Source organism: Gayadomonas joobiniege G7, from assembly GCF_000300815.1.
Taxonomy (GTDB): Bacteria; Pseudomonadota; Gammaproteobacteria; order Enterobacterales; family Alteromonadaceae; genus Catenovulum; species Catenovulum joobiniege.
In genome coordinates this window covers 692,057-749,727 of record NZ_AMRX01000006.1, presented here as the reverse complement: position 1 = coordinate 749,727, position 57,671 = coordinate 692,057, and the positions used below count along the sequence as shown (strand labels likewise).

46 protein-coding genes and 1 tRNA gene (2 of these 47 running past the window's edge) are annotated in these 57,671 nt (G+C 40.8%); 29 read left to right on the top strand and 18 right to left on the bottom strand.

Going from position 1 to position 57,671, the window contains the following annotated elements; genetic code table 11:
• The 7 genes from C727_RS0110590 to C727_RS0110560 form a co-directional block, all read left to right on the top strand.
• Positions 1–226, top strand: partial view of a TonB-dependent receptor domain-containing protein gene (locus tag C727_RS0110590; RefSeq protein WP_017445616.1) — the 3' portion only. 1,874 nt of this gene lie to the left of the window's left edge; 226 of the gene's 2,100 nt are visible here — the last part of the coding sequence; the start codon falls outside the window, past its left edge; it ends in the stop codon at positions 224–226.
• An 11-nt stretch (positions 227–237) separates the two neighbouring features.
• Positions 238–1,272, top strand: coding sequence for a PepSY-associated TM helix domain-containing protein (locus tag C727_RS0110585; RefSeq protein WP_017445615.1), 1,035 nt, complete (start codon positions 238–240; stop codon positions 1,270–1,272).
• A gap of 104 nt (positions 1,273–1,376) precedes the next feature.
• Positions 1,377–3,302 (top strand): sulfatase-like hydrolase/transferase, encoded by a 1,926-nt coding sequence (locus C727_RS0110580; RefSeq protein ID WP_017445614.1) that lies wholly within the window; start codon positions 1,377–1,379, stop codon positions 3,300–3,302.
• Between the two features lie 170 nt (positions 3,303–3,472).
• Positions 3,473–5,338 (top strand): arylsulfatase, encoded by a 1,866-nt coding sequence (locus C727_RS18385; RefSeq protein ID WP_017445613.1) that lies wholly within the window; start codon positions 3,473–3,475, stop codon positions 5,336–5,338.
• A gap of 164 nt (positions 5,339–5,502) precedes the next feature.
• Positions 5,503–7,701, top strand: a complete 2,199-nt coding sequence (locus C727_RS0110570) for a beta-galactosidase (protein WP_017445612.1) — start codon at positions 5,503–5,505, stop codon at positions 7,699–7,701.
• Between the two features lie 436 nt (positions 7,702–8,137).
• Positions 8,138–10,180: a TonB-dependent receptor plug domain-containing protein gene (locus C727_RS0110565; RefSeq protein ID WP_017445611.1), complete on the top strand. Its 2,043-nt coding sequence runs from the start codon at positions 8,138–8,140 to the stop codon at positions 10,178–10,180.
• Between the two features lie 15 nt (positions 10,181–10,195).
• The gene (locus C727_RS0110560) at positions 10,196–11,329 is read left to right on the top strand and encodes a PepSY-associated TM helix domain-containing protein (RefSeq protein ID WP_017445610.1); all 1,134 of its coding nucleotides are present in this window, start codon (positions 10,196–10,198) and stop codon (positions 11,327–11,329) included.
• Here C727_RS0110560 and C727_RS0110555 read toward each other — a convergent pair.
• From C727_RS0110555 to C727_RS0110540, 5 genes are all read right to left on the bottom strand, one after another.
• Complete coding sequence (locus tag C727_RS0110555) at positions 11,295–12,686, bottom strand: HAMP domain-containing histidine kinase (protein WP_017445609.1); 1,392 nt, start codon at positions 12,684–12,686, stop codon at positions 11,295–11,297. The two genes, C727_RS0110560 and C727_RS0110555, sit on opposite strands and share 35 nt — an antisense overlap.
• Entirely contained in the window at positions 12,683–13,372 is a 690-nt protein-coding gene (locus tag C727_RS0110550; protein WP_017445608.1) for a response regulator transcription factor, read from the bottom strand. The genes C727_RS0110555 and C727_RS0110550 overlap by 4 nt, the downstream gene beginning before the upstream one ends.
• 290 nt (positions 13,373–13,662) lie before the next feature.
• A complete protein-coding gene (locus tag C727_RS19565; RefSeq protein ID WP_051008730.1) occupies positions 13,663–14,034 on the bottom strand; it encodes an Ig-like domain-containing protein in 372 nt (123 codons plus the stop codon).
• A gap of 124 nt (positions 14,035–14,158) precedes the next feature.
• Positions 14,159–14,980, bottom strand: coding sequence for a sulfatase-like hydrolase/transferase (locus C727_RS19560; protein ID WP_155949215.1), 822 nt, complete (start codon positions 14,978–14,980; stop codon positions 14,159–14,161).
• 28 nt (positions 14,981–15,008) lie between these two features.
• Positions 15,009–16,565 (bottom strand): sulfatase-like hydrolase/transferase, encoded by a 1,557-nt coding sequence (locus C727_RS0110540; RefSeq protein ID WP_017445607.1) that lies wholly within the window; start codon positions 16,563–16,565, stop codon positions 15,009–15,011.
• A 298-nt stretch (positions 16,566–16,863) separates the two neighbouring features.
• Here C727_RS0110540 and C727_RS18375 point away from each other — a divergent pair, with 298 nt between their 5' ends.
• The 4 genes from C727_RS18375 to C727_RS19060 are packed head-to-tail and all read left to right on the top strand — an operon-like array spanning position 16,864 to position 23,843.
• Positions 16,864–20,121 carry a DUF1553 domain-containing protein gene (locus C727_RS18375; RefSeq protein WP_017445605.1) on the top strand — a complete coding sequence of 1,086 codons (3,258 nt, stop codon included), beginning with the start codon at positions 16,864–16,866 and terminating at the stop codon, positions 20,119–20,121.
• Between the two features lie 14 nt (positions 20,122–20,135).
• On the top strand, positions 20,136–21,608 hold the full coding sequence (locus tag C727_RS0110525) for a DUF1501 domain-containing protein (protein WP_017445604.1): 1,473 nt from the start codon (positions 20,136–20,138) through the stop codon (positions 21,606–21,608).
• A gap of 16 nt (positions 21,609–21,624) precedes the next feature.
• Positions 21,625–22,836, top strand: coding sequence for a c-type cytochrome domain-containing protein (locus tag C727_RS18370; protein ID WP_017445603.1), 1,212 nt, complete (start codon positions 21,625–21,627; stop codon positions 22,834–22,836).
• A complete protein-coding gene (locus C727_RS19060) occupies positions 22,833–23,843 on the top strand; it encodes an NHL repeat-containing protein (protein WP_017445602.1) in 1,011 nt (336 codons plus the stop codon). Before C727_RS18370 ends, C727_RS19060 begins: the two co-directional genes overlap by 4 nt.
• On the opposite strand, the gene C727_RS0110515 is transcribed toward C727_RS19060, so the two are convergent.
• Together C727_RS0110515 and C727_RS0110510 are read right to left on the bottom strand one after the other, a co-directional pair.
• A complete protein-coding gene (locus C727_RS0110515) occupies positions 23,840–25,273 on the bottom strand; it encodes an SGNH/GDSL hydrolase family protein (protein WP_017445601.1) in 1,434 nt (477 codons plus the stop codon). The genes C727_RS19060 and C727_RS0110515 overlap by 4 nt on opposite strands.
• Positions 25,274–25,362: 89 nt before the next feature.
• Positions 25,363–27,297: an early set domain-containing protein gene (locus tag C727_RS0110510; protein ID WP_017445600.1), complete on the bottom strand. Its 1,935-nt coding sequence runs from the start codon at positions 27,295–27,297 to the stop codon at positions 25,363–25,365.
• Between the two features lie 281 nt (positions 27,298–27,578).
• On the opposite strand from C727_RS0110510, the gene C727_RS0110505 reads away from it, so the two are divergent.
• Positions 27,579–27,794 (top strand): hypothetical protein, encoded by a 216-nt coding sequence (locus tag C727_RS0110505; protein ID WP_017445599.1) that lies wholly within the window; start codon positions 27,579–27,581, stop codon positions 27,792–27,794.
• Between the two features lie 172 nt (positions 27,795–27,966).
• On the opposite strand, the gene C727_RS0110500 is transcribed toward C727_RS0110505, so the two are convergent.
• The 3 genes from C727_RS0110500 to C727_RS0110490 all read right to left on the bottom strand — a co-directional run bounded on the left by C727_RS0110500 (position 27,967) and on the right by C727_RS0110490 (position 30,331).
• The gene (locus tag C727_RS0110500) at positions 27,967–29,127 is read right to left on the bottom strand and encodes a hypothetical protein (RefSeq protein WP_017445598.1); all 1,161 of its coding nucleotides are present in this window, start codon (positions 29,125–29,127) and stop codon (positions 27,967–27,969) included.
• A gap of 225 nt (positions 29,128–29,352) precedes the next feature.
• Positions 29,353–30,132, bottom strand: a complete 780-nt coding sequence (gene map / locus C727_RS0110495) for a type I methionyl aminopeptidase (protein WP_017445597.1) — start codon at positions 30,130–30,132, stop codon at positions 29,353–29,355.
• The gene (locus tag C727_RS0110490) at positions 30,125–30,331 is read right to left on the bottom strand and encodes a ParD-like family protein (protein ID WP_026052675.1); all 207 of its coding nucleotides are present in this window, start codon (positions 30,329–30,331) and stop codon (positions 30,125–30,127) included. Before C727_RS0110490 ends, map begins: the two co-directional genes overlap by 8 nt.
• Before the next feature lie 317 nt (positions 30,332–30,648).
• Between C727_RS0110490 and C727_RS0110485 the strand changes: the two genes are divergently transcribed.
• The 5 genes from C727_RS0110485 (at position 30,649) to C727_RS0110460 (ending at position 36,377) form a co-directional block, all read left to right on the top strand.
• Entirely contained in the window at positions 30,649–31,110 is a 462-nt protein-coding gene (locus C727_RS0110485) for a hypothetical protein (RefSeq protein WP_017445595.1), read from the top strand.
• Between the two features lie 447 nt (positions 31,111–31,557).
• Positions 31,558–32,055, top strand: a complete 498-nt coding sequence (locus C727_RS0110480; RefSeq protein ID WP_155949214.1) for a V-type ATP synthase subunit I domain-containing protein — start codon at positions 31,558–31,560, stop codon at positions 32,053–32,055.
• 147 nt (positions 32,056–32,202) lie between these two features.
• The gene (locus tag C727_RS0110475; RefSeq protein WP_337460079.1) at positions 32,203–32,541 is read left to right on the top strand and encodes a DUF6596 domain-containing protein; all 339 of its coding nucleotides are present in this window, start codon (positions 32,203–32,205) and stop codon (positions 32,539–32,541) included.
• Positions 32,526–32,681, top strand: a complete 156-nt coding sequence (locus tag C727_RS19555; protein WP_017445592.1) for a YciI family protein — start codon at positions 32,526–32,528, stop codon at positions 32,679–32,681. Before C727_RS0110475 ends, C727_RS19555 begins: the two co-directional genes overlap by 16 nt.
• A 522-nt stretch (positions 32,682–33,203) precedes the next feature.
• Positions 33,204–36,377: a PVC-type heme-binding CxxCH protein gene (locus C727_RS0110460; RefSeq protein ID WP_162131396.1), complete on the top strand. Its 3,174-nt coding sequence runs from the start codon at positions 33,204–33,206 to the stop codon at positions 36,375–36,377.
• A 14-nt stretch (positions 36,378–36,391) separates the two neighbouring features.
• On the opposite strand, the gene C727_RS18365 is transcribed toward C727_RS0110460, so the two are convergent.
• A complete protein-coding gene (locus tag C727_RS18365; RefSeq protein WP_017445589.1) occupies positions 36,392–37,174 on the bottom strand; it encodes a helix-turn-helix domain-containing protein in 783 nt (260 codons plus the stop codon).
• 283 nt (positions 37,175–37,457) lie between these two features.
• Here C727_RS18365 and C727_RS0110450 point away from each other — a divergent pair, with 283 nt between their 5' ends.
• From C727_RS0110450 to C727_RS0110430, 4 genes are all read left to right on the top strand, one after another.
• Positions 37,458–38,399: a ThuA domain-containing protein gene (locus tag C727_RS0110450; protein ID WP_017445588.1), complete on the top strand. Its 942-nt coding sequence runs from the start codon at positions 37,458–37,460 to the stop codon at positions 38,397–38,399.
• Between the two features lie 294 nt (positions 38,400–38,693).
• The gene (locus C727_RS0110440; RefSeq protein ID WP_017445586.1) at positions 38,694–38,993 is read left to right on the top strand and encodes a DUF6880 family protein; all 300 of its coding nucleotides are present in this window, start codon (positions 38,694–38,696) and stop codon (positions 38,991–38,993) included.
• 8 nt (positions 38,994–39,001) lie between these two features.
• Entirely contained in the window at positions 39,002–40,093 is a 1,092-nt protein-coding gene (locus C727_RS0110435; protein ID WP_017445585.1) for a DUF6880 family protein, read from the top strand.
• 370 nt (positions 40,094–40,463) lie between these two features.
• Positions 40,464–41,186: an SIMPL domain-containing protein gene (locus tag C727_RS0110430; RefSeq protein ID WP_155949213.1), complete on the top strand. Its 723-nt coding sequence runs from the start codon at positions 40,464–40,466 to the stop codon at positions 41,184–41,186.
• A 70-nt stretch (positions 41,187–41,256) separates the two neighbouring features.
• On the opposite strand, the gene C727_RS0110425 is transcribed toward C727_RS0110430, so the two are convergent.
• The 4 genes from C727_RS0110425 to C727_RS0110410 form a co-directional block, all read right to left on the bottom strand.
• Positions 41,257–41,333, bottom strand: a tRNA-Val gene (locus C727_RS0110425).
• Between the two features lie 176 nt (positions 41,334–41,509).
• Positions 41,510–42,544 (bottom strand): DUF3080 family protein, encoded by a 1,035-nt coding sequence (locus C727_RS0110420; protein ID WP_017445583.1) that lies wholly within the window; start codon positions 42,542–42,544, stop codon positions 41,510–41,512.
• Positions 42,531–43,880, bottom strand: coding sequence for an MATE family efflux transporter (locus C727_RS0110415; RefSeq protein WP_017445582.1), 1,350 nt, complete (start codon positions 43,878–43,880; stop codon positions 42,531–42,533). The genes C727_RS0110420 and C727_RS0110415 overlap by 14 nt, the downstream gene beginning before the upstream one ends.
• A 68-nt stretch (positions 43,881–43,948) precedes the next feature.
• Positions 43,949–45,232, bottom strand: coding sequence for a citrate synthase (locus C727_RS0110410; RefSeq protein ID WP_017445581.1), 1,284 nt, complete (start codon positions 45,230–45,232; stop codon positions 43,949–43,951).
• 590 nt (positions 45,233–45,822) lie between these two features.
• On the opposite strand from C727_RS0110410, the gene sdhC reads away from it, so the two are divergent.
• The 8 genes from sdhC to sucD all read left to right on the top strand — a co-directional run bounded on the left by sdhC (position 45,823) and on the right by sucD (position 55,537).
• Complete coding sequence (sdhC, locus tag C727_RS0110405) at positions 45,823–46,197, top strand: succinate dehydrogenase, cytochrome b556 subunit (RefSeq protein ID WP_017445580.1); 375 nt, start codon at positions 45,823–45,825, stop codon at positions 46,195–46,197.
• On the top strand, positions 46,191–46,538 hold the full coding sequence (gene sdhD, locus C727_RS0110400) for a succinate dehydrogenase, hydrophobic membrane anchor protein (RefSeq protein ID WP_017445579.1): 348 nt from the start codon (positions 46,191–46,193) through the stop codon (positions 46,536–46,538). Before sdhC ends, sdhD begins: the two co-directional genes overlap by 7 nt.
• On the top strand, positions 46,539–48,302 hold the full coding sequence (gene sdhA / locus C727_RS0110395) for a succinate dehydrogenase flavoprotein subunit (RefSeq protein WP_017445578.1): 1,764 nt from the start codon (positions 46,539–46,541) through the stop codon (positions 48,300–48,302).
• 14 nt (positions 48,303–48,316) lie between these two features.
• Positions 48,317–49,027 (top strand): succinate dehydrogenase iron-sulfur subunit, encoded by a 711-nt coding sequence (locus C727_RS0110390; protein ID WP_017445577.1) that lies wholly within the window; start codon positions 48,317–48,319, stop codon positions 49,025–49,027.
• A gap of 96 nt (positions 49,028–49,123) precedes the next feature.
• A complete protein-coding gene (locus tag C727_RS0110385; RefSeq protein ID WP_017445576.1) occupies positions 49,124–51,940 on the top strand; it encodes a 2-oxoglutarate dehydrogenase E1 component in 2,817 nt (938 codons plus the stop codon).
• 12 nt (positions 51,941–51,952) lie between these two features.
• Complete coding sequence (gene odhB, locus C727_RS0110380; RefSeq protein ID WP_017445575.1) at positions 51,953–53,479, top strand: 2-oxoglutarate dehydrogenase complex dihydrolipoyllysine-residue succinyltransferase; 1,527 nt, start codon at positions 51,953–51,955, stop codon at positions 53,477–53,479.
• A 19-nt stretch (positions 53,480–53,498) separates the two neighbouring features.
• Positions 53,499–54,668: an ADP-forming succinate--CoA ligase subunit beta gene (gene sucC, locus C727_RS0110375; RefSeq protein WP_017445574.1), complete on the top strand. Its 1,170-nt coding sequence runs from the start codon at positions 53,499–53,501 to the stop codon at positions 54,666–54,668.
• On the top strand, positions 54,665–55,537 hold the full coding sequence (gene sucD / locus C727_RS0110370) for a succinate--CoA ligase subunit alpha (RefSeq protein WP_017445573.1): 873 nt from the start codon (positions 54,665–54,667) through the stop codon (positions 55,535–55,537). The genes sucC and sucD overlap by 4 nt, the downstream gene beginning before the upstream one ends.
• Positions 55,538–55,597: 60 nt before the next feature.
• On the opposite strand, the gene C727_RS0110365 is transcribed toward sucD, so the two are convergent.
• The 3 genes in view from C727_RS0110365 to dxs are tightly spaced (at most 31 nt apart) and all read right to left on the bottom strand, a layout consistent with a single transcriptional unit that may run on beyond the window.
• Positions 55,598–56,602, bottom strand: a complete 1,005-nt coding sequence (locus C727_RS0110365; protein ID WP_017445572.1) for a hypothetical protein — start codon at positions 56,600–56,602, stop codon at positions 55,598–55,600.
• Positions 56,603–56,633: 31 nt separating this feature from the next.
• Complete coding sequence (locus C727_RS0110360; RefSeq protein WP_017445571.1) at positions 56,634–57,083, bottom strand: MarR family winged helix-turn-helix transcriptional regulator; 450 nt, start codon at positions 57,081–57,083, stop codon at positions 56,634–56,636.
• Positions 57,070–57,671, bottom strand: partial view of a 1-deoxy-D-xylulose-5-phosphate synthase gene (gene dxs / locus C727_RS0110355; RefSeq protein ID WP_026052672.1) — the 3' end only. Its footprint extends 1,273 nt past the window's final position; 602 of the gene's 1,875 nt are visible here — the last part of the coding sequence; its start codon lies off the right edge, out of view — the gene reads right to left on this strand; its stop codon occupies positions 57,070–57,072. The genes C727_RS0110360 and dxs overlap by 14 nt, the downstream gene beginning before the upstream one ends.

The following is a 57,671-nucleotide window of genomic DNA, read 5'->3' as shown; positions in this document are numbered from 1 at the left end:
AGACTCATCTTTTAATCGCCTGTCTTATACAGTTATAGATATGTTTGCTAGCTACCAATTCAACAAAAACTGGAAAGCTCAAGTGCGCGTGAGTAATTTAACCGATAAACTTTACACTAAACGCTACCAGAGTTTATCAGTTGACATAGATACAGGCGAAGAGAGTGATATTTCGTATTACGAACCCGGCCGAAATATAAAATTATTGTTCGAAGCTAATTTTTAGAGGATTGATTCATGAATGTATTACGAACAATCCATAAATGGCTTGGCTTTTTTGTTGGCATATTATTGTTTATCGCTACATTTACCGCGACATATTTAGCAGCAAACGACTTGCTAACAGAGTGGTTAAAACCGTCTGATAAGTTAGTTGATGAATTAACAATTGATCAGAAAGCAGTTGCTATTAATGAAATTTTTGAATTATATCCTAAAGCAAAATCGTTAACATTTCCAACCGAAGAAACGCCTTATTACGAGATTTTTGATAGTGGGTCTCGGTTGCAATTGGACGGTAGCTACCAAGTGGTAGGTGAGCCTAACCCAGTTGCAAAAAGTGTTTGGCGGTTTATGTTTTTTATGCACCGCAACTTTCATTTAGGGAGTATAGGTGCACAAATCAATGCGGTCGCTTCGCTCATTACAGTCGGGTTAACCCTGGTTGGTTTAATTTTGCTGATCCCAGTTTGGAAAAATATAAAACTCAAGCATTTTGTTCCTAAAAATGGTAAGCGTTCTAGCCTAATCCGAAGCCACCAATTAATTGGTTTATTTGTTGCTGTACCCTTAATTATAGCCGCGTTGACAGGCGCAGCCTTAACTTGGCGAAAGCAGGTACAAACTTTAATGATTGGCGAACAACCGACAGTCACTGAGTACCCTAACCGACAAAAGTTTATTCACTTGGGGGAGGCGATTATCGCTGCGCAAAAAATCTGGCCAGAACAAACAGTGACGAGTGTTTTAAAACGGGGAGGACGCAAAGGTAAAGGTTCGAGTTTAACTATACGTTTTAAAACCGAAGATCATGCTTGGTTACATGGGTTTGACACTATAACCATTAACTACCCCAAAGGCCGAGTCATAAAATCGAGTAAATTTAAAAAATTACCTGTAAATGAACAAGTATACTCGTTAATTAGATCTCTGCATGATGGAACAAGATTACCAAAAGCATATACTTTGTGGTTGTTTATAACTATGCTAATGACAAGTTTCGCATTAGCCATTACAACCTTCTCGTTTGCCCGAAACTTATTAAAAAAATAACCGGCTAACGAGACAGGTAAAAATCGATACCATCGCATACTTTTACGGCTTTCGAATTTTGATTTGTTTTATACAATCAAATCAATCCAGCAACAGGTAAAAGTATGCGAAGATCAAGTTTTGTGTGTAAATGGGTCTTGTTAATATTAGCGGTTAGCGGGGTGACGGAGCGCACGCATGCAAGCCCTGAAATATCGGCTAAGCGACCTAATATTTTATGGTTAACCTTTGAAGACACCTCAGCGAATGAGTTTGCTTTATACGGCAATCCTTACCTTAAAACGCCAAATATCGAAAAACTAGCCGACGATGGCTTAGTATTCAAATATGCATATTCTAACGCGCCTTATTGTTCACCAGCCCGTTCTAGTTTGATTTCAGGTAGTTATGCAACTACTTTTGGCTCAGATCACCATAGAGCCATAGTTGAATCGCCCGCAGATCGAGTCTATTTTCCAGCACTTTTAAAACAAGCGGGTTATTTTACAACCAATAATAGCAAACGAGACTATAATGTTGAGTTAAGCAAATCCGCACTTGCTAAAATTTGGAGTGAGTGGGATAACAAAGCCAGCTATAACAGCCCTGCACGTGCACCAGAACAACCTTTTTTTGCAGTATTTAATGCTGGCATGACCCATATGAGCCGGTTAACTTCGTACCATTTAGAAGGTCGCCGAGATTTTAGCAAAGACGGAATTTCGGCCAACGCGCACCCAGGGGCTTATCTGCCCAACTTACCTGCTGTTCGCTCAGATTATCAGTTTCATTTGGAAGGGGTATATGATGTTGATCGCTGGGTAAAAATATTTATTGATGATTTAAAGCAGCAAGGTTTATTCGATAACACGATAATTTTTGTTTATTCGGATCATGGCGGTAGTTCGCCACGCGGTAAAGGCTTTTTGTTTAATTCAGGAACCCAAGTGCCACTTGTTGTTCATATACCCAAACAATATAAACATTTAATAAGCGAAGATCCAAAAGCTACCTCTGAACAGGTTGTTGAGTTTGTTGATTTCGGACCCACAGTTTTAAGTTTAGCAGGCATTAAACCACCATCTCAAATGCAAGGGGAAGCGTTTATGGGTCCATACGCACAACCATTGCAAAAATATGCGTATAACTTTAGAACTAACCAAGAACGCCACTTTGACCCTTGGCGCGGGGTAACAAATGGAAAATTTAATTATTTTAAAACTTATCTAACCCGCAAACCTATTAGTTTACGCAATGCGTTTCAGTGGGGCATGCCGTCCAATTTAGCATTAGACGCATACGCTCATCAAACGCCAGAGTCTGAATTTAGCCAAGCGTTTTATCAGCCTAAATCTGTTGAATACCTATATGATTTAACTAAAGACCCTAATGAAACAAACAACTTAGCGAACGATCCTAAATATCAAACGCAACTTAAACAGATGCGTCAATTAGTTGCTGAGCACATTGCAAAATCAGGCGATTTAGGTTTTATACCAGTGGCGATGAAACAAGGCAAGCAGTACGGAAACTGGTTTACCGCACAATTTACTTTTAAAAACTATTTTGATTTGATTAATCGTGTCAGCCAGGCTAAATCAACCGACGTTGATTATTTTGCACAATATTTAACGAGCAAAAACCCCGTTGCACGGTTCTGGGCTGCAAACGGTTTTGCCGAACTTGCAGCTAAAGGGGTATCCAGTACAAAGTTAACATTTACACAATCACAAACCGAAACACATGCATCGGTCCGCGCTGTAATGTTTGAAGCGTTAGCTTATAGCGGTCATCCTCAAGCTGTTATGAAGTTAATAGAAGATCGCAAAAACGATCATGCAATTTCAGCGCTAGAAACTATCGCCTATACCAAACCATGGTTATTAAAACCACATTTATCCGATTTACAAGCACTGCGCCACGAAGAGTCTGTTCGTTCGATTTTAGCCAACTTGGGAATAGTTGACGTAGATAAAGTTGCTGTTGGTCAGTATGGAAGAGGTTTAAAAGTGAACCAAGTCCGTCGCCCGTTAAAGCCATTGCCGAACTAAGTTGAACCTATTTCAAATATAATCAAAGCACAACGCACTCAGTGTTTGGCGAAAAATATCGTCAAAGTGCGTTCGCTTTTTATTTATCTAATAAATCCATAAATTGATTTAATTATAGCAACAAGTTGAGGTAAGATAAATTCATTATCTTTAAAACAGAGGTTTTTGATATGAATTATTTTAGGGATTTGATTGCTCTTCTACTCATTGTCACTACTCAAATAGGTTTTTCTCAAACATTAGCAAAAACGCGACCTAACGTGATTGTTATTTTGACCGACGATCAAGGCTATGGCGATTTAGCAGCCACTGGGAACCCTTGGTTAAAAACGCCTAATTTAGATGCGCTAGCCGAGCAAAGCCTACAATTTACTGACTTTCACGTTGATCCTACGTGTTCACCAACACGCGCTGCGCTAATGACAGGTAAATACTCAACTAAAGTTGGGGTGTGGTTAACCTACGCAAGCCGTCATCATCTTGCAAAAGGTGAGATGACAATGGCCGACGTATTTAAAAATAATGATTATGAAACCGCCATTTTTGGTAAATGGCACTTAGGGGATAATTACCCGTATCGACCTCAAGACAGAGGATTTAAAACCTCTTTCATCCACGGTGGGGGCTCTATTAGCGAAACGCCTGATTACTGGGGCAATGATTTATATGATGATATTTATTTTCGTAATGGCGAACCTGAGCAAGCTAACGGATATGCAACGGATGTATGGTTTAATGAAACCATAGATTACATTGAGCAAAATAGAAACAATCCTTTTTTTATTTATCTGTCGTTAAATGCACCACATAGTCCACTGAATGTACCAGAAAAATACGCTAAACCGTATCGCAATAATCCTGAGATCCCAGATAAGCGGGCCAATTTTTATGGCATGATTGCAAACATAGATGAAAACATCGGACGGTTGCGTAACAAACTCAGAGCGCTGTCAATTGAACAAAATACTATTTTATTATTTTTAAATGATAATGGCACAGGACATGGTGTTACTTTAGCCGATATCAAAGGCAAAAAAAATGCGAATGGCTGGGTTAAAGATGGTTACAATGCAGGTATGCGGGGTCGCAAAGGATCAGTATATAAAGGCGGCCACAGAGCCTTTTTATATCTACATTGGCCAGCAGGTGGTTACAAACATCAGGCAGTTTTCGAGCCGTTAACGGCTCACTTTGATATATTGCCTACCTTAATTGATATGTGCGGTCTTAACCTTAACCAATCAATTGATTTTGATGGCATCAGTTTAGCCCCTTATCTAACGAAAAATAACACAAAGCAATATCCGCAGAGAACTTTATTTGTTCATCACCAGGGCCGTGAAAATGGAGTGGATGATGGGCATCTAGTCAAATTTCAAAAATACGCAGTTCTAACTGACAATTGGCGAATGGTTAATACAGAGCTATATCAAGCCAGTGATATAGCGCAAAAAAATGATCTATCCACCAAATATCCCAAAGTAATGGCACAATTAAATAAAGCTTATTTAAATTGGTGGCAAGAGATCGAATTTGCAGATGATAGCCAGTATCCCTTTGTCATTTATCCAGAAAAACAGTATACCACTGTGATCACGCCGCAAAATTTATTAAATATTGGTCAGCCTGCGTATAGTCAGTTTGAAGTTCGTCGTGCACGCATGTTAAAAAATGGATATAGCTACATCGATGTGCAATCACCGGGTGAATACAAAATAACACTCAGCCGTTGGCCTCGGGAGCTGAACTTAGCGGCTGATAAGACACCAGACGAATTTGAGCTTGACGCGAAAAAACATCATAAAAACTATTATTTTTATCGTTTTAAAAACAAGGCAATACAAATTGAACGTGCTTATTTAACCATAGGTGATAAAAGATTAGAAACGAAGGCGTTAGCCAACGCAATCAGTACCGAATTTATAGTTAATTTGCCATCGGGCTTACAAAAAATAAGTGCTTGGTTTACAACAGCTAACCAGCAGACCGGACATTATTATTACCTGTATATAGAACCAAATTCTAAGCAGCCGTAGTGCTAGTACTAGTCAGCGAGACTGGAATTTGTATAGGTCGTAAATTTATTGTTAAGATGAATATTAAATGTATAATGTTGACAACTTGTGTGGGGGATAAAGTCCATCGAACACAAAATTGCGATATTAGTTATTTAATTTTTTTAACTTAAAGGTATAAATTTATGCAAAAAGCTCCTTTAAATTGGCTAAAGTACGCAAGTTTAACTGGGTGCTTGTTATCTGCGAATGTTTGGTCCGCTTCATCCACAGCCGTGCCTGATGGCATTACCTTGTTTAACTTTGAGCAAGGTTTTGATTTAAGCTCTGTGATAACTAATGATGCCAAAGCAAAATTGCTTAATAAAAATGGCTCAACACAATTGTTGGTTGAAACTGGCATCCGTTCAGGCGCACCCGGTGTAACAATTAAACGCCCACAAGGTAGCTGGGATTTAAATAATTATTACCACGTAAAAATGGATATAACCAATGCTGGTGAGCATCCAGCGCGGATTATATTTAAAGTGGGTGACCCAGCGGATGGCATGGAAGCTTGGCAGATGGAAATTCGGTTTGACCTCGCACCAGGCGAAACTAAAACTGTGTCTGATGATATTATTACTACCCCATGGCGATTTACCAAACCGTTAAACCTTAAAGCCATGCGAGCGGCACCCGGCGAAGCAAAGTCGGACTTATCGGCTATCGAGCAGGTAAAAATAACCATTAACTACCCCAGTAATGAACATAAACTGCTGATAGATAACATACGTGCAACTAACCCTGTTCGTTGGGTGGAACCCGATGGTTTTTTACCTTTTGTTGATCGTTTTGGGCAATATAAACATGCCCATTGGCCAGGGAAAACGCTCTCTGTTGACGATTTAAAACAACAAGCACAAGAAGAAAAACGCGCACTTAAAGCACAACCCGGACCTGCTGAATTTAATAAATATGGCGGCTGGAAAAATGGTCCTAAACTCACCGCGAGTGGGTTTTTTAGAGTAGAAAAATACGACGGAGCTTGGTGGTTTGTTGATCCTAACGGACGTTTATTTTGGTCGCACGGCGTTGGTGTTGTAAATATGGGCACCGCGATAACAGGCATCACAGACCGAGAAGATTATTTTGAATGGCTGCCAGCTAAAGATTCAGAGTTTGCTCAATTTTATGGCAAAGCAGGACGCGCCTCGCACGGCTATTATAAAACCTTGCCTGAACGTGAAACTTACAACTTTACCGCCTCTAATCTGTATCAAAAATACGGTCAAAACTGGCGGGATGAATTTGCCGAAGTGACTCACGCCAGACTTCGAAGCTGGGGTATGAATACTTTGGGTGTTGCCTCGGATAAGCAGCTTATAACAGATGGGATTACGCCTTATACCGAAACTGTTTGGGTTAGAGGGACTAAAAAAATTGAAGCCTCTAAAGGGTATTGGGGTAAGTTTCATGATGTTTTTGACCCAAGTTTTAAGCGTCAGTTGAAAAAGGCCTTATCAAACCGGGAACATACGATTGATGACCCATATTTATTAGGGTTTTTTGTCGAAAATGAACTCTCGTGGGGCGCGGAAGGATCGTTAGCCGTTGCCACTTTGCAAAGCCCTGCTGATCAGCCGGCTAAAATTGAGTTTATAAACGACTTAAAACAAAAGTATAAAAACATTGCTTTGCTTAATCAAAAATGGGGCACTCAGCATAGCAGTTGGCAAGACCTGTTAATTACCACGCAAGCACCGAATCAAAGCAAAGCTTGGGATGATATTAGCGCATTTTATAAAAAAATAGTGCAAACCTATTTTTCAACGGTTCGCAGCGAACTTAAAAAAATCGCACCCAACGCACTGTATTTAGGCTGTCGTTTAGCTTGGGCAAACAGTGATACCGTGATCCGCACCGCCGCTGAGTACTCAGATGTGATCAGCATGAACAAATACCAGTACAATGTACAAAATGTTGGTTTGCCAAAAGGCGTTGATAAGCCCATTTTAATTGGCGAATTTCATTTTGGTTCACTTGATAGAGGGGCTTTGCACTTAGGGGTTGTTGAAGCTAAAAGCCAATCACATCGTGCAGAGTTATATACAGAGTACTTAGATAGTGCGCTGCTTAACCCTTATATTGTTGGCACTCATTGGTTTCAATACGCAGAGCAGCCGCCAACTGGCCGCGGCGATGGCGAAAACTACAATGTGGGCATTGTTGATTTGGCTGATAAACCTTTCCCTGAGTTGGTAAAAAGCATAAAAGAAGTCGGTTATCGTTTTTACGACTTTCGCAGCGAAGCCGCAGCTAATGATAAATTAGTTGAGCCGAAAAAGCCTAAAAAGCTAAATACCATTCAAATTGATGAGGATGCCCACACAAGATCTAATTAATTAAACAGGTGAGTAAATAAACCTTGGCTTTGATAAAAAGCGGGTGGAATATTTTGTTCCATCCGCTTGTTTGTACTATGGAAATCATCATAGGCTGACTATTCATTGCCATACAGGCGGTTTTGTGGATGAGTTAGCACAACCTGTCCCCCTCAAACATTCAGTACCTTTCCAACACCGAACCTAAATCCAGCAACCCAATAACGTTTTTGTTTCTAAATATGGAGGGTAAGTTGCATCGGTCATACTTCATTGGGGATTTATATCAACGCTAAAATCAACGGCTAATTAAAAGAGTTCGCGTTGATCAGGTTGTTTATTTTTTACTTATTTTCTGCATTCGTAACAATTGTAAAAGTGCTTTCTTTTTATTTAAAACTTAGTGAGAATGATTTGCGTTTAATTAAAATAACAATTCGGAATTCGGGAAAACATGATGAAAAAATCAGTTTTATTTGCTGCCATGTGTGCAGCAACGGCTAATACATACGCGCAAACAGAACAAACAGAAAAAGAAAATAAAATTGAGCGTGTTGCTGTCGTTGGCTCTGCAACTAACTTAAGTATTACCAAACAAGATATTGAAAGCTTGCAAGCAAACGATTTAGAAGACATTTTTCGCAAGTCGCCTTCGGTTAGTGTGGGTGGTTCGGTTGGCGTTGCACAAAAAATTTATGTGCGTGGTTTAGAAGACGCTTATTTAAATGTCACTGTAGACGGTGCCCAACAAACATCAACCTTGTTTCACCACATTGGTCGGGTAACGTTAGATCCAGACTTGTTAAAACAAATTGATGTGCAAGCCGGGGCAGGTGAGGCAACTAGTGGCCCAGGGGCTATTGGTGGTGCAATTCGTTTTAAAACAAAAGATGCCAGTGATTTTTTAACGGGTGACGAACAAGCAGGCGGCCGTTTAAAAGCCAGTTATTTTAGTAACGACGGGCACAGATATAGTGCAACCGGTTATGGCCGTTTAACCGAAAACTGGGGCGTACTGGGCTATTTTAGTACCATCGACCGTGACAACATGGAAGATGGGGATGGAAACACCATTTATGGCACTGCTGCTGATCAGGATCTTGTATTTTTAAAAACCAGCGGTATGTTAACTAACAAGCAATATCTGTCTGTTAGTTTTGAAAAGCGAGACGAAAAAGGTCAATTTTCGGCGCGGCCAAACTGGTATGTGGCGGAAGGATCACCGCTTTACGACAGCGAAGCCGAACGAGAAACTTGGGTTGCAAATTACCGTTATGATCACAGTAATCTTGTTTATATCCAAGCGACAGCCTATCAAACCAGTTCGTCATTTATTGGTGGTCGATTTGCTTGGTTAGCCGACATAGACACCCATGGTTTTGATATACGTAACACTAGTGAGTTTGGTGCTCACAGTTTGATCTATGGTATTGATTACCGAAACGATAAAGTAGAAAGCGGCCCCGCTGACGGTTCGCCAGAAAACAGCGAAGAGGGCAGTGTACTAGGTTTATATATTCAAGCACATAGCGACATTACCGACCAACTATTGTTAAGTTATGGGATGCGGTTTGATGACTACGATTTTCAACAAAATATTTTAATAGATGAATATTATGGTGACCCTGTTACTGACAGTCCAGCAGGATTAAACGACAGCGAAGTCAGTTTTAATCTTGGTTTAGATTATCGCATCAACGAGCAATGGAAGCTTGCATTAGGGTTTGCTGAAGCGGCGCGAGGCAAAGAAATTGGTGACGGTTTTACATTAGACGAGTACTTGTATGATGGCAGTGATGCGCCTGTTGTTTCTGCTGATGTAGTGCCTGAAACCGTTGTTAATGTAGAGGCTGCAATCGAATATCGTTTAAAAGGCTTGCATGCCAGAGCCAGTGTATTTCGTTCAAAAATTAACGATGTATTATTTACGGGGTTTGAAGGCAGTTCTATCTATAACAACATTGGTGATTTAAGCACCGAAGGTTTTGAATTTGATGTTGCTTATCAGTGGGGCTCGTTCGACTTTTTAGTTGGCTATTCTCATACAGACACTGAGCTAGCTCCGCGCGACGGCATTTATTCGGTTGATTATGATAAAATCGACATAAACGGATACGAGTTTGTAGGTTTAGGTAACAGTCGCGGTGACAGCTTGGTGTTAGGTATGGATTATACCCTAAATAGCGACATCAACATGGGAGTAAACATTACTCACGTAAACGAGTTGACCATAAAAACCTTGCATCAAGCCGTAGATAAAGGATGGACAGATTCTATATACGATCTTAAAAAACCAAATTACACCACAGTGGATGTATACGCAGATTGGACGCTTACCGCAGATTTACAGTTAAACATAGCCGTGACTAATTTGTTTGATAAATTGTATATAGACCACTCAAGCGTTGGTGACTATAGCGCTGTTGACGGCTTTGACGGGGTGAGAGGTCCGTACGAAGCCGGTCGCGACATTCGTGTTTCTGTTACTTACGATTTCTAAGATAAAACAACACTTATGTCAGTTTCACAAACTATTAAAAAATGGGTCTTTTGGGCCCATTTTTTTGTCGCGCTAGTGGTCGCGATTTTTGTATTTATAATGTCTGCAACTGGGTTTTTGTTAACGTACGAGCGCCAAATTAAAGAGCTGGATGAAATGCGTTTTATACAAACGCTGTCACCACAACAAAAACCGGTCAGCACAGATGTGATTGTTAAAAAGCTGCAGCAATTGCATCCAGACGAGCCTCATATTTATGTACGCTGGGTTAACCGAGCCGGTGCGGCGATACCTGGGTGGGCTGGGCCAAATGCGTATTTGTTTGATCCTGTTAACGCAAACATACTGCGCCAAGGTGAAGGCTGGGTCGCTGACACTTTTCATTGGTTAACAGACTTGCACCGCTATTTATTGATGCATGGCGAGCAACAAATTATTGGTAAAACCATTAATAATTACGCCAATTTAGCATTAATATTTTTGCTGGTGTCAGGCGTATACCTTTGGCTGCCTAAACGCTGGTCGTTAAAGTCATTACGCAAACATGCATTGCTCGCACCACGATATTTAAACAAAAGTCATCGCCGTCACCAATGGCATTTAGTATTTGGTATTTGGTGCGCGCCTGTTCTTTTGCTTATTTGTTTAACTGCTACTTTGTTTCATTTTGAATGGGCCAACAAGGTTTTATATGGGTTTTATGGCCAAGACCTACCTAAACGCGAAAAGCATCAAGAGGTGTTAAGTTTAGCCGAAGATAAAGTTTCGTATCAGTATTTGTTTGAGCAAGCACAACTTCATGCTGAGCAAAATAACTATCAAAATTGGTATTCAATGTGGATGGAGATTGGTGATGAGCTGCATCAGGCCAGGTTTTATATTGATAAAAGTATAGGTCACAGGCAGTCGCTTGCCTACTCATTATATTTTGATACCCGCTCAGGCGAGGTCACTCATACTTTAGCCAAGCGTGATTGGACCCCCGGGGATAGAGCATGGGGCACTGCGCGTTTTTTACATACAGGGGAGCATTATGGTTTTGTTGGTCAAACCATTGCGGGTTTGGTCTCTCTATTATGCTGCATATTAGTGTACACAGGTGTGATGCTGGCGTTTAAACGCCTAAAGCGGATGACGCAGAACGCTTAATGGGCAAGATCAGGGTTATTTTTAAACCGCTGGCTGCATCTGTTCTATTACTCGCGGTGATTTGACCGCCCACCGCGTGTATTTGTCTCTGCGCTAAGGCTAAACCAAGGCCATAACCGGACGATTTTTCCGATGGGTCGTTTTGTTTAGCGTTGGCGCGAGATTTATCAACTCTGAAAAAGGGTTTAAAAATATCCATAAGCAATGCATCCGGTACCCCAGGCCCTTCATCTTGCACTGTAATTTGGTATTCGTTAGATCGTTTTATCAGCTCAAGTTGAACTTGGTTTTTGCTGTATTTAAATGCATTACGGACGATATTTTCAATGGCTTGGCCTAATGCTAATTGGCTACTGTTATAAATAGGTGCGGTTTCAGGTAACCGCGTAGTAAGCTGCTGTTTGGGATGTTCAAACTGGGCGTCTTCGGCAATCACTTCAATCAGTTCAACTAAATCAAAGTTTTCCTGGCTAAGCTCAGGTGCTTCGGTATTCAGCCAGCAAAAGGTGAGTGTGTCTTCAACCAATTTACGCATATTGTTTGATTCGTATCTAAGTCTTTGTATTGCCATATCTTGATTGATATTTTGCTCAACAAAATCAACCGCCATATCGATTCGTGCCAATGGTGTGCGCAACTCGTGCGATAAATCTGCTAATAATTGGCGTTGATTTACAATTAACTCACTGGTGCGGTGGGCCATTTTATCAAAAGTTAGAGCGACATCAGCTAATTCGTCGTCTCTTTTGGGCAGTTTTGGGCTGACGCGGGCTGTTAAATCACCACTGCTAAATGATTCAGTGGCTTTTTTTAATGCCCGTAGCGGGGTCATAAGGTGTTGATATAGGATATAGCTTAAAATCGATAATAAAATAAAGGGTAAAGCTATTTGCACTAATACCAAAAATAACGGCAAATAGGTGCCGGGACGCATACGATCTGGCAATTGCATTAAAAAGTGGGTATGTCGATCTTTAAATGGGATCTCCATTACTGGGTTAAAATCAAAATAAAGATGTATTTTCCAGTCTAACCCTCGGCCTAGCTGAAAATAATCTTCAAATAACGGCAACATGTGGGTGCCTGCAAATGGCGTTAACTCAGAGTGCACAACAGCTGCCCATGTGTTTTCTTTTGTTTGCAACTCGGCAAGATATGCTGCCAACGCTTGCTCACCCTGTGTCTCTAAAATGGCCTCGGCTGTTTGTCCATATGTTTTAAGTTGAGTTTGGTGTTGCGGCGATAAAAAACTCATTCGAGTTTCTGTATGCTCGCTAAGCCAATGGATCATTAAAAAAAGTGCCACTGTGCCACAGCCAATGACAAAAAAAAGCCGCCAGAGTAGTTTGTTTTTCATCGCAGGCAATACCCTTTACCATGCACGGTTGTAAAATGTTGGCTGGCAAAACCCGCTTGTTGTAGTTTTTTACGAACCCGACTTAAATGCATATCTAAACTACGGTCATATCTATTAAAAGGGCGGTGCAGCACAGTATGATATAAATACTCTTTACTAAGCACTTCGTTTTGGTTGCTGGCTAATACCCAAAGCAATTTGAACTGAATTTGGGTTAACTCAACTGCTTGTTGGTCAACTTTTACTTGCTGCAATTGGTTGTTTAAAAACAAATTATGTAGTTGCAAGCTGTTGTTACTGGCGGTTGCCAGTTTGTGACTGCCGGTGCGCCGCAATAGGGCTTCAATGCGAACTATCATTTCGGTAAAGTTAAAGGGTTTGGGTAAATAATCATCGGCCCCAGTGCGGTATCCCTCAATCCGCTGTTGTTCGGCACCGGACGCTGTGATCATCATAACCGGTGTATCTTTTACCAATCGCAGTCTTTGCAGGAGCTTTAAACCGTCGAGTTTAGGCAGTAACCAGTCTAATAGAATAATGTCAAAATCGCTATTTAATGCCGTTTGCAAGCCAGTATCACCATCAAAACATTGAGTGGTATCAAAACGATTAGCACTAAGCAAAGTCGAAATTTGCTCATTCATTGTCGTATCGTCTTCAATAATTAAAATACGGGCTGACGCCATAGCTATACTCAATTCGCAAAAGGTTAGATAATATTAATTATCATTTGTATATGCAATAACTCATTAAATTTTAGTGGACTTCATCAGGTGGTTGCCCCCATGGCATCTCGCCGTTTAAGCTCATTAAAAAAGCGATTAAGGCATCGATTTCGTCTTGATCTAAATCTAATGGTTTGATAGTTGCTAATGCACTGTCAGTATCATGCTGTCTGAAATGCCATCTGTTTTATATTCTTTGCCTTTACCGCTTGCGACTGGGTTCGCATCGTCCCAAGAATAAAGCGAGATTGTCACTTGGCCTTTTTTATGGGCTTTAACCGTACCAAATTTTCAATACTGGCGATACTGGGATCAGAGCTGTGCCAAATCACGCCGCTACGGGTGGTGTTTGTCGGTCGCAGTTGATAGTTTAGCTGCATACTGTCTTTAGTCTTCAACTGAGAGTGTGGCGCGATAATTTTTAAACTATCTGCTGGTACTATTTGCTGGGTTTTTAAAACCTGACCTAATCTATCATAGGCCTTTTGTTGTTCTGGCGTGAGTTCATCTAAAGGTATCCCACTGTAGCGTTTAACCCCCCAACGGATATGTACCGATTTTTCGCCTTGCATCTCGAGTGGATCGGTGCGCAAATCAAAAAAACGCCCTGTCGGAAAATGCATGCTAGGGGCATAGCGCTTAAAGTGTTTATCGAATACAAACTCAGTTTTAAAGATATTGTCCTCTTTTAAATAATGTGCGTTGCCAACAAACCAACTATGAATGGTTTATCTCGGTACGCCAGATTTACCTGATAATTGTGGCCAAAAACTGATCAAAGATCGAGTTAGGTTTAGTGTCTGGTGTTGGTTTATGTTCAGAATGAACAAGAGCCATTGGGTAATATAATAAAAACGGTTTAGCTGCGTTTTTTTCTATAAAGTTTAATACTTTTCGGTTAAAAATGTCAGGTCCATACCAACGTCGCCCTGTTGCTGGGTCGACATCTTTGCGTCCTTTATAGTTTACAATTTTACCGTTAATGACTAAGTTTGGATTGATAAAACGCTGACCAGCATCAACTACGTCAAAGGTTGCATAATCATCCCAGCCAAATTCAGAAATATAGTCTTTTGCATGGATATTTTTTGTGCCTCGGGTTTGTTTCCATTTTCCGTACATGCCGGTTACGTATCCGGCACGTTTAAATAAATCGCCAATCGTAATATCTGAGTGATGCAGCGCTTTGGGCTGTATAAAATTGCGGTTGTTTTGTTTACCACTCATCAAAGCAACGCGGGTATTTTCACACAATGGGTGTGTATAGGCCCTTTCTACTCGTACGCCAGTGGTTGCTAATTTATCTATGTTAGGTGTGCTAAATTTACGGTCGCCAAACTGTTTGTGGGTCGAGCGTAAAATGTTGGCTCCGTACGTTGTAAAACCAAAATGGTTTAAATCATCAATTAGAATAAGCACAACATTCGGTGGTTGTTCGCTTCTTTTATTTGTATCTTGTTTAGCGGATGCACTGGTGCCGCAAAAGCTAAATATTAACATCAGTAAAATCCAAATACTTCCATTCGAAGTATCGGATTGCTTGGGGGGGAATGATTTTATGTTAAACATATGTGGGCCCCTAATCAGGTCAAAATATTTATTGATAGATTGGTAAAATATTATTCAGTTTGGCTTTTTCTGCTTTTTGGCTTGGCGTTGCTTGTTGCCAATTTTTAATTAACGGATAACTAATGTAATCAGAGACCTCGTTAGAGACATCCCACCAGCGCTGGTTGCCATCTCTCATAACTTGCCGACCTCTAATGATCTGCTTACGGCCTTGGTAACTGTATACCCAATCACGGTGAAACTTTTTGTCTGCAAATAAAAAGGGCACAAGGCTTTCGCCATCATAACGATACCCCTCGGGTGGCTCAAAACCAACTAAGTCGGCAAGTGTCGGCCAAATATCGGCAATACTTGCTAAAACATCCTGGCGTCCTTGTTTGGTCATATTAGGTGCGTAGATTATCATGGGCACATGAGTCCCTTTTTGGCGGTCAGGGCTGTTTTTACCATACCCCCCTGAACCATTATCGGCTGTAATAATAAAAATGGTATTTTCTAAAACGCCCATTTTTTTAAATTTCTGTATGTATTGCCAGATTTGAAAATCGATATAATTAATATGGTGATGCATGCCAGGGGGAGTGACTGTGCCATGGGTATCATAGAGGCCTTTATCGCCTGTAATGTTTGGCTCTGTACGGGTATATTTTTGCCCATCCCAGTGGATTTTTGGGGTCCCTGGCCAGCTTGAGTTGGCGCTATTTCCTAAAAAATCAAATTGATCATGACCTAAGTGTGACGCGTGATAGATAAAAAATGGTTTATTTTGTTCGTGCTTACGGTCGATAAAGTCAAAAATAAATTCCATTTCTAAATCTGGACCATAGCTGTTTACACCGAAGCTTTGTTTATCTGTTTTAGTGTTTGGCCACCAGACCAACTGCTTGCGTGCAGAAGGATGGTTCCATAAGCGAACATTTGGATACCAATACCAACTATCTTGCGCGTATGTACGCTGTTTAACGGGTTGCTCTGTATCCATATTAACGAGTTTTGTTTGGCCATTTTTTTTTACAGGATCAAGTTGAAAATCACTATAAGGATTGGTGGGCTCAGAGAGCAATGCCGGAGTGATCATGGCTTCATCAAATCCATATTGGCTATAGTTGCCAGACAAGTGAAATTTACCGGCCCAGTAAGTTGCGTAACCAGCACTCGCTGCAATATGACTCAACAGGATAGGGCTACTGTCATAAATGTGATAAAGCTCCGTATTGCCGCTCGCAGTTTTTTGTTTTCCGATATCTTTATTGGCCCACCATGTTTGCTGATGTGCGTATCGGCCAGTTAATAACATGGCACGGCTTGGTTTGCATAAGGTAGCAGCCCAAGCTGAGGTGATCCAAACGCCTTTTTTTGCCAATTGGTCAATGACTGGGGTTTGGGCACGAAACGCCGGATCTGAGGTGCTACCGCGCTCAGGTTTGCTCCATTCATCTGCGCCGTAAACCGGAAATTCTCGCGCACTAATATCATCGGCAAAATACAATACTATATTGGGTTTAGTGTTTGCTGATATAACCGGGGTATGTAGTAGAACCAAAAGCGCTCCACCGATTAGGTTTTTAAACGAGCGAGAAACCATTCGTCACCTCAAATTTTAATTTGTTGCTATTATTGAAATAAATAAATTTTAAGGGAAAACCTTCACATTGTAAATTGTATGTGATTATTTTGATTCAATTATAAAAGGTCTTATGGATTTTAGGCTTGATTACCTGCCCAAATAACAAATTAACCGAGTGAATAGTTGTAAGATTTACCACACGGTAAATTATGCAAGATTTTTTATTGTTAATTGGTGACAATGTTTTCAATCTGTTTGTTTTAGGTAAAAACAAAATTAATTGTTTAGATATTTTGAAAACATTGAGCGAATTAATATGAAACTGACCTGCATTAAAATAGATCATAGGCTAAAAAAAACACTGCCTTTTCTGTTTAGTTTAGCGATTGTGGGGTGTGGTGAAAAAACACCTAGTACTTCTGAGCCTATCAGTTATAGTCTGCAAGTTAAGCCTATTTTATCGGATCGATGTTTTGGTTGTCATGGCCAAGACGAAGCCAACCGTAAGGCCGATTTGCAACTGCATAACCCAGAATCTGCGTATAAAACCTTTGCCGATGGCAGTCAAGCCATTGTGCCAGGGAATGCCGAAGCGAGTATCGCCTATCAAAGGATTATTTCTGATGATCCCGATTTTGTGATGCCGCCTAAATCTACACATACCAATGTGACTAAAGAAGAAGCAGAAATTATTCGCCAGTGGATAAATCAAGGGGCTAAATACGAAAAGCATTGGGCTTATATTCCACCGGTAAAACCTAAAGTTCCCAAAGTTAAAGATCCCCAGTGGGTGTCTAACCCTATCGACAACTTTACCCTAGCTAAAATGTATGAACATGGCTTATCACCGTCGGATAAAGCCAGTAAGGCCAAACTTATTCGCAGAGCGTTTTTAGATATAACAGGCGTGATCCCAACTCAAGATCAACTTAAAAAATATCTAGATGATGAATCAGAAAATGCTTACGAGTTAATGCTTGATGATTTATTTTCTGATATTCGTTATGGCGAAAAAATGGCTAGTTATTGGTTAGAGTTGGCTCGTTATGGCGATACCGATGGGTACCAAAATGATGGTGAGCGCAACATGTGGCCGTGGCGTAACTGGGTTATTGATGCTTTTAATAACAATATGCCATTTGACCAGTTTATGCGCGAACAACTCGCGGGTGATTTACTGGAAAATCCGACTAAGGAACAGATTATTGCGACAGGTTTTAACCGAAATACACCGTTAAACGCAGAAGGTGGCATTATTGATGAGGAGTTTAGGGTTGAATATATTGCTGATAAAGTAGACGTGACTTCAACAACCTTCTTAGCGCACAGTGTTGGCTGCGCGCGCTGCCATGATCACAAATATGATCCAGTTTCGCAAAAAGACTATTATAAGATGTTTGCCTTTTTTAATAATACTAAAGAAACAGGTATCAGTGCTGGCAGTTGGGCGAAGCCAAATACTTATTATTACCCTGATAAACAAGATAGTCAGCTTGCGGCACAAATCGAGAATGAGATCAGGCAGTTTGATCTTCGTGTTAAAGCGGTCGAGTCTGCGCACAAAGCAGAGTTAACCGCTAAGCTTGGCGTTCAAGCTAATGCAGACATATATAAAAATCTGGTTGTAGAAAACAAATATTACGTAAACTTTGAAAAGCGTTTTGCCCGTGATACCGAGCAAGTGAGTATTGCCAACACCTTAGTCACACTGGGTAAATTCGGCAACGCTCTGCGCTTTAATGGGCAAGGAAAATATTCTGGGTTTGCTCATTCACGGTTGCACCCACAAATTTTTAATAAAAAGCCGTTGGGTTTAAGTATTTGGACGCGGCAAACAACAGACGAAGATATGCGTTTGTTTGAAGGATTGCCCACTTATATTGACCAACCTGTTAAGGCGAACAAAAACTTACCAACCAATGGTTTTCGATTAGCGGCGCAATATCAAAAAAACTCCCGTAAAATCAAAGGTTATGATCTTGCTATCAATGATAAAAATCAGCTTGAGTTCGCTGTAGTGGGTGCTTGGCCTGAGCATGCGATTAAAGTCGTTTCCGAGCCACTTCCTGATGATACCAATTGGCAACACGTGTACGCACAATATGATGGTTCGGAACAGGCCCAAGGGTTGTCTTTGTATCTAAATGGCAAAAAGCTTAAAAGTAAAATTGTACAAGATAATTTAGAGGGTGAATCTACCGCTATTCGTTATGGTGAAGTTGTTTTTGGTGCGCCTAAGCTTTCTAAAGCAGGTATGTTTACTGGGCGAGATCTGGATGAATTTCGTTTACTCGATAAAAACTTGAGTGCTGAAGAAGTTAAACTTTTGGCAAACGCTTCGCCATGGCAAATTGCTGGCGGTCAATTTAGCGAGTACCCGAGTGAGCTTTTAAGCGATAATCAGCAATACATGAGTGATAAAGTTGAGCTGCTTAAAACTGAAGAAAAACTTAATCGCTTAATTGATGAACGAGCAATACAAATTATGGTGATGCATGATGCAGCACCGTTTGATAAACCGATCAGACCTACCTATTTGTTGCAACGTGGCAGTTACGATCAGCCGGATAAGTCTGAGGTATTAACTGCCAATATTCCAGAATATTTTGGCGATATTAGCCAGCAATATCCACAAAACAGGTTGGGGTTAGCCAAGTGGCTGGAATCTGAACAAAACCCGTTAACAGCGCGTGTTATGGTCAATCGATTGTGGCAATTGATGTTTGGTCGCGGCATTGTCAATAGCTCAGAAAACTTTGGTATACAGGGTGACCTACCTAGCCACCCCAAATTATTAGACTGGTTGGCGGTCGAGTTTGTTGAGTCGGGCTGGAACATTAAATACATGCTTAAGCTTATGATGATGTCGAGTACTTACCAGCAAAATTCAAATTTACCCAATGGCGAGAATATCAAGGATCCAGAGAATATTTATCTAGCTCGTGGTGGCCGTTATCGGATGACAGCCGAACAAATAAGAGATAGCGCATTGCAGGCTGCCGGTTTATTAGTTAATCGGGTGGGTGGTCCTAGCGTAAAACCGTATCAACCGGATAATTTTTGGCAGTCTATTAACGCCAAAGTTGCCTATGAACAAGGTACAGGTGACGATTTGTATCGCAGAAGTATATACAGTTATTGGAAACGAACGGCTGGCGTACCTTCAATGACTATTTTTGATGCGGCTACCAAAGATTATTGTGTATCTCGTCGACAAATTACCAATACGCCATTGCAAGCGCTGGTCATGCTAAACGATCCCCAATACGTTGAAGCTGCTCGAGTGTTAGCTGAGCGAGCCTATCTGAAATACTCAGACGCAAAAAACAGAATCGAATTTATTAGTACTAGCTTATTAAATCGCAGCTTAGATTCGGCCGAATTGGCCGAATTAACCACTTTGCTTGAAGAAATGGTATTGGCTTATAAAGCTGATCAGCAGCAAGCTGAATTTTTGTTAAATGTGGGGGAAAAACCGACTTTAATAAGTGCAAATGATTTTTCCGATGTGGCGCCTTATGTGGTGGTTAGTTCGGCTGTTATGAACCTTAGTGAATTTGTTACTCGACAATAAATAGGATTAACTTTATGACTTACAATAAACCATTTAATCGTCGTGACTTTTTGCGCGCTGGTGCGAGCTGTTTAGGCGCTGCAGCGCTCGGTCCCTCGTTTTCGTCGTTTGCCGGAATCGATCATGGTGTGCTAGGCGCACCGCATCATTTGCCTAAAGCTAAACGGGTGATTTATTTATTTCAAAGTGGTGCGCCGTCTACTCAGGATTTATTTGACTACAAACCTCTACTTAGAGAAAAGCACAAACAAGAGTTGCCCGACTGGGTGCGTAATGGTCAGCGCCTAACCGGGATGTCGTCAGGCCAAGCTTCGTTTCCTTTATGTGGTTCAAAATGGGATTTTAAACAGTATGGTGAAAATGGTGCTTGGTTTAGTGAATTGATGCCACATATGGCCGGGATATCGGACGAGTTGTGCATCATCAATTCAATGGCCACAGATGCCATTAACCATGATCCGGCAATCACTCTAATGCAAACGGGATTTATGATCCCAGGCCGGCCAAGTTTAGGTGCTTGGGTGAGTTACGGTTTAGGTTCGACGAACAACAATTTACCTCCTTTTATTGTGATGACTTCTAGCCCGGGTGGGCGACCGGCCGGGCAGCCATTGTATTCACGGTTATGGGGCAGCGGTTTTTTACCGTCGGTTTATCAAGGGGTTCAATTTAGGGCTGGTGCAGATTCAGTTTTGTACTTAAACAATCCAAACGGTATTGATGGTGCAAAGCGTCGTCGCACACTTGATAGATTATTAAAGTTAAACGAAAAAGAATACGAGCGTAGCCGAGATCCTGAAATTCTCTCGCGCATTTCTCAGTACGAAATGTCCTATCGAATGCAAGAGTCTATTCCGGATGCAACTAATTTTAGTGACGAGCCTGATCATGTTTTTGATCTCTATGGTCAGGATGCGAGAACGCCCGGTACCTATGCGGCAAACTGCTTAATGGCGAGACGGCTCGCAGAGCGAGATGTGCGCTTTATTCAGCTTTATCACACAGGCTGGGATCAACATAAAGACATTCCAGAAAACCTACCCGTACAGACCCGAGATACAGACCAAGCCACAGCGGGTTTGATTAAAGATCTAAAACAGCGCGGGTTACTGGACGATACCTTAGTGATTTGGGGCGGTGAATTTGGCCGTACCAGCTATTGCCAAGGTGAGCTCACCGAAAAAACTTATGGGCGTGATCACCATCCTCGTTGTTTCACTATGTTTATGGCCGGTGGTGGTACTAAATCTGGGTTAATTTACGGTAAAACCGACGATTATGGTTACAACATAGTTGACGATAGTGGACAGCCTATCGCAGCTGATAAACACCATTATGTGCCTGGTACTGTGCACATTTACGACTTACAAGCGACTGTGTTGCATTTAATGGGCATAGACCATCAAGGTTTGACTTATAAATACCAAGGTCGCCGTTTTCGTTTAACTGATGTGCACGGCCATGTCGTTAAAGATTTGTTGGCTTAGGTTAAGGGCATAGGCAATGGATATTATTCAATTTTTAGGTCGTTTTCATGTGTTGTTATTACACTTGCCCATTGGCATTTTGTTTATGGCGGCCGTGATTGAGATTTATTGGGTTTATAAAAAACAGCCGCGCAATACCTTAATAAAAGCGGTTTGGCTTTGGGGCGCGTTCACAGCAGTGGGTGCCGCGACACTTGGTTACCTGTTGTCGCTTGGTGGAGGTTATAGCCAAGAGGCAATAGCAACACATAGAAATTGGGCGGTTGGCGTCATTATATGTGCCTTTTTCTGCTGGTTTTATTTAGGGCGCTTAGCGAACAAAAAACAAACTGGGCACGGCAAAAAAATTGTTGGGCTGAGTGTTTTGCAATTGCTGTTACTGTTTTCTACTGGGCATTACGGGGCCAATATGACACATGGCGAAACCTATCTTGTTGAGCATGCCCCAATTTTTGTGCAAAAACTGGCCGGTTTAAAAGTGCGGGAGCCAGTTACTTCAGTTGAGCAGGCGCAGATTTACCCCGATGTGATAGAGCCTTTGCTGCTGCAGCGATGTAGCGGTTGCCACAACGATCAAAAAGCAAAAGGGCGACTGAGTTTTGCCAGTTATCAGAGTACTTTGTCTAAAGTGGTGGTGGCCAATGATCTAGCAAGTAGTGAACTCTATCGGCGAATTACCTTAGACGCTCATGATAAAAAATTTATGCCCGCAGAAGGTAAAACACCGCTAACCGATGAACAAGTAAAACTGATTGCTTGGTGGATTGAAAAAGGTGCACAAAATCAAACCACGGTCACTGAGTTGCAGGCAAATGCAGAGATCCTACGGGGGATTGCTCAAGAGCTCAAGCTAGGTGAGTTTTCGACAACTGAGCAAATACACGTTGCTGAGCTTTCAGAACAAGTTGTCATTCAACTAGAGCAGGCGGGCTTTCACGTTAGCCGAATACAGCAAGGGCAACCTTTTGTTCGTTTGATTTACGCCAACAACAAACAAGACATTACCGAGCAAACAATTACTGCATTATTACAAGCAAAAGAACAAATCAAATGGTTAAAGTTGGCAAAAAGCTCGGTGACAGATCAACAGTTGAGTCAGCTGGCTGAACTAAAAAATCTAACTTGGTTGGATTTATCAAACACACAAATTAGCGAACAAGGTTTAACGCACTTTGCCAATAAAGCAAATTTAAAAATTAACACCTTTAATACACAGGTTGAATTATGAAACCGATAAAATATCAATTTGCAGTTTTAATCGTTGCCGTACTCGCCGTTGTTAAGGTCGCGGCGCATGGCAACCATGCCGACTATCGTTATCAAAAGGGCTGGTTAAAACCGGCTGAGGGCACTCAATATCTCGGCAAATCACATGGCGAAATAGCGGTATCCAGCACGGGGCGTATTTTTGTCAGTGTGTTGGGGAAACAGGGCGGCATTCAAGAATTTTCAGCCGATGGACAATATCTGCGTCATTTACCGAATTCGCCAGTCGATATCCACGCTATGGTGATTAAAAAAGAGGGCAATAAAGAGTACATATATGCACCCACCATGTATAGCTACAAAATTGTTAAATTAGACTTGGATGGCAATAAGGTGATGGAAGTGGATGCGCTTAATGCCATTCCTGAGCGTTTCCATAATGGCATCAGTGTGTATAAAAATTGGACCGATAAACGTAAGCTGAGGTTATCGGGTATTGCCGTCGGCGACAACGGTGAGATTTATATTGTTGATGGTTATGGACGCGACTTTATTCATAAATTTAATGCCAATGGAAAGTATCTAACTACGTTTGCTGGTCAGGGCGAGCCTTGGAATTTTAGCAATTGCCATAAAATAGCGATTGATCCTAGATACACACCTAAGCGCTTGTTATGTACTGATCGCAACAATGATCGTCTTGTTCATATGCAGTTAGACGGCACTTTGATCGGCAATTATGCGACCGATTTACGTAAACCCAGTGCAGTGGCGTTTAATGGTAATACTCTTGCAGTCGCCGAGATTAGAGGGCGAGTTAGTCTGCTGGATATCAATGGTAACATTGTTAAAACCCTCGGTACCAATCAAAACGCAGAGCAAATTGGCCATGACAGAACCAAACCAAAAGATTGGCAGGATGGTGTTTTCACCTCACCTCATAGCATTGCTTTTGACGCGCAAGGCAACTTATTAATCTCTGAATATAGCCAGTGGGGACGGGTGCTTAAATTTAAGGCGCATCATTAGTCGGCCAGTTTAACCAATTGCCATTCATGCGTGTTCGGTTGGTTGACCTGATAAATTTGTTCAAATAGCCTTTCTATCTTGCTTTGAGCCTGTGCAAATTTATCAGCGGTATTAAAATATTTATCCACTTGTTTTGTTAAATAAGGGTGCCAAGGTTTACCTTCGGCATTCTTCACGTGTTTTAACAAAGCGGCTTTTACCGCATCTGGATCTTGTTTATTAAGTTTGGGGTAGCCGGCTAAGATTCGATATTTTACGTGCATCACAGTGCGAATAATATCAGTTTGCTCAGCAATTTTATCATTGAGCTTTTTCACGCGTAACGCTTGTTGATACATAGGTGTGTTATCGTTAACCGCTAAATTGATACCTGCAGCAAGCGCTGTTGATCTATACTGGGCAACTGATTGGCCGTCGATTAAAAGTTGATAGCGCCCAGCAGACAGGTTAGTGACTTTGAGGTATTGCTGATTAAAATTTTGCATAAATGGCACCCATTTAGTTGCCGGCGCTTGTTCTGTAGTTATTGGAAACGGTAGGCTGTGACTTTTGCAGGAAAAACGGACGTTATCTTTTTGAACTTGGATTCGTCCTTGCAAATCGCAGTTGTTAAAACGGATAATTTTGCCTGTTTGTGCATCCAACCTAAAATCATTAATATATTTAGATTCATTTTGGGCAGTTAAAAATGCATAAAAAATTACGAAGTGGCCAGCAGTCTCGGGATGAACTCTATCTTGACTAACAATGGTTGCACTGGCATCAGTTTGTTGTAATAAACGATTTATCGCAAGCATGGGTGTTTGCACATCGACTATCTGTGCGTTATTTTTAGTGGCTAAAATTTCAAGCTGGTTACCGTAATTTATCAGCTCAGCATTTTTTCCGTAAAGCGCCGGTGTTTTACTTTGCACAGTTTCATCATAAATCGAAGGTTTTATTAAAATCACTTTGCTTTTTATCGCATTTAAACGCTCAATGAGCGTTTGCATATTGCTGAGGTATTTTTGACGCACTTTTTTTTGTTTTTGTCGCAGTTGTTCTTGTGCTTCTCTCGTTTGAATTGGCTGTTTATATAAATGCGATAAGTTGTCGTTCATACCCAGCATAATACTAGTGACAGTGGGCTGATAATAAGCAACATCTTGGGTGAAGCGAGCGATTGCGCCATGCGCAGTATCACCAGAGACGCCCGCGTTGTAATATCTAATTTGTTTGTTCGGGTACCTAGTGGCGTTAAATAAAAAGATGTTTTGATGATAGCTGCCGCCATGAGTAATAGAATCGCCCAAAAATACAATGCGCTCATTGTCTGCAAATTTGTCTATGGGTTGTTGGTTGGCGGACACCGACACTGAAAAAACAAGGTTAGCAATAAACGCTAACCCGATAGACGGAGATATTAAACGTTTGATACTTGTTTTGTTCATTAAAACAACCCTTATAAATTAAGCTGATTCAAATCTGAATCTAAACATATTTTAAACGTGATGACTGAGCATGAGTTCGTTTGTCAAAACTAGTTAATGTTCAGAGTTTTTTGCTTTTCAAAACCCAAATAGCCGTATGAAACTGTTATTGCGTCTGTGTTTGGTGCTCTGAATGTAGCGATGAACTCGCCTGTATTCAGGCCTGTTTCTGTTAAGGCTAAGCGCTGTTTTTTCCCGTTGCGAATAAGATCGATCCAAGCTGTGTCTTTTTTGTGCCAATCTATGTTTAATGCAGCTTTCAATTTTATAACCACTTTATCACCTGCGTTCACCTGATTGACAACTTGATTGGTATTCGCATTTAAAATAGTTAACTTATGGCTATCTAAAGTTGAAAAACTCAAGGTTGCCATCCAACCACGATTGGATATTCCCCAGCCTTCAGTTGCGTAGGCTTTGTTGCCAAAATCTTTGCCCAAGTTTTTACCTTCGTATGCTTCCACTTCTCGAGTGATTGGAAACTGACCGTCTAGCGGGCTGCCATCTAATGTGCCTCTCACCTTTCCTAATTTGCCAAAACCATTTGGATGTGATGAAGGCCAGCCGTGTTCAACACCAGGCCAATAGCCAACGTCAATCCTGTCTTGGCTTTTGTTGCCTAAATGGGTGCCAACCGGGTTGACACCAAAAACAAAATCTACTTGTGCCCAAGCTAGTTTTCTAAGCTGGGGATCATTTAATAAATGTGCAACAGCAAACATAGAGCCGCCCAATGCAGGTGCGCCACCAAGTTCTTTCGTTTTTGGATGTGCCCATTCATCTTCACTATGAACTCGGTATTTCCAAAAGTTGTTGGTTTTTTGTTTCATATGAATAGCCCAAGCGGCTAGCTTTTTTTTAGTCCCTTCAGGTGCATGCTCAGGCTCAAGCAATAAGAAAAAAGCCAATGCTTGCGGCGTAATATGTTCGGCGTTGCGTATCCACCACATGTGACGCGGGTTGTTAAAATCCCAGTGTGCGATGATATCTTCGGCGCCCGCAATGGCCCATTTTAAAAACTGTTCTGCTTCCGGCGAATTTAACGCTTTTTCGCTGCGGTACATAAATAAGTTGCGAAATACGGATTGACCATAGGCATTGCCCATTTCATTAAACTCTTGAAACCCTTTATCGACCCACTTACGGCTATAGGTCCAGTATCGAACAACTTTGTGGCGATCGTACTCTTGCCATTTGGACAGCAATACATTGCGATATTTGTGGTAGGTTTTTTCGTCCATGTAGCGGTATAAAAAGTCATGATAAGCGCCAACAACCGCGGCGAGTTGATCAAGCGTATTCCAATAGTCAAAATTCATTCTTGGCTCACCTTCGTAGCCAAGCGTCCCATGCCGGTTTTTGACTGGGCCATTATATTGGTGATATTTATAGGCAAACTCAGCGTGCCACAAAATTAGTTCAATGAGATCCGGTATTTTGCCTTTACCAAGCTCGTCTTTCCAATTATCAAACAAAGCTGGATTACTTGCATACTGTAGTATTTCAAAAGTGGTTTCTAAACCAAATGCGCCGCCATCTCTTGTTGGCCCACCGCTATAGACTTCCTCTATTTTATATTCCTCTAAAGACGCAAAGCCGCGCGCATCAACAAAAAAGTCATAAGCGAGTTTTGATGAAACCTTCTCTATCAGATGATCAGCAATCCAGAAGGGGACAGAACGGCCATGACCTTTAACTTCTATAATAAATTCGTTGGTCGCACCCATTGGATTAAAGTCGCTAAACCATCCTTGAAATCCTAACATGTGGCCTGAATAGACAACTTGCATCGTTTCAGCATTAAGAATGTTAAACTGAGTGCCGTCTTTCGCGCCATAACAAACAAAGCGTTTAGACTCGCCTAAGTTGTATCCCGCTTGGTTAACCAAAGGTGGGTAAGTTGTGTTTTTATTCTTTGTTGGTTTTGCGTTACTTATACCAAATAAGCAAATGGCTATAAGAGTACAAATAGTCAAGATGCGCATTTAAAATTCTCATATCACCTGTGATTGTGTATCTATATTAGCAATGATTTGAGGGAAACTAAACTTTTTTGTGCGCGCCGCAATAAATTGCGACCACGCGAATTTTGAGATGTGAATCAGGTTTGTTAATAAGTGTAATGTTATTGTTACACTTGTTGTGGTTAAAAAGCTCAAATTATGTATTAAAGTTATCTCAATGGTTTTGTATATAAAAACAGTATTTCACATTTAGTTTTGTGGTGTTGTTCAGCGACGCACACTTTATACTGGGGAAATTGAGCATGTTAAAACATATTAGAGCAAAACAATTGTCGGTCGCGGTGCTCGCAGCACTATATTCTACAACGGGGACAAGTGCCGAGGCAGACAAAAAACAAGAAGACGTTGAAGTTATAGAAGTATCAGGATACCGCGGTAGCGGACATAATGCTTATCACCTGATCTTAGAAGGAGAAAGCTACCGCTCACTTAGACATGAAAAAAGGGAGGAAAAATAACCATTGAAAACGGTCTAAAAAGACGCTAAAAATAACCCTGTTTGAGGGTAAAAATGACACTTTAAAGTGGCTCTATTATGCCGACTATGGGTGGATCGATTAGGGTGCTCAGTGACACCCCACTTGCAATGATATTTTTGACACCATTACAAACAAAATATAAACGCTTGACTTAATTTGAATTAAAAGAAAATTTAATTGATTTAATGTCAATCCAGCCAGACTCACCCGACTGATCGTTCAAATTATCTTGGTGATTCGTCCCATCACCAGTTGCAATATAACCTTCTTCCGGGTAGCGATCAGTGTGTTCAAGTGAATCACTTGCCCAGAGCCAAGGCCCTTCGTCGTTTAGTGTTGCATTTGCATAAGGATTCCGTTCAGGATTTGAGTACCTCAGTTTAGTTTCAAGGTAAAATGGGGTTGAATCATCAATTAGTTCAATGAGTGAGGCCTTGCTAGCATCGAGACTAAATTTTAAAGTATTACCGTTTTGATTGATTGTATATGCATTAACTGGACTAGTACGGGCAGACATTAGGTTAAGCTCCTTCTCTAGCGATATCCATACTTTAGCATCTTCATTCTCTAACGCTTGGAAGTCAGCAAAGGGGGTTCTGTCTTCTTTTAGTTGAACAAAAAGATCACCAACATCATTTTTATTATTGCGATTAATATCAAACCAAATTCTGTAATAAAATGCCCTGTTACTGCTTCGGATTAAGTCTGGAAGCTCTCTAAATTCAACTTCAATTTCAAACGGGTGATCGGGGTAACAACCTATAGTGTTATTTGGGAACATATTAGTGGAATTATAAAGCTCTGAATCTACGCCTGGTATGTTTGCCTTTAATTGAAAATTGACAAAATCAAAGTTACTTTGCGATTGACTGTTAGATTTTATGTCAGTGAGTATAAGCCGATTATCTGCTTGGGTGCTTATTTTATAACTAGATGCGTGATAACAGTTTGCTCCATCTACAGAGTATACAACTAGTGAATTACGGCCGAGTGTTAGATAGGTATCATTGAGATCATTTACCCAAATACCTAACATCTGATCGTCTAAAATTGCGGTAGTGATGCCTAAAGCGCTAAAAATGTTGCTGATATCGGATGACGAAAACCCTTCATTTTTTAAAGTGATTTCTAAATCTGATTTTTGTGATTGACTAAAATTTGAGAAGTTGGAGTAGCCTAAATTGGCCAACATGGTTTTTATCTGCTCAATATCCTGAGTACTGATTTGATCTGTTTTTTCCTCCGAATTCCCATTTCCACCACAAGATAGTAAAGCGATACTAAGCGCAGTTGCCGCTAACATTTTTTTCATCATGTTTCCTTAATGTTTTTATTTTGTTATTCCATGGGTAGTTTATATAACAGATGTGGTTTACTCAATATACGAAATGATAATTTATATATAATATTTTTTTACTTAAATTGTTCGGTTAGCATTTAGCAAATTAGCTGTAAATCCGTTTACTTTCACTGAAGGAAAAAATATGTTCACTAAACTATCAAAATCAGTCTTACTATGTTTGAGCCAGTGTTTTATTTATTTTGAAGTTCTTTCTTCATCCCTTAGCGTCAAAACTTCAAAACCATCAGCGGTCACTAAAATTGTATGCTCCCATTGAGCCGATAATTTTTTATCTCTGGTGACCACTGTCCAGCCGTCCTTTTTAGTTTTAGTTTTATAATTTCCTTGATTGATCATAGGCTCTATAGTAAAAATCATGCCTTCTTTAAGCTCGACACCTGTGGCTGGTGAACCATAGTGTAGGATTTGGGGATCTTCGTGCATGTCGCGACCAATCCCGTGGCCACAATAGTCTCGTACTACGCTGTAGCCAAATTTTTCGACATACGTTTGTATCGCATGGCCAATGTCGCCAAGACTAGCTCGGGGTTTTACAGCTTTTATGCCTTGCCACATAGCTTCATAAGCGACAGCAACAAGCTTTTTGGCCAGTGGCGTAACCTGGCCAATACAATACATTTTGCTACTATCTGCTATATATCCATTTTTTTCGAGCGTTATGTCAATATTAACAATATCTCCGCTTTTTAGTTTTCTGGCTGGCGTAGGCATACCGTGGCAGACAACTTCGTTAATCGAAACATTGAGTACATATTTGTAACCATACTGGCCTTTGCTAGCCGGTCTGGCTTTTAACTGGTTCACGATATAATCCTCTACAAAATCATTGATTTCTAGAGTGGATTTACCGATGTCAATAAAGGTATCTAATTGTTCAAAAACCTTTGACAACAATTGGCTCGAGTGGCGCATTAGTTCAATTTCTTCAGCTGTTTTAATCCGTATGTTATTCATTGTCTAACTTCACTCTGGTGATATTTTGTTTTTCTTTTTCGCGCTCAATAATCTGCTCGTATGTCAGGCTGGGGTTTTGCTCGGCGATACGGCCGATTTTCATCCAAAACTCAGCTTGCGAATTGATTGACCTTTCCATTACTGTGCTATTTTTTCTAACTTCTTCGTGAAGTTCATCAGAGATTTTTACGATACCCATAGACTGATTTTATAACAATATATAAATAAATTGATACAATATGTAGTATTTTACATTCTATTCGGGGGTTGTGCAATAAATGATCAAATCACATTTGCACATATATCTACCCTGTGGCAATTCATAAAAAGACAGTGAGAGCCTCAGTCAAACTTAATTACATATTATTTGACAGGTGTTTCTAGTTAGATTTAAACATTTTTTAGCACCTTGCTTAAGATGTATATGCCTTGAACTTAAATGTTTTAATCTCTAACATGAGCTACTTGCTTTAATCTAACGTAGACATAAGCCACCCAGGGAATTACAAAGGCTGTATGAAATTATTATCCAATTTTATAAGTAATACTTTTAACCGAGTTGTAAAAAAGGTGTACTCGAACGACGTACTTACCGAACAATTAATGACGGTTTTAAAGTGCCACATTGAGCTGTTAGAAGAGACTTTAAAAAAACTAGAGGTTAATGATCCTTTGTTACCTAACACGGAAGATATGCGACCACTTCAGGATAGTTTATTAAAAACATTGAACTTGGTTAGGGAGTTCTGTTCTTTTGCTAGATTATGCAGGTCTGAAAACTCCACCAGCTTGATTTGTTTGTCTACCAAGCTGAACTTCGAGTATGAAATTCTCTTAAAAAGTGTCACACATGACGCAGAACGAGGTTTTGCGGTAATAAACTTTGTGCTGGTAGATAGACTGGAAGCGCACAAGCGAACAATTATTAATATTTTGTCGGCAGTGGGCGATAGTGCCAGTGCAAGCCTGCGGAACTAATATTGACGCTACTTAAAATATTTTACGATTCAAAATTTACCTAGGCCTACGCCCGCCGTTAATTAAATTTCTGGCCTTCTGGCTAGTTGTGATATGATTTATTAAAGGAATTAAAAAATTATTTGTATAACTATCATATGAATAGGTATTTGGTTGTAGTTTTGATTGCACTGAGATATAACTCTTTTTTGATTGATCTTCGCATGGCTCCCAAAACGGACTTATAAACAATAAGGAATTCGTAGCATGAGAATATTAAGGTTTTCGAAGTTGGATAGTTTAGTCCATAAATTGGGATCATATCTTACAATACCGGCTATAACTCTATTATCAGCGGGGTTTATCGAGTGGGTATTAATAGGACACCTCGAAAGATTTAATTCAAACTCTTCTTTTGAAAGTATTTTGGTTTATGCTGTGATATTGGTCGGGGTCGGGCTTACATTATTGACGAACTTTCAATTTTTATTTTTTCAACATTCCAAACGAGCAAAATATTTATCGCATAAGTCCGAGCTGGTATTTGAAGCAGTCAAACATTTAGATCAATTTGAAGAAATTATCAACCAATCACTTGAACGATCTGTCAGCGGTTTAGGCCCCGATATTAATGATCGGCTTGACGAGATTAAACAACTAAAAGGTAAAATAAGCCTAAAATTAGAAAGTATCTGCCTTTTTAATTCGTTGGACGCTCACGAAAAAGAGATATTAGAGCGGTTAGATAACATTTATTTTCAATACGAGTACCTTTCTTTTGTCGCGCTAAAAGTAGCAAACGACAGTAAAAGGATCACTGACGTAAGTAATGAGCTTCATTTCAAAAAGCAGCAACTTGCCGCTGACCTTTCTAAGGATTTTGACAAACACCCTGATAAACAGAAGTTAAGGCAGGCGTTTCGTGAGTTAAAGCGTCAATTAATAGCCCTTTATAATAAAAATTAAATGTAACAGACAATCTGGGGGGTTCATTAAAGTGAAGTTTTAAACTAAAACAGCTGGAAACTAAAAATACCCATTTTTAGCTTACGCTTGGTACATCAAACAGATGATGTACGATATGAAAAAAGTGATAAACATATATAGCTTTTCTTGCGGGGTATAGGGTTAATAAAGGATGGCGAAGTCACGGGACTTTTAGCTTTAATGCTATTACATGAATCGCGCAGTGAAGCTCGAGTCGATGATGATGGAGATATTATTTTATTAGAAGAACAAAACCGATCATTGTGTAAACAACCCCTAATTGACGAAGGGATTAAACTTGTTCAAGAATCTTTAAATAGCAAACAATTTATTTTTTATACAAGTCAAGCAGCCTTTTCGGCCGTGCAGACGCAATCAGTCAATTCAGCACAAATAGACGGGGACCAAATTATTGCGTTATATCAAGTATTGATAAACAACGAACCTCTATGGAACAAGCCATAGAGTGGGTAAACAAATGCCCTAATCCGATGCAAGAAACATCTGAAATCGAGATACGTACTTTCTATGATGTCAGCGACTGTAAAGTTGCGGACCCCGACGGCGAAACTGCCGAAAAAGAGACAGCACTCAAACAAAAATAACCATGCAAAATACCACTTCAAACACCTATATATTTTTTATGGTCATGAGTACTACAAACTTCATTTAGGCGCAGAAATAACTTGTTTAATGCGATTTAACCAAGCGCCAGAATCAGCACCAGATGGCATGTTACCAGATAATTTTGCGGATAAAGTTATGCATGCTCAGTTTAAGCTAGCTAACAGCAACTTTTTGATCTCCACTTTACGGCCAAGTAAAAGATAAATTTGGTATCAGTTGGATGGTGATGCTGTCAAGTGAAGATCAATAGAGCAGGGCAACTAGTGGGCTGAGCTTGCCAATCGCTATGGGTTATTTTTCGACTTATTTAAGTTTCTATTATGGGTTTTGCTGTCGCATTTGTCATAAGAAATAGCAGGACATGCTATAAGCAGGGTGCAGAATGTGAAATTATGTCCGATAAATAAGTAAAAATAACCATCTTCATCCATCTCTTGTCTTAGTTATTGCAAGCCACCTGTAGGTTTAGGATGAGTCTGATGGGTGGTTTGGAGAGCATAATGATAAAAAAAAGTATTACCGCAATTATATCCGCAACTTTCATCAGTGCCTGTTCACCAGCTGATACGACTAAAACCACAAAGAGCATTGATAAGTCTTCGCAGCTAACCGGTTCGCCGGCTACCGATCTTGATTACGCTTATAGTCCACAACAGCAGCTCGCAGGTTTTACCGTGCCAGAAGGCTTTCGAGTCGATTTAGTCGCGAGCGAAGAAGGCGGGGTGATCAATCCAATCGATATAGCCTTTGATGACGCAGGGCGGCTCTGGGTGCAGACCGCGAGCATGTATCCTATGGATGCCGTTGGTGACGACGTCTCTTTTGTTGAAGTCTTAGAGATTATGCGCGACCCGTCAAAACAAGCTGGCGGGCGATATAAAACCATTCTTGATTATTACCAAGGTGTCACACCTGGTGATGATAAAATTTTAGTTATTTCTGATCCGTACGCAGACAAACCCTCTAAACCGACGGTTTGGGCAGAAGGTTTGGCGATGCCACAATCGATTCTGCCGTACAAATCAGGTGCTATTGTGGCTCAAGGTTCAGAGATGTTTTTTTTAGATGATACCGATGGAGATGGTAAATCTGATCGTCGCGAAACTCTGTTAACTGGTTTTGGTATTACTGATTCTCATACTTTGCCGCATACCTTAGTGCGTGCCCCGGGCGGCTGGGTGCACTTTAGCCAAGGCGCGTTAAACAGTGGAAGGGTCAAATCTAAAGTAAGCGACGCTGAATTGGATGTAAATTATAGTAAAATAGTCCGCATGTCTTTAGATGCTCGTCGCATTGAATTGGCCGGCTCTGGCTTACAGAATATTTGGGGCTTTCAACTACGTGGCAATGGTCAATGGTATGGAACCGAAGCCAATGATATGGGCTGGTCTGTGGTGCCAATGGAAGTCGGCACAGGGTATAAAGGCATTGGCAATGAACGCATACGTCCTTATCAACCTTGGTTGCCAGCGCCGCATAAATTTAGGGTCGGCGGAACAGGGATATCAGGGCTGGCATTTGCCGATGATCTAGCGGGCTCTTTTCCTAAAAAATGGAAAGACATTGCCTTTTTAGCTAACCCTATTACAAGCAAAATTAACGCAGTGAAGGTATACCGAAACCCAGATGGTACTATCGTTGGAGAGCATCTTCCCGATTTTTTAACATCAAAAGATCCTAGATTTCGTCCTGTAAATATGGAATTTGGTCCGGACGGGTGCTTGTATGTGGTTGACTGGTATAACAAAATTATTTCTCATAACGAGGTAGAGCGTGACCACCCAGATCGCGATCGCTCGCATGGCCGTATTTGGCGTGTCTGTCACGACAGCCAGCCTGAACCAGAGGTTCCAAATTTATATCTTGCAGCCAACAAAGATTTACCCGGTCACTTATTGGCTCCATCTATCTGGCAAAAGCGTGCCGCATGGCATCAAATTGTTGATCGCAATGCGACTGAACTTGCTGGCCCTTTAAAAACAATGATTGCAGACACAAGCCTAGATATAACAACGCGTATTCATGCCTTGTGGTCTTTAGAGGGCATTGCTCATTATGACGAAACCCTGATGTCCAATCTTCTGGCATCCAGCGATGACGAACTTCGTCGTGAAGCGGTTCGCGCTTTGGCCAGTTTTGCCATTAGCCCAGCGCAAGTAGCTAAGCATCTTACGCCATTGCGTGACGACAACAATGTGATGGTAAGATCTCAGCTTTTACGGACCTTACGAGAAGTTGGACAAGCAAACAAAGACACTATTGATTTGCTCGTTTATTTTAGTAAAGACGACATTCCGGGGGAAACTTTAGGCGGCGCTTATGAACGTAAATTTGAACGATTTTTGGCGCGCATGGCATTAGAAGAATATCAGGATCAGTTGGCCGAGTATTTAACGAGTGAGCAAGCCAACAATCAGCCAGCAAACAACCTGTTGTGGGCTACCCAAGCGTTTGACGACGCGTCTGTTAGAGAAAAGTGGTTTTTAGCGCTGTGGCCAAAATTGGGTGATGAATATTTAGACAATGCTAACTTTATCATCATAGGGTCTATGCTCGGAAATAATTCAGCGATTGCGAATTTAATACGGCCTAGCTTTAATAATACTGATAATGCGCAAAAGCTAGTGAAGTTTGCTCAGCAAAATTACACCAAAATACAATCACCAAAGATGTCAGAGCTATTGCGCCCAGCGTTAGTTGAGCTATTAAAATCAGAAGATAAAGCTACTTTAGCATTGGCTGTTGATGTGGCTAATAAATTTTCGGTAAATGGTGTAGCAGAGGAGGTTGCTCAAATCATTCATTATCAGCACGCGGATGAAAGCTTGCTAAGAGCCGTGGTTAGTTTATTAGCTGACGACACGCAGGCTGTAAAGCCTCAGTTAGTTAGTTTATTAGAGCGTGATGACTTGTCTTTGGGATTAAGAATTCACACTTTAAAACAGCTTATTAATTCTGATACAAAGTTTGTTCAAACTTGGTTAACCGCGAAAGTTCCGCATATGAATAATACAGAAAAGCGTGCTGTGGTCAGTAGTTTTAGAGGCAATAAGCACGGGGCAAGGGTACTGCTTAACTTATTGGAAAAAGGTGTGCTTAACTACCAAAATTTTGATGCTCATAGCGCGCAATTTATTACTCAATTCCAGCCTGACGACGCTCGCTCTGCTGAGTTGGCTGCTGTTATGACAAAGCTGGAAAAAGAAGAGCGCGAAGGCATGCAGGCGAGAATTGAACATTTAGTTGCTTTGGCCGAAAAGCGAGGAGGTAACCCTCAAAACGGAAAAGCTCTCTTTACGGGTTTATGTTTGTCTTGTCATATTGTGGGCAGTGAAGGTGCCGGTTTTGCGCCAGCTCTGGATGGCTCTGGGCACCGCGATAATGAAGGTTTACTGACTGCTATTGTCAACCCAGATGCAGCGATTGAATCTGGTTATACCCTATATAGAATATTAAAAAAAGATGGAAGTATAATTGAAGGCTACCGTCAGTGGCATAACCGACGTGGCACTCGATTGAGGTTTATGGGGGGCGGAGAAGTTTTTATACCAGTTGCTGACATTGAACAACAGTATTTTGTAAAAGGTCGTTCGGTGATGCCTAAAGGTTTGATCGACTATTTAGGTGATTCGCAAATAGAAGACTTATTAGCCTATATTAGAAGCTTAAAATAGCGATGCAAACGCCGTTAAATGGGTAAAGATAAGTTCTTTCGATATTTAAACGGCGTGGTATAAAGGTATTTTTTAAACTGTCGCGTAAAGGAACTTTGGTCATAAAACCCAGATTCTACCGCGATAGTTGAAATCGGTGTTGTTGAGTGCTTTAACAATTCGCAAGCGCAGTGAAGCCTATGCCGGATGATGTATTCTTGCGGGCTTATATTAAATATTTGTTTAAAGTGTCTTTGATAACGCCGAATTGGCATATTAGCCATGTCTGCCAAGTCGTTTATTGAGAGGTTATCGCGAAAGTGTTCTTGAATGTACTGGGATGAATCAAATATAGCGCCTTTGGTTTGATAGGCACCCGGGTTAATCGCCTTATATTCTTGAATGCTACCCATAACACCAATGACATTTTGTTTAGTATCTAACACTGGGTATTTATGAGTCACAAACCAGCCTAAAATACCTTGCTCGTTTTTGAATAATTCAACAATAAACTTTTTCGGTTCACAGGTGTTTATAACTTCGCTGTCGTCTTGTTTAAACTTTTTTGCAAGATACTCAGGAAAAAAGTCTTCATCCTGAAATTTAAGCAAGTCAGCATGGTGCTCAATGCCTAAGGAATTTAATAAAAATCGATTGCCAAAAACGATTTGTCCATGCCTATTTTTGAAAAAAATAGAGATGTTATCCACACTGTTCACAAAGTCTAAAAAATGTGGCTGCAAAGAGATTTCTTTAATAAAGTCTTGTTGTTGTTTTTGAAGATGTTCAAACGACAATTTGTTTTTGTTAGATAACATTGAGTGAGGTATCTCTTGTGAATGCTAGGGCAAAACCTTATACCTGAAAATAGTAATAGTGACACATTATATTGTCGCTTTTGTAACAAAATGTGAGTTTTTGTGCAAGTTTTAGCACCCGAGATCTGGCACTATCTTATTTGTGGAACCAAGTAAATTGGTTTTGGAAATATTCAAACCCTTTTAACCCCTCAGAGCTTTGCTGATATTTATGCTGTATGAGGGCATTTAGATTCGAAACATAGAAAATTGAGGCGAAATCGTCTGCCAATTTGGAGTAATGATGAAAAAACTTTATAAACTAATCCCGTTATTCGTTGTTGGCGTAATGCTTGGTTGCATAAATACAGCCGCTTATGCAGATGTGCAAAAAGAGAGCAAACGTATCCTGTTACTCTCAGGTAAAAAAACTCATGCTTATGGTCATCATGAAAATAATGCGGGCATCTCTGTGCTGGCTAACTTATTGCAACGGCAAACCCAGATAAATTTTGAAACCCAAGTATTTTTGGATGCAGCTTGGCCGAGTGAAGCTCAGCTTAACGCCGCAGATGCCATTGTTATTATGAGCGATGGCGACGCTAAACATATACTTAAAGATAAAATGTCCGAATTTGATACCCTGTTAAAAAATAACAAGGATCTTGGTTTAGTATTTATTCACTACGCCACTGTACCCAATGGCAGAAAAGAAGCTGATTTTAATGGTGAGTATTTTAATAAATGGATAGGGGGTTTTTATGCTGGAAATAGTCACAATAAAACTTTGACAAGATGGACACACATCCAAGCCAAATTGCCAGCTCACCCTGTCAATAATGGGGTTAAACCCTATACCATTTTTGATGAAATTTATTATCGGATGGAATATGTTAAAGGTATTAAACCCATAGTGGTGGCTGAGTCTTATAAAGTAGTCCCTAACTTTCATACGAATGTTGAAAAGTCTCGCTATGAAAGGGATAGCCAAGCGGTTAATGGCTTTAAAAATGAACTAGAGCGAACCATTTTTTGGAGCTTTGAACGTGACGATGGCGGTAAGAGCGTTGCCACTACTATGGGGCATATTCATGCCAATTTTTGGACCAACAAAAGTATCCGTAAACAAATGATAAATAGTGTCGCTTGGGTTGCTGGTTTACAAGTGCCTGAAGCAGGTTTTGATGCATTAGAGCTGTCAGAAGCGCAGCTTATGCTTAATCACTCAATGCCAAAATCAAAGTAAATAAGCTAGTATTAAAGGGCTGAAATTTTAAGGTGATAAAACCAATAAAGACCATGCCCTTTCGTTGAAGAAAGTTTGCTGTGTCTGTTCAAAAATCATCCCTTTAATTAAAAAATTCAATAGACTGGCCGCGAGCTTGCCAGTCAATATCATAGCTTGGTGCAAACAATATCCAATATGAGTTAATTTTATTAAATGCTTTTAAGCACATCAGCAGATCCTACGCGTTTTCACTCGGTTAACATGATATCCTGATCATAAATTTAAAAAAGTGAATTAGGCCCAGCTTGACGTATGAAGAACCTTGCAGAAAAACTCGCACGACTAGACAAAAATGAGCTGATCAATTTTGTTGTGCACTTGCATAAAGAAACCCCTGAGCTACAGGCAAAAATTGAGCTTTTAGCCAGTAAAGAATCTGCGGATGAGCAAATAAAGTTATTAAAAAAACGAATACAGAGCATCAAAAGGGGCACCCGCTTTATTGACTACCGGGCTATGCGGCCTTTTTGTAGTGAATTGCAAGATATTGCCCAGTCGATTGCTGAGCTTGTGGCAAAAAATACCGAGCATAAAGCTGTGTTTAATTTATAGATAGGTTTATGCAAAGCCATGAAGATGTGTATCAACGGGCCGATGACTCAAGTGGTTTCCTTGGTGATATATATCAAAGCAATGTCGAGGTGTGGTTAACAGCTGCAAAACAGTTGCGACTAGCACAGCAAACCTCAAAAAAATCAACAAAAGTGGTAAACTGGCCTGATGAAGTTCTTACGCGCTTTAACAATAATGACTACGCAATATGGGATACTCTACTGGAAAAAAGCGCAATATTACTCACCGCTGACGAGCTAGAAACACTTGCGGCACATTTTGAAAATACAGCACATGATGCATTAGGAAATTCATCAGAAAATGACAGATATGGTCTTACAGCCTTGCACGCGCAAATTGGCTTGGCCGGCGTTGGCCAAGCATTAAACAAACCTGAGTATATTGAAAAGGGCACTTTATTGGGTAGCCCTGAGCCAAACGAACTGCAAAAATTAGATCTAGCTAAAGTTTTATTAAATTTAGGCCATGCGCAGCGCGCACTTACTTGGTTGCAAGGCAGTTGGCCAAAACGCTTTGAGTGGAATCTGAACAGATTATTGGACGAATGTTACCAAGCATCAGGTGATTTGGGCGCTCAACTTGAGTTACGCCGTCAGCAATATCAACAGCAGCCTGATATTTATAATTTAAATGCTTTACTTGAAATTAGTAGTGCAGAGGAGAGTCAAACGCTTAGGTATCAAGCCATTGATAAAGCTGAAAAAATTGAGCACTTTAGTATTAGAATCGACACGTTAATTGAGTTACAAGCGTCCGAAGTTGCCGCTAGCCAAGTGATTAACAATGCCAAGCAATTGGAGAGTGTTGGTTATTTTGTTTCGCCGGAATGGGCGCAATATTTTGTTAAGCAAAGCCAGCCGCTGGCGGCTAGCTTATGTTATCGATCACTAATTGATGATATTTTAGCGGCGGCTCGCTCTAAAGCGTACCACTATGCTGCAGCCTATCTTAAAAAGTTAACTTTGTTGCAAGCTAAAATTACTGACTATCAAAATCATATCTCACATAGTGAATATTTTGAGAGGTTAAAAACACAGCACAAGCGCAAAAGTGCTTTCTGGTCAAAAGTGAATAGTTAGCCAATTTAGGACTCGAACAGAGGGCTAATGAATCCTGACGCTAAAATTTTGTGAGCTTAATTTACTCAAAGTAATTTTTAGCAATGCATTTGGCGTTTTGATTAAGTGCCAAATGCATTGCTAGTCTTGTTAATCAGCGGCTACAACTTATTGGCGACCATACTTAAAGATTGGCTAAGGTATCATGTACCCTAGTTGTATATAGCTAATTAGAGTGGGTCGCTGTAGCAATGACAGTTGTAAAGTCGTACCGTACTGCAAAAAAGAAAATTGCAAGCAGCTTATATAATGACTTAAATTATAAGCAAAACAGCATGATCTAATTAACGGCATGACTAAGTTAATCAAAGCTTGGATTAAAGGACTATTTATGAAAATAATTTTGTTGGCATTATCCCTCATAGCATCTTCGGCGCTCGCGTCGGTTATCCCGAATGAAGCTCACATTTATGTTGAAGGCAGTTCTGAGTTTAGTATTTATCCTGACCAAATAAAAACCTCGATTTTTTTAGCATCGGTTAATCATGATGCAGAAATAGCAAAGGCAGACGTAGATCAAAGATCATTGAAACTATTTGAAGCATTAAAAGAAATAAATGTTGAGAGCGGAGATATAACTGCAACTCCGTTGCAAATAAATCCAGCGTTTGAATATCAAGATGGGAAAAAAATAGATACAGGTACAAAGGTAAGCCGGAATGTAGACATCAGGCTAAAAAATTTGAAAAAATACCCTCAACTCAATGATCTTTTAGTAAAGGCAGGCATCACCTCAAAAGTATCATCTGTGGTTGAAGTTCTAAACGAGCGAGAACTTAAGAAAAAAGCGCTAAAGCTTGCATTGAAAGATGCAAGAAGCAAAGCAGAAACGCTGGCCGAACTTCAAAATAAAACGATTAAAGATGTACACTCAATATCAGAATTTGACACACGTGATGATAATTCTTACACCTTAAGGCCAGACCAAAATATTTATGGTCAGTCGTATGCTGCTGCCGAGCAACGTCGAAGAGTACCACCACCATCACCAGTTTTTGAAATTGGGGAAATGAGAGTAACAGCAAAAGTATATGTTGTTTATACAATTAAATGATTATTAATATTAATAAATTAACAAAAAGGTGAGGGAGTTTGATTTAAACTTATTTTGAGGATAAATAAGTTGGTACGACCGAGTGGACTCGAACCACCGACCCCTACCATGTCAAGGTAGTGCTCTAACCAGCTGAGCTACGGTCGTACATTTGTGTTAACGAAGCTATGCTTAGATACAAACTCACTCAAATGAGCTAAAGTCGTACAATAGATGTTAACTTGCTTTAAACTCTTCGTTGAAAGCGGGGCGAATAATACTGTCTGATGTTAAGCTTGGCAACCCTTTTTTATAAAAAATAATTTGTTTGCTTTATTTTTAATCTATCTGGTTGAATTAACACCGATAGAGCAGCTTTTTAGTAATTTTTGCCAGCTTAACGCGTGCGATTTAATTTGTTTTTTATAGTTGTGATAGTAGCTTTGTTCTTGATTGCTTAAAAATAAGCGATAAAACTCGTTATCAGATTCAAAGTTGCTATAAATTGTTTGCAATAACGGCAATATTTGATCGGCTTGCCGCTGGATATTAGCTAAATGCGGTTGCAATATTGCTGCGTAATATTTTGTGAGCACATTTTTTAAATAATCCACTTCAGGTTTTGGTGTGGATGTTAGACATATATTGTTAATATTAAGTTTATTTATCATACCTTCAACCTGACCAATTTTTAGATGTGTTGCGTATATTGTGTAAAACATTCTGGCTAAATAATGGTCATTTTCAATTTTTTGAGCGGCCCTCATAAACTGGCTAATGTCTTGTTCGGTGATATCTTCGACCATTTTTTGGCTGATTTTGGCCAACTCGTTTAAATAAACGATATGGTTTTGCATACTGTCACTGCGGTTTTCAAGCAGTTTTTGTTGAAATCTCAACCAGTTTTTATGAATTTTGGCATGCGTTAAAAAATATTTTACCTGAGCTGGCCAATATTTTTCTTTGTGAGCTTTTAATTCTTTAACTTTTTGTTGGGTTTTGAGGTTGGTAATGGAGGAGATATCGCAAGTTTTTAGGGTTTTTAACAGCTTTAATTCATAAATAAATCGACTTTGTACATCTTGAACGCGACCCAAAGAACTATTGCGTTCACCGATAAAGCTCTGTAAGTCGCAAGCTTGAATAGAAAGGGCGCTTATTAGCGAGAGTTCAGCGGAAGGCGGCGTTGGGTAGTCCGAAAAATTAAAGCTAGCTGTATTATTTTGGCTTACTAAGCTCACCTCACCTAACCAAGTTTCGGCTAAGGTTTGTATTCGCTCTGGATATTTGTTCCACTCGCGGGTTAGTTGACTGTCAAAACATCCGCTTAAAACACAAATAACTGCCGCTGTGATAGCTAGACTTTTATAATAAATCACTGGATTTTTTATAAAATATTCGTAAACGTATGTACAAGAGTATGGCAGCTGCAGACAAACTGATCAATAGGCCCTGCCAATATGCCGCAACACCGGGTTGATAATCACCAATGCCGTTTTGGGCGACAAAATAACCAAACGGAAAACCAACACACCAATAAGCAATGAGTACCATTAACATAGGAAAACGAGTGTCAGCATAGGCTCGCAAGGCGCTTGCAAAGACAGTTTGTAGGGCATCAGGAAACTGAAACACAGCGGCCCACATTAACAGGGTGCCGGCGAGTACAATGATTTCGGCTTGGTCAGTAAACAATGGAATAAAATAAGGTCGTGTAAAGTAAATGGTAGTACAAGAAAATGCAGCAAATATCAACGACATAGTAATGGCAGATTGACTTACTTTTTTTGCTTCTTTAAATTTCTGTTGGCCGATTCGCTGGCCCACTAAAACCGTTGTTGCCATGCCAATACTTAAAGGGATCATGTAAAAGTTGGTGGTAACATTTAAGGCAATTTGGTGCGCAGCCGCAGCGGCTGTACCATAGGTTGCAATCGCCAGTGCCACAGCTGCAAACAAAGCAATTTCCATTAATATTGTTAAACCTATCGGCAAACCAAGTTTTAGTTGGTGTAGCAAAGTGCTGAAATTTGGCCAGGCAAAGCTTAGCTGATCGATTATCGGTTTGGTATATGCGGCTCTATTTGAATAAAACCACATAGCAATTAAGATGTATAAATTAACTAAGCTTGTGGCCACACCACAGCCTGCGCCGCCTAATGCTGGGGTAATAGGGCTTCCGTAAATAAACAAATAGTTTAACGCAACATTAATGGCCATTCCGGTCGAGCTAATAATCATTAAAGGTTTAGTTTGGCCAACGGCTTCGTTTAAAAAGCGCAGAACTGCCATCAAACAGATAAAAGGGATGCCATAAGCTAAATACTGAAGATATTCAGAACCTATGCGGACCAGTGGGGCATCTAGTCCTAAATATTCCAAGAAGCCTGTTGAAAATAATAAAGCTGCAGTCGAGATTAAGCAGATGAACAGGGCGAGCCAAACGCCTTGCATAAGATCTTTTGCGAGTGCAGGATAGTCGGAGCGGCCATAGTGGCGCGATAAAATGGGGGATAATACCATGATCACACCTAGGCTAAAAAAGTACACTAAATGCCAAATTGAAAGAGCAGTACCAACTGCTGCCATATCATTTTCGCTTACCTGTGCCGACATTAACAAGTCTATGGTCACCATTAAGGTTTGAATCGCCTGAGTGATCCAAATTGGCCAAGCAAGTTTAAAAATTTCTTTTATATAACGACCACTTAACAATTTTTATCCCTTAAACTAAAAAACCCGCCAGAAGCGGGTTTTTATATCGAACTGAATAATTAATTATATCAGTCTTTAGCGATTGGCGTAAATGCTCGTGGTAACTCACCCGTGTACATTTGGCGTGGACGACCAATTTTAGCACCCGGCTGACTAAGCATTTCGTGCCAGTGTGCAATCCAACCAATGGTACGTGACATCGCAAAGATAACGGTAAACATATTCGTTGGGATACCGATAGCTTTTAAAATAATACCTGAGTAGAAGTCAACGTTTGGATAGAGCTTTTTGCTAATGAAGTACTCGTCTTCTAATGCAATCTGTTCTAAACGCATTGCTACGTCTAATAAAGGATCATTAATACCTAACGCGTCTAATACTTCGTGGCATGTTTCGCGCATTACTTTAGCGCGAGGATCGAAGTTTTTATAAACTCGGTGACCAAAGCCCATTAAACGGAACGGGTCTGATTTGTCTTTTGCACGTGCAACGTATTCGTCGATGCGGTCAACAGAGCCAATTTCTTCTAACATGTTTAAGCAGGCTTCGTTTGCACCACCGTGTGCAGGGCCCCACAATGACGCGATACCCGCTGAGATACAGGCATAAGGGTTGGCACCAGATGAACCTGCTAAACGTACGGTAGAAGTTGAAGCATTTTGCTCGTGGTCAGCGTGTAATGTAAAGATTCTGTCCATTGCACGAACCACGGCTGGCTCTAATTTGTACTCTTCTGCTGGCACTGAGAACATCATGTTTAAGAAGTTTTCAGAGTAGCTTAAGTCATTTTTAGGGCCGACAAACTTTTGTCCAATGCTGTATTTGTAACACATGGCAGCAATGGTTGGTAATTTGGCTACTAAACGTGTCGCACATCTCACCCGTTGCTCAGGATCTGTGATGTCTAAGTCTCTGTGGTAGAAAGATGACATAGCACCGACAGTGCCACATAACATCGCCATTGGATGTGCATCACGACGGAAGCCGCGGAAGAAAAACTCAATACCTTCATGTACTAAGGTATGTCGTTTAATGGTTTTAACAAAGTCTTTGTACTGAGCTTCAGTCGGCGCATTGCCGTGAATCAGTAGGTAACAAACTTCCAAATAATCTGCTTTTGTAGCAAGTTCGTCGATTGGATAGCCTCGGTGTAATAAAACACCATTTGCACCATCAATAAAGGTGATTGCAGACTCACAGGAGCCTGTTGCCAGAAAACCCGGATCAAAAGTAAAATAACCATGTTTACCGAGTGTTCGGACGTCAATGACATCCTGGCCCATTGTGCCTTTGAGGACGGGTAATTCAATCTGCTGTCCGTCTACATTGAGGATGGCTTTCTTATCAGCCATAGAGTTTCTCCTTTCGAGCAAGTCGTGTGACAGGTTGAGTTATTATTAATACGTGAAACTGACATAGTTTGTCAATTTGCTTTCGGTAATAATACCAGTTGTATCTTGCAAAGTTTAGTCGCTTAGATTTCAAGTTTGTAAAAAACAAAATTTTAATCAAGTCCCAAGACCAAACATTGTAACAGTCTTTTCGCCGAATGAAATCAGTTGTATAAAACTTAATAAGTCTGAGCTTCATCGTTAAAATACTTTACGTTAGTTTGTGCGATAAAAACAGCTGTTATACTAACTTAAATAATATTTATGCCCAATGTTAAATATATTCATTTCAAAAATGCGTTTAATTCATTAAAAAAATAAACTTTTTGCTCAAAATTAAGCTATAAATTAAGACCCATCGGAGCTGTATTTATCTGGCTGTTTTTTCGTAAGTTGGTTGTTACTTTTGCCAGCTTAGCTTAACATTCAGAGGGTGATTAATAATTGTTAGTCTCCGTAACAAAAAAACAAAACTCAGCTTGTAAACTAAATCGATTTTTAAAATCCGTAATGGGTTTAATATCAAGCAATCAAAAAAAGTGGGTAAACTCGTGAAAAAGCAAAGACCTGTAAACCTGGATTTGACCACAGTCAAATTCCCGGCAAGTGCTATTGCATCTATTCTGCATCGTGTTACCGGCGTTGCCATGTTTATTGCCATGGGCATTTTAATGTGGGTATTAGCCGCGTCCCTTTCATCTCAAACTGGCTTTGAGCAAGTTCACCAATGGTCCCAAAGTATTTGGGGCAAATTCATCTATTGGGGTACGCTGACTGCACTGGGTTACCATGTGTTAGCCGGCTTACGTCACCTAGTTATGGATTTAGGCCATTGGGAAAATCTTGAGTCGGGCAATTTAAGCGCAAAAATTGTGGTTGTATTGGCCGTTGTCTTGTCAGTTATTGCAGGAGTTTGGGTATGGTAAAAAATGCCGCAACTGTGGGGCGCAGCGGACCCCATGATTTTATTTTAGTGCGAGCCAGTGCCATTGTAATGCTGGCGTACGCAATTTTTATGATTGTCTTTTTGGCAACAACGCCCGAATTAACTTATGCCATTTGGAGCGACTTATTTTCAGCCGTTTGGGTTAAAGTATTTACTTTGATCGCGCTAATTAGTTTAACTGCGCATGCTTGGATTGGCTTGTGGCAAGTACTAACCGATTATGTCAAACCAGCGGGTACCCGTCTTTTTTTACAGTTTTTTCTAAATATTATCGCGATCGCCTACCTGTTAACAGGCGCCGTGGTTTTGTGGGGTGTATAAGTGAATATTCCAGTCAGAGAATTTGATGCCGTCGTGATAGGCGCCGGTGGTGCAGGTATGCGTGCTGCATTACAAATTTCGCAATCAGGTAAAACCTGTGCTTTGTTGTCTAAAGTATTCCCAACTCGCTCTCACACAGTTTCGGCGCAGGGTGGGATCACAGTTGCGTTGGGCAACGCACACGAGGATAACTGGCAATGGCATATGTATGATACCGTTAAAGGGTCAGATTATATTGGTGACCAAGACGCTATTGAATACATGTGTAAAACAGGACCAGAAGCGATCCTGGAACTAGAAAACCTAGGTTTACCATTTTCACGTTTTGAAAACGGCAAAGTATATCAGCGACCTTTTGGTGGTCAGTCTAAAAACTTTGGTGGCGAGCAGGCAGCACGTACCGCCGCAGCCGCTGACCGTACTGGACACGCATTATTGCATTTGTTATATCAGCAAAATGTTAAAAATAAAACCACTGTATTTAGTGAGTGGTATGCACTGGACTTAGTAAAAAACCAGCAAGGTGCTGTGGTTGGTTGTACTGCCATCGACATCGAAACAGGTGAAGTGGTTTATTTTAAATCAAAAGCAACCGTGTTAGCGACTGGTGGTGCAGGGCGTATTTTTGCTTCAACCACAAATGCACATATTAATACCGGTGACGGTGTGGGTATGGCACTACGTGCTGGTGTACCTGTGCAAGATATGGAAATGTGGCAATTCCACCCAACTGGTATTGCAGGTGCGGGTACCTTAGTAACTGAGGGATGTCGCGGTGAAGGCGGCTACCTGTTGAACAAAGACGGCGAACGTTTTATGGAGCGTTATGCGCCAAATGCCAAAGATTTAGCCGGCCGTGACGTTGTAGCTCGTTCTATGATGACTGAAATCCGTGAAGGTCGAGGATGTGAAGGTCCTTGGGGGACGCATATCAAACTTAAGTTAGATCATTTAGGTAAAGACGTATTAGAGAGCCGTTTGCCAGGCATTTTAGAATTGTCACGAACCTTTGCTCATGTTGATCCAGTTAAAGAACCAATTCCAGTTATCCCAACTTGTCATTATATGATGGGTGGTATTCCGACCAATGTAAATGGCCAAGCTGTTGGTATTGATTCAAACGGTAAAGATTATTTAATTGATGGTTTATATGCCTGTGGTGAAATTGCATGTGTGTCTGTACATGGTGCAAACCGCTTAGGTGGCAACTCTTTGCTCGACTTAGTAGTATTTGGTCGTGCAACTGGTTTATATCTTGGTGACGCGTTAAATGATTATAGTACGAGCGAAGCATCTGACTCAGATATCGAAGCTTCATTAACCCGCTTTAATCGCTGGGAGTCTACGGATAAAGGTGAAGATCCCGTGCAAATCAAAAAGGATTTGCAAAACTGCATGCAGCTTAACTTTTCGGTCTTCCGTGAAGGCGACTCAATGGCACAAGGTTTGGCCGAGCTTAAAGAAATTCGCGAACGACTTAAAGTGGCTAAGTTGGATGACCGCAGTTCAGAATTTAACACTCAGCGCATCGAATGTTTAGAGTTAGATAACTTGATGGAAACTGCGTTTGCAACCGCGGTTGCTGCAAACTATCGCACTGAAAGCCGCGGCGCACACAGCCGTTTTGACTTCCCGGATCGTGATGATGAAAACTGGTTGTGTCACTCTATTTATCAGCCAGAAAGCGAGTCTATGGCCCGCCGTGAGGTGAATATGCAACCTAAGCTGCGTGAAGCATTTCCGCCTAAAGTACGTACTTATTAAGCACGGGGTTACTGATGAAACAAATATTTTCAATTTACCGATATAATCCAGACGTTGATAACAAGCCCAGAATGCAGGACTATGAACTGGAGTTAGAGGACGGTCAGGATATTATGGTGTTAGACGCCTTGCTGCAGATTAAAGAGCAAGACTCTACTTTATCATTCCGCCGTTCATGTCGGGAAGGGGTCTGTGGTTCTGATGGCGTAAATATGAACGGTAAAAATGGCTTGGCTTGTATTACGCCGTTGTCAGCATTAAAAGGCAATAAAATTGTTATTCGCCCTTTACCGGGTTTACCTGTGGTGCGCGACTTAGTTGTCGACATGACTCAGTTTTATACCCAGTATGAAAAAGTTAAACCTTATTTAATTCCGGACGAAAAAGCCAAACCAACTCGAGAGTTTTTGCAATCACCAGAAGAGCGTGAAAAGCTTGATGGCTTGTACGAGTGTATTCTGTGTGCTTGTTGTTCAACTTCTTGTCCGTCATTCTGGTGGAATCCGGATAAATTTATCGGGCCAGCAGGGCTCCTACATGCATATCGCTTTTTAGCCGACTCACGTGATGGTGCAACTGAGCAGCGTTTATCAGAATTAGATGATTCTTTTAGCGTTTTCCGTTGCCATAACATCATGAACTGCGTTAATGTGTGTCCTAAAGGGTTAAACCCGACGAGAGCAATTGGTAAGATCCGTTCTATGCTGTTAAGTAAGGCAGTGTAAGTCGCCTTGTTAGACAGTTTTGCTTAGCCATCCAATTTGGATGGCTAAATTAACCTAGCGAAATATCCGTTTTAGAAAGCGGTAAAGGAAAAAAGAATGCACGAAGGCACAATGAAAGCTTGGCTTGAGTCTTCTCAATTGGCCGGTGGAAATGCCACATATATCGAAGAGTTATACGAACAATATCTGGATAACCCGCAAAGTGTAAATGAAGAATGGCGCGCGTTATTTGATGAACTTCCTCGTGTTGATGGTGTTAGCGTTGAAAGTAAACACTCAGAAATCAGAGAAGATTTTAAACTCGCCGCCAAAAATGCCCATCGCGGTAAAATAATAGTCCCGCAAATCACGTCTGACTCTAAACAAGTTAAAGTATTACAGTTAATTAATGCCTACCGGTTCCGTGGCCACCAGCACGCAAATATTGACCCGCTTGGATTATGGAAACAAGAACGCGTACGCGATTTAGAACTTTCACACCATTCTCTTGAGCAAAGTGACCTGGATAAACCATTTAATGTGGGTTCACTGGCTGTTGATAGTGAAACGCTCAAATTAAAAGATATACAAAGTTTACTGGTTAAAACCTATTGTGGTTCAATCGGTGCCGAATATATGTATATCACCTCGACCGAAGAAAAACGCTGGATTCAAAGCCGCCTTGAATCAGTGCAGGGAAAAGCCGCTGTCTCAACCGAACAAAAACTAAAACTTTATAAAGAATTGGTTGCAGCCGATGGCCTTGAAAAATACTTAGCTAGTAAATTCCCTGGCGCCAAACGTTTTTCGTTGGAAGGGGGCGATGCCCTTATTCCTATGCTTAAATCATTGATAAGCAATGCGGGTGCTCACGGTACTAAAGAAGTGGTCATAGGGATGGCGCACCGTGGTCGTTTAAACGTTTTGGTTAACGTATTAGGTAAAAACCCGTCAGTATTATTTGATGAATTTTCTGGCAAACACGACAATAGTCTAGGTTCTGGTGATGTTAAATATCACATGGGTTATTCGTCTGATTTTGCAACACCCGGTGGCAACGTTCATTTAGCGTTAGCATTTAACCCGTCACACTTAGAAATCGTTAATCCAGTGGTTATGGGCTCGGTACGAGCACGTATGGATCGCCGAGATAACTCTGATGGTAAAATGGCGCTGCCAATTACCATTCATGGTGATTCAGCCATTGCGGGTCAGGGTGTGGTGCAAGAAACCTTTAACCTATCGCAAACACGAGCTTATTCAGTAGGTGGGACTGTGCGTATTGTGGTCAACAATCAAGTTGGTTTTACCACCTCAAATCCCAAAGATACTCGTTCGACCCAGTATTGTACTGATATAGCAAAAATGGTTCAGGCACCGATTTTCCATGTCAATGCTGATGATCCAGAAGCCGTGCAATTTGCCACAGAAGTTGCATTAGACTTTAGAAACAAATTTAAACGTGATGTGGTGATTGACCTTGTCTGTTACCGCCGCCATGGTCACAATGAAGCCGATGAGCCGAGTGCGACTCAGCCGTCTATGTATAAAGTGATCAAAAAACATCCAGTTGCGCGTCAGTTATATGCACAACAATTAATTAGCGAAGGCACCTTATCGGAGCAGGAAGCAGAAAAAGCCGTAGCAGATTATCGTACTGCTTTAGATCATGGCGCCTGCGTGGTTGATGAATGGCGACCTATGGCCGAGCATTCAGTTGATTGGAAACCTTATTTAAACCATAACTGGGATGTTGAGTACGATGCAAAATTATCGGTTGACCGATTAAAATATTTAGCCGAAAAAGCTTCAACTTATCCGGAAACAGTGACGCCACATTCACGTGTTAAAAAGGTTTATCAAGATCGACAGTTGATGGCGAGCGGCGAGAAAAAACTCGACTGGGGTTTTGCCGAAACCTTAGCGTATGCTGATTTAGTTGAAGCAGGTACTCGAATTCGTTTAACAGGCCAGGATTGTGGGCGCGGAACCTTTTTCCATCGACATGCATTTATTCATAATCAAAAAGATGATTCTAGCTATATGCCGTTAGCGCATATTTCTGAGGAACAAGCAAAAATCGAGATTTACGATTCTGTGCTTTCTGAAGAAGCAGTATTGGCATTCGAGTATGGTTATGCAACGGCCGAGCCACAAACATTAACGATTTGGGAAGCTCAATTTGGTGATTTTGCCAATGGTGCACAAGTAGTTATCGACCAATTTTTAAGTTCAGGCGAGCAAAAATGGGGTCGTTTGTGTGGTTTAACTTTATTGCTGCCTCATGGTTACGAAGGTCAAGGGCCTGAGCATTCATCGGCTCGTTTAGAGCGATTTTTACAGTTGTGCGCAGATCACAATATGCAGGTTTGTATTCCGTCTACACCTGCGCAGGTATTTAACATGATCCGCCGGCAAGCAATTCGACCATTGCGCCGTCCGCTAGTGGTTATGTCACCTAAATCATTGTTGCGTCACCCTCAAGCAGTCTCTTCATTAGAAGAACTAGCCGAAGGCGTATATCACAATGTGATTGGCGAAATAGACGATTTGGATAGTCAAAAGGTTAAACGTGTGGTCATGTGTAGTGGCAAGGTTTATTACGACTTGTACGAAGCACGCCGTAAAAATGAAATTGATGATGTTGCTATTGTGCGTATTGAGCAATTGTATCCGTTCCCTGAACAAGAAATGGATACAATTATGGAGCAATATTCTCACGTTAAAGAGTTTATCTGGTGTCAGGAAGAACCCCAAAACCAAGGTGCTTGGTATTGCAGCCAGCATCATTTTTGGAATGTGATACCTTCGGGTGCAAGCCTTAAGTACGTTGGCCGTTCAGCCTCTGCATCACCTGCGGTAGGTTATTTGGCAATACACAACAAACAGCAAAAAGAGTTAGTGCATCAGGCACTTGGATTGGATATAGAATAAGAGACTAGAGTCATGGCGATAGATATTAAAGTACCAGTATTACCAGAATCCGTAGCCGACGCGTCAATCGCGGGCTGGCATGTAAAAGCAGGCGACAAAGTCACCAGAGATCAAAATCTGGTTGATATTGAAACCGACAAAGTTGTTTTAGAAGTGGTTGCCGAAGCGGATGGTGTGATTGAAGAAATCATTCATCAAGAAGGCGACACTGTATTAGGTGAGCAAGTCATTGGTAAACTTGCTGAAGGTGGTTCAGCTGCCAGTGCGAGCGACAGCGAAAAAGCACCGGCTAAAGAAGAATCAAGCAGCTCAAGCGAGCAAGCGAGTAACGAATCTTCTGGCGAAAAAATCGAAGTAAAAGTGCCTGTATTACCAGAATCAGTGGCCGATGCATCTATTGCAACTTGGCACGTGAGCGCGGGTGACGCAGTCAAACGAGACCAAAACTTAGTTGATATTGAAACTGATAAAGTGGTTTTAGAAGTGGTTGCCGAAGCGGATGGCGTGATGGGCGAAATCTTAGAAAACGAAGGCAGCACGGTCAATGGTGAACAAGTGATCGCGAGCATTTTAAAAGGGGGCAGTGCGCCAGCGCCAGCCGCTAAAGAAAGCAGCGAAGAAAAGTCAGAAAGTGACAGCAGTACATTATCACCTTCCGTGCGCCGGGCATTATCACAAAATGGTATCAGCTCTGAAGAAGCTAAAAACATCAAAGGCAGTGGTGAAAAAGGTCGACTCACTAAAGAAGATGTTGAAGCTTATGTTCGTGCTAAATCACAGCGTCAAGCATCAAAAGAAGCCGCACAAAAGTCTTTAGCTGAGCCAGTTGATGCTGCAGAGCGTTCACAAAAACGCGTTCCTATGACACGCTTACGTAAACGTGTTGCTGAACGTTTATTAGATGCCAAAAATTCTACAGCCATGTTAACCACATTTAATGAAGTTAACATGAAGCCAGTTATGGATATTCGTAAGAGCTACCAAGATGCTTTTGAGAAAAAACATGGCATCCGTTTAGGCTTTATGTCGTTTTTTGTTCGTGCAGTCACGGAAGCACTTAAACGTTTTCCAGAAGTGAATGCGTCAATTGATGGTGATGATATTGTATATCACAACTTCTTTGATGTTAGCATTGCGGTTTCAACCCCTCGTGGTTTGGTGACACCTGTTTTACGCGACAGTGATCAATTATCACTGGCTGATTTAGAAAAAGGCATCCGCGAATTAGCGATTAAAGGTCGTGATGGAAAGTTAACCATAGATGAAATGACAGGTGGTAACTTCACTATTACTAATGGTGGTGTGTTTGGTTCTCTTATATCGACTCCTATCATTAATCCACCTCAAACAGCCATTTTGGGTATGCATAAAATTCAAGAACGCCCAATGGCCGTGAACGGAAAAGTAGAAATTTTGCCAATGATGTATCTGGCGCTATCGTACGATCACAGATTGGTCGATGGCAAAGAATCCGTTGGTTTCCTAGTCACAGTTAAAGAGCTTTTAGAAGATCCAACACGATTGTTGCTGGACATTTAATTAAACAAGGAATAAGCGAATGAACTTGCATGAATATCAAGGTAAACAGCTGTTTGCACAGTATGGTTTACCTGTTGCCAAAGGCATTGCTTGTGAAACAACGGAGCAAGCAGTTGCTGCGTTTGATCAAGTCGAAGGTGACACCCTAGTCGTAAAAGCCCAGGTCCACGCCGGTGGCCGTGGTAAAGCTGGCGGTGTAAAACTGGTTAAAAGCAAAAAAGAAGTAGAAGAGTTTGCTAACCAGTGGTTAGGCAAAAACTTAGTGACCTATCAAACTGATGAAAAAGGTCAGCCAGTTAGCCGTATTTTAGTTGAGCCAGCTTGCCCATTTAAACAAGAGCTTTATTTAGGTGCTGTTGTTGACCGCTCAACTCGTCGAATTGTTTTTATGGCATCGACAGAAGGTGGTGTAGAAATTGAAAAAGTGGCTGAAGAAACGCCAGAAAAAATCTTAAAAGCTGCGATTGATCCTTTGGTTGGCGCACAGCCCTATCAAGCACGTGAAATTGCATTTAAATTAGGTTTAGAAGGCAAACAAATTAAACAGTTTACGCAAATCTTTTTAGGTTTAGCAAAATTGTTTGCTGAAAAAGACGTTGCTTTAATCGAAGTAAATCCGTTAGTCATCACTAATGATGATGACTTACTTTGCTTAGATGCAAAAGTTGTCATCGACAGCAATGCTTTATACCGTCACCCTGATTTACGCGAAATGCGCGATCCTAGCCAAGAAGACGAGCGTGAAGCGCATGCTGCCAGCTGGGAATTAAACTATGTTGCATTAGACGGTAACATTGGTTGCATGGTTAACGGCGCTGGTTTAGCTATGGGTACCATGGACATTGTTAAACTACACGGCGGCGCACCAGCAAACTTTTTAGATGTTGGTGGTGGTGCAACCAAAGAGCGTGTCGTTGAAGCCTTTAAAATTATCTTGAGTGATGAAAAAGTTAAAGCGGTTCTGATTAACATTTTTGGCGGTATCGTTCGCTGTGACTTGATTGCCGAAGGTGTGATTGGCGCAGTTGAAGAAGTTGGTGTTGAAGTACCTGTTGTAGTTCGCCTAGAAGGTAACAATGCAGCATTAGGTGCGGACGTGCTCGCAAAAAGTGGATTAAATATTATTGCTGCAACCAGTTTAACAGATGCTGCTGAGCAAGTGGTTAAAGCAGCGGAGGGTCAAGCATGAGCATCTTAATCAATAAAGATACTAAGGTTATCTGTCAGGGTTTTACCGGTTCACAAGGTACATTCCACTCAGAGCAAGCAATTGCTTATGGTACTAAAATGGTCGGTGGGGTAACGCCAGGTAAAGGTGGTCAAACTCATTTAGGTTTACCCGTTTTTAATACGGTTGCCGAAGCGGTTGCAGAAACTGGCGCCGAAGCCAGTGTTATTTATGTTCCTGCGCCATTCTGTAAAGATTCAATTTTAGAAGCCGCTAATGCAGGCATTCAATTAATTGTTTGTATTACTGAAGGTATTCCAACTTTAGACATGTTAGAAGCTAAAGTTCGCTGTGATGAATTAGGCGCTCGTTTAATTGGCCCTAACTGCCCAGGTGTTATTACGCCGGGTGAATGTAAAATTGGTATTATGCCAGGGCACATTCATTTACCGGGCCGAGTTGGTATTGTTTCTCGTTCGGGTACTCTAACCTACGAAGCGGTTAAACAAACCACTGATGCAGGTTTTGGTCAGTCAACTTGTGTGGGGATTGGTGGTGATCCGATTCCAGGTTCAAACTTTATCGATATTTTACGTTTATTTGAAGAAGATCCAAAAACCGAAGCTATTGTCATGATAGGTGAAATCGGTGGTACCGCTGAAGAAGAAGCGGCAGCCTTCATCAAAGAAAACGTGACTAAGCCTGTTGTTTCATATATCGCTGGTGTGACTGCGCCGGCTGGTAAGCGTATGGGTCACGCGGGCGCTATCATTTCTGGTGGTAAAGGTACTGCAAAAGAAAAATTTGCTGCCTTGAACGAAGCCGGTGTTACAACTGTTGATTCGTTAGCGGACATAGGTAAAGCCTTGGCTAAAGCGACAAACTGGTAAATAAAACGCTTCAACTAAGTTACTGAAAGCAACACAGCCAATAATGGCTGTGTTGTTTTTTTAGAAATTAATTTCTGGATTCAGATGGCGTTTAAAAATAGCGGCTTTTTGGCCATCTTTTTTAAGCTCCGCATAATCATAAACAACCAGACCTTTATGTGATGAAGATAAATAGTATTTCAATTCACGTTCAAACTGCGCCGCACTAATGGCTTTTTTATAGCGCCAATGTGAAATTTGTAAACCATAATACACAGGTGTTTGATTCTCGCGGTTTAATCCTGCCATGAGCTTAGCCACATGTTCGGGTGGTTGTGGTAACAAATGCGAAAACGCAACTGGCGAAATCGCATCAAAATAGCGACCTATGTTTTTGAGGTTCTGTCCCCCGAGTAACTGTTGTGCATTTTGAATATCACCTGCTGGCCAAGGCAAGGTATTTAATACCAGTTGAGCGCTTGGACACATCTGTCGGATTAACTGAGATAAATCAGCACAGATTTGCTCTATTATTTGGCCCCTCCAGCGGGCGAAGTCAGCACTAAAAACTTGGCTCTCAATTTCATCTGTGGCATCGGCACTGGCTAAATCTGAATGATAAAAAGCATTTATGCACCTGCTACAAAAACAACCGTATTCAATTTGATTAAAATTTAATTCGTTATAGGTCAGGGTTTGCCAATTTAAATATTGGCGTAAAAAATCTAAACTTATGTACTGAGGTGATAGGGCAGATAAGTAGTTTGTGATTTGCTGTTTAAGCTCAGATAAAAATATTTGATCGCTGGGACAAACAAATTGGCACCAGTCATTATTGGCCAAATTGCCTTTTTGCGTTATTGCGATTTTGTCCGGATGTTTTTTCAAATAGCTTTTTTGGTTAAATACAGAAATATTAAGCCATAAATTTAAACCAAATTTGTTTAACTGTTTGTTTAACTCAGGTTCATCGTATAGTTCAGGTGATACAATTAATGTATTTGCACCCCAATAACAGGCATTTTGACAACATTCTTTTAGATCCAGTTGAGGATCCAGCGCATAGAGGGCAATAGGATTACTCATAACTTGAATGTCTTTCAGTCGGTTTATAAACTCAGATACTATCAGAAATTTGAGCTAGATTCGCGTTCAATTGGTTTAGCAGATGATAAAGCTTTTCTCTCTCCGCTGCACTAATGCCAACTAACATAGGCTCACTAATTCTAGTTAACTCAGCATTAATTTTCTCAATCACAGTTTCACCTTGTTCACTTAATTTGATGTGGCTTCTGCGTTTATTATCTGGTTGGACACGGCGAACAATTAATCCATCATGGTTTAACGAGTCGAGCAGGCGGGTAATCGCTGCTTTATCTTTACCAGTTTTTTTAACCAGTGTTTGTTGGGCAATGCCAGATGTAGGGATTAAATTTAATAAAAAGTAGGCTTCTGGCGTCAGTTGATAACCATTCGTTTTAAACGTTTTTTTTAAAACGGCTTTTAGGTTAAAGGCTAGGTTATGTAAACAATAACCTAGCGTTTTTTCCATGTCAGTTTTTTGCATAACCCGTAAATGTTTTTATTTGCTGATAAAGGCCTTCAGCGTCTAATTTTAACATTTGATAGATTTCAGTTTGACTGCCATGTTTTACAAATTCATCTGGTACACCCAAAGTCAGTACGGGTTTACATATACCCGCGTTTGCTAATACCTCTAATACTCCGCTGCCGGCGCCACCTTGCACTACGTTATCCTCAACTGTGACCAGATAATCGTATTCGGCTGCGGCCGTTAATATCAACTGTTTATCTAACGGTTTAATAAAACGCATATCATACAGGCTTGCGTTTAAACGATTGGCCGCTTGTTCAGCAAAATGTGCTAAACAGCCAAAGTTTAAAATGGCTATGGATTTACCTTGCGTTAACTGTTTTCCCCGCCCAATTGGCAAGGTTTCTGAATCTGTTGTGATTTCAATGCCAGGCCCGCAGCCTCTTGGATAGCGAACGACAGCAGGGCCTTTATATTGGTAGCCTGTATTTAACAATAAACGGCACTCGTTTTCATTGCTTGGGGCCATGAGCACAAGATTGGGAATGCAGCGTAAAAAACTTAAATCAAATGTGCCTTGGTGGGTTGGGCCATCGGCAC

Bases quoted from the DNA above. Each gene is read 5' to 3' on its own strand.
- C727_RS0110460 (WP_162131396.1), top strand. From the start codon at position 33,204: ATGATAAAAAAAAGTATTACCGCAATTATATCCGCAACTTTCATCAGT.
- C727_RS0110390 (WP_017445577.1), top strand. From the start codon at position 48,317: ATGAAACAAATATTTTCAATTTACCGATATAATCCAGACGTTGATAAC.
- sucC (WP_017445574.1), top strand. From the start codon at position 53,499: ATGAACTTGCATGAATATCAAGGTAAACAGCTGTTTGCACAGTATGGT.
- C727_RS0110485 (WP_017445595.1), top strand. From the start codon at position 30,649: ATGAAATTATTATCCAATTTTATAAGTAATACTTTTAACCGAGTTGTA.
- C727_RS0110550 (WP_017445608.1), bottom strand. From the start codon at position 13,372: ATGGCGTCAGCCCGTATTTTAATTATTGAAGACGATACGACAATGAAT.
- C727_RS0110360 (WP_017445571.1), bottom strand. From the start codon at position 57,083: ATGCAAAAAACTGACATGGAAAAAACGCTAGGTTATTGTTTACATAAC.
- C727_RS0110580 (WP_017445614.1), top strand. From the start codon at position 1,377: ATGCGAAGATCAAGTTTTGTGTGTAAATGGGTCTTGTTAATATTAGCG.
- C727_RS18375 (WP_017445605.1), top strand. From the start codon at position 16,864: ATGAAACTGACCTGCATTAAAATAGATCATAGGCTAAAAAAAACACTG.
- C727_RS19555 (WP_017445592.1), top strand. From the start codon at position 32,526: ATGGAACAAGCCATAGAGTGGGTAAACAAATGCCCTAATCCGATGCAA.
- C727_RS0110490 (WP_026052675.1), bottom strand. From the start codon at position 30,331: ATGGGTATCGTAAAAATCTCTGATGAACTTCACGAAGAAGTTAGAAAA.
- C727_RS0110440 (WP_017445586.1), top strand. From the start codon at position 38,694: ATGAAGAACCTTGCAGAAAAACTCGCACGACTAGACAAAAATGAGCTG.
- C727_RS0110430 (WP_155949213.1), top strand. From the start codon at position 40,464: ATGAAAATAATTTTGTTGGCATTATCCCTCATAGCATCTTCGGCGCTC.
- C727_RS19560 (WP_155949215.1), bottom strand. From the start codon at position 14,980: ATGTTTAACATAAAATCATTCCCCCCCAAGCAATCCGATACTTCGAAT.
- C727_RS0110565 (WP_017445611.1), top strand. From the start codon at position 8,138: ATGAAAAAATCAGTTTTATTTGCTGCCATGTGTGCAGCAACGGCTAAT.
- C727_RS0110570 (WP_017445612.1), top strand. From the start codon at position 5,503: ATGCAAAAAGCTCCTTTAAATTGGCTAAAGTACGCAAGTTTAACTGGG.
- C727_RS0110365 (WP_017445572.1), bottom strand. From the start codon at position 56,602: ATGAGTAATCCTATTGCCCTCTATGCGCTGGATCCTCAACTGGATCTA.
- C727_RS0110525 (WP_017445604.1), top strand. From the start codon at position 20,136: ATGACTTACAATAAACCATTTAATCGTCGTGACTTTTTGCGCGCTGGT.
- C727_RS18370 (WP_017445603.1), top strand. From the start codon at position 21,625: ATGGATATTATTCAATTTTTAGGTCGTTTTCATGTGTTGTTATTACAC.
- C727_RS0110560 (WP_017445610.1), top strand. From the start codon at position 10,196: ATGTCAGTTTCACAAACTATTAAAAAATGGGTCTTTTGGGCCCATTTT.
- map (WP_017445597.1), bottom strand. From the start codon at position 30,132: ATGAATAACATACGGATTAAAACAGCTGAAGAAATTGAACTAATGCGC.
- C727_RS18365 (WP_017445589.1), bottom strand. From the start codon at position 37,174: ATGTTATCTAACAAAAACAAATTGTCGTTTGAACATCTTCAAAAACAA.
- C727_RS0110585 (WP_017445615.1), top strand. From the start codon at position 238: ATGAATGTATTACGAACAATCCATAAATGGCTTGGCTTTTTTGTTGGC.
- C727_RS0110385 (WP_017445576.1), top strand. From the start codon at position 49,124: ATGCACGAAGGCACAATGAAAGCTTGGCTTGAGTCTTCTCAATTGGCC.
- C727_RS0110500 (WP_017445598.1), bottom strand. From the start codon at position 29,127: ATGAAAAAAATGTTAGCGGCAACTGCGCTTAGTATCGCTTTACTATCT.
- sdhD (WP_017445579.1), top strand. From the start codon at position 46,191: ATGGTAAAAAATGCCGCAACTGTGGGGCGCAGCGGACCCCATGATTTT.
- C727_RS0110510 (WP_017445600.1), bottom strand. From the start codon at position 27,297: ATGCGCATCTTGACTATTTGTACTCTTATAGCCATTTGCTTATTTGGT.
- C727_RS19565 (WP_051008730.1), bottom strand. From the start codon at position 14,034: ATGCATTTTCCGACAGGGCGTTTTTTTGATTTGCGCACCGATCCACTC.
- C727_RS0110450 (WP_017445588.1), top strand. From the start codon at position 37,458: ATGAAAAAACTTTATAAACTAATCCCGTTATTCGTTGTTGGCGTAATG.
- C727_RS0110435 (WP_017445585.1), top strand. From the start codon at position 39,002: ATGCAAAGCCATGAAGATGTGTATCAACGGGCCGATGACTCAAGTGGT.
- C727_RS0110515 (WP_017445601.1), bottom strand. From the start codon at position 25,273: ATGAACAAAACAAGTATCAAACGTTTAATATCTCCGTCTATCGGGTTA.
- C727_RS0110410 (WP_017445581.1), bottom strand. From the start codon at position 45,232: ATGGCTGATAAGAAAGCCATCCTCAATGTAGACGGACAGCAGATTGAA.
- sucD (WP_017445573.1), top strand. From the start codon at position 54,665: ATGAGCATCTTAATCAATAAAGATACTAAGGTTATCTGTCAGGGTTTT.
- C727_RS18385 (WP_017445613.1), top strand. From the start codon at position 3,473: ATGAATTATTTTAGGGATTTGATTGCTCTTCTACTCATTGTCACTACT.
- C727_RS0110555 (WP_017445609.1), bottom strand. From the start codon at position 12,686: ATGAAAAACAAACTACTCTGGCGGCTTTTTTTTGTCATTGGCTGTGGC.
- odhB (WP_017445575.1), top strand. From the start codon at position 51,953: ATGGCGATAGATATTAAAGTACCAGTATTACCAGAATCCGTAGCCGAC.
- C727_RS0110540 (WP_017445607.1), bottom strand. From the start codon at position 16,565: ATGGTTTCTCGCTCGTTTAAAAACCTAATCGGTGGAGCGCTTTTGGTT.
- C727_RS0110505 (WP_017445599.1), top strand. From the start codon at position 27,579: ATGTTAAAACATATTAGAGCAAAACAATTGTCGGTCGCGGTGCTCGCA.
- C727_RS19060 (WP_017445602.1), top strand. From the start codon at position 22,833: ATGAAACCGATAAAATATCAATTTGCAGTTTTAATCGTTGCCGTACTC.